Origin of the sequence: Ornithinibacillus caprae, from assembly GCF_009728145.1 — a bacterium.
Lineage (GTDB): Bacteria > Bacillota > Bacilli > Bacillales > Amphibacillaceae > Ornithinibacillus > Ornithinibacillus caprae.
The window spans coordinates 57,672-115,342 of the sequence record NZ_WOCA01000012.1; the positions used below are offsets into that span (position 1 = coordinate 57,672).

Here is a 57,671-nt window from a genome sequence, read left to right on the forward strand (position 1 = left end):
TAACAATATACCTACAGAGCAAAGTGTTAGTGTTAACGAGGAACCACCATAACTTAGAAATGGTAACGTGATACCTGTTACTGGAATAAGACCAATTACTACACTTACATTAATCATAACTTGGATTGTTAACATAGATACGATTCCTAACGCCAAAAAGCGGCCAAATAAATCTGGAGCCTCTAGAGCAATTTTAATTCCTCTCCAAAATAATAATGCAAACAAACCAATTACGAAGCTACCACCTATAAATCCAAGTTCTTCACCAAGAATAGCGAAGATAAAATCAGTTTGTGGCTCGGGTAGATAAAAATACTTTTGTAAGCTTTCCCCTAAACCTACTCCCATTAAACCACCTGGTCCGATGGCATAAAGGGATTGGATGATCTGAAATCCATCTCCTAATGGGTCTTCCCACGGATTTAGAAAAGCTGTAATTCTGCTAATCCGATAAGGAGCGGAAAGGATCAATAGTGCGAACCCAATTAAACCAAATATAGCTAGTCCGATAAAATGGGATATTCTTGCCCCAGCCACAAAAATAATTAACATTGATGTTAATACTAATACCATACCTGTTCCTAAATCAGGCTGAAGCATGATCAATCCAAAGGCAGTAAACACTAACATTAGAGAAGGAAAGAATCCTTTTTTAAACGATGTAATATATTTTTGTTTTGCAGCAAGGTACGCAGAAAGAAACATAATCATACCTAATTTCATGAATTCAGATGGTTGGATGCTGAATGCACCAACCCCAATCCAGCTTTGTGCTCCACCACGAGTCATCCCTATACCGGGTATTAGAACAATTAACAATAAAAAGAAACAAAACAATAAAATTACTTTTGCATATTTTCCCCAGGTGTTATAAGGAGTCATCATCGTAAAGAACATCGCAACGATCCCGGCACCAGCAAATAATAATTGCCTTTTTAAAAAGTAAAATGTATCTGAGTACTTATATTCCGCCCAAACATACGAAGAACTAAAAACCATTATAATACCAACGATAAGTAAAATCATAATGATTGCAAACAGCGTATAATCTGGCTTATCTTTCATTTTCAATATCTTAGGAATCAAAAAAACACCCCTCACTCTTTGTAGACTTAGGGGCGAATCTTTTTTCTTAAAGTAGTGACATCAAACATAAAACAAGCCCCTACTTTAATGTATGCACAGCATGGATAAACATGTCTCCTCTTTCTTCAAATGTACGGTATTGATCCCAACTTGCACATGCTGGTGATAAAAGAATAATGTCATTTGCTTCAGAAACAGCATATGCCTCTCGAACCGCATCCTCTACATTAGATGCACGGACAATCGTCTCAACACCTGCTTTTTCACCAGTATACGTTAACTTCTCAGCAGTTTCGCCAAATACTACCATCGCTTTAACATGTTGTAACGCAGGTATCATTTCGTCAAATCCATTGCCTCGATCTAATCCACCCGCAAGGAGAACTACTGGTTGAGAAAATGAGGAGAGTGCCTTTTTAGTCGCTAAAATATTTGTAGCTTTGGAATCATTATAGAAAAGACGGTCATTTATATTTTCAACAAACTGCAAGCGATGCTTCACGCCAGAAAAAGTTGATAGGACATTCCGTATCCCTTCATTTGTTGCACCACTTAATTTTGCTGCACTCATAGCGGATAAAATATTTTCTAAATTATGCTCACCGACTAATACAATATCTTTACGGTCCATAATCTTTTCATCTTTAAAGAATATACTTTCTTCATTTGCCCACGCACCATGTTCCTGTTTTACCTTAACGGAAAATGGCACTTTAATAGACTTTGCACCTTTTACAGCTTCCGTTACTTTTCGATCATCTGCATTATAAACTAAATAATCATTTTCCATTTGATGCTTAAAGATATTGCTTTTTGCGTCGACATAATTCGCAAATGTTTTATGATAATCTAAATGGGCCTCAAACAGATTTATAAGTATCGCTATATTCGGTCTAAATGTCTGAACTCCCATTAATTGAAAGGAAGAAAGTTCTAAAATCATCTTTTCATCATTACGTAAATGTTTTGCTACATCTGTAGCAACAATTCCTATGTTTCCTGCTAATTTAACGGATTGACCACTATTCAACAACATTTCATTCGTCAATGTCGTTGTTGTTGTTTTACCATTGGATCCTGTAATACCAATAATGGATCCTTTTGCTAAACGACCTGCAATCTCAATCTCAGTTATAATAGGAATGTCCCGTTTCATTGCTTCCACAATAATTGGATTCTCATAAGAAATTCCAGGATTCTTAACAACTAATTCCATATCATCTAACACGGAAAGAGGATGAGAACCCACAATTACATCTGCTCCCATCGTCTTTAATTCCACAACCCCTGGATCATTTTCTTCCGTTTTCATATCATTCACACGGACATTAATTCCATTTTCTAATAGAGTCTTGGCAGCGGCAGTACCACTTTTCGCCAATCCAAGGACAAGCACCTTATCATAAGGAAAATCTACAAGTTTATTCAACCTAACCACACCTCAATATAGATACCTAGAGCAGCAAAAACAATCCCAATCAACCAGAATGTTGTAACTACTCTCCATTCAGACCAGCCTAACAATTCATAATGGTGATGTAATGGACTCATTTTAAATACCCTTTTTCCAGTTGTTTTAAACGAGATCACTTGAATAATTACCGAAAGTGTTTCAATAACAAAGACACCACCGATAATGACTAATAAAATTTCTAGCTTCGTTAATATTGCCACAGCAGCAATTGCGCCACCTAGAGCTAATGAACCTGTGTCACCCATAAATACTTTAGCGGGATGTGCATTAAAAACAAGAAAACCTAATAATGCACCAACTACTGCTAAAGAGAAAATGGCTACTTCATTTTGAGGGAAACCGTACCACGCGAGAATACCAAAAGCGCCGAAAGCTATAGCAGCTGTACCTGCAAGTAACCCATCTAGTCCATCAGTTAAATTAACAGCATTAGAAGCTCCTACAAGCATAAAAATAATTAATAGAGCATAGCCCCATCCAAGTTCCCATTGGATGTTTGTTCCTGGGATTTGAATATATGTTGGAAAATCTTGACCACGTAAAATAAAGTAGAAAATAAGAGCAATAATAATTTGGCCCAACATTTTTTGTCTGGATGTTAACCCAAGATTTCGTTTCATCGCTACTTTAATAAAATCATCAAGAAAACCTAAAAGTCCATAACCGATCAGAACAAATAATAATAAATATAGTTCATATCCAATCGTGGTGGCATTATTTTTACTCACCATGATGATCGATGTAATAATAATACTTATTACAATCATTATTCCACCCATAGTTGGTGTACCTGTTTTTTTAATATGAGATTGTGGTCCCTCTTCTCTTATGCTTTGTCCAAACTTTAAACGTCTCAAAAACGGAATAAAAATTGGTGACAAGAGGACGGTAACTAAAAATGCTATAGCTATAGTCATTAGTAATACAATAATATTCACTACAATTCCTCCTCATACGAAACCGTCCATTCATGACTCTTATAAAGTGAATCTTTAACCAGTAGGAATATTTTCTTTTTTACTGATTGTTAGATGAACGAATTGTACATATACTGGCAGTACCACCCTTACCTAGTTTTGGGCCAGCCCAATTATATGTATAGTATAAATGCGTAACGACTTACACATTTATGCATTTCTTATATGTTTTGTAATTTATTGATTAATGATTCAAACTGCATACCACGTGATGCTTTAAATAATAGCAGAGTATCTTTCTTTAGGTAAGGCTGCAACGATTCAACTAAATCCTCTTTTACCTCAACGTGTTTTGTGCGTACGGGTAATTGTTTCTCTTGAACTGCTTCTGAAATAACTCTAGAGTCCTTACCGACTGTAAATAGAGCAGTAACTGATTCATCAATAACATCTGCAACGGATTGATGCATTGCTATGGAATGCTCCCCTAATTCAAATATATCTCCAAGGATTAATACTTTTTCAGAGAATCCTTTCATTTGTTTGACAACCTCAACTGCTGCTTTCATCGATGTTGGTGATGCATTATAGGCATCATTAATCATCGCAACATCATTCTTACCTTTTAACATTTCAAAGCGCATCGAAGTAATAGAAAGGGTATGTAAAGCATTCTTTATTACCTCTGAATCAATTCCCATTAATTTCCCTAAGGTAATAGCATACGATGCATTTTGCGCTTGATGCTCTCCTAAAAGAGGCACCGTATAGGTAATATCATCAGAAAGATTGAATACAGTTTGATCATGCTTAATTTCAACATTGTATATTGTAACATCGTTATAAGGTTTAAATCCACAAGTAATTACTTTTGGATCATTATGTACATGCCGAAGCAATTCCTCATCACCATCAATGATTAACTTGCCATTTCCCTTTAACCCACTAGTGATTTCTAGTTTCGCTTTTGCAATACCTTGACGAGAGCCTAAAAATTCAATATGCGATTCACCGATATTAGTAATGACTGCATAATCTGGTTTTGCTATATCAGAGAGTAACTCAATTTCACCAAAATCACTCATTCCCATTTCTAGTACTAGAACTTCTGTATCTTGGTCCATTGCTAAAATAGTCAACGGTAATCCGATCTCATTATTAAAATTACCATCTGTAAAATGTGTCCGATATGTTGACTTCATTACGGAAGATATCATATCTTTTGTAGATGTTTTTCCGTTAGAGCCTGTAACACCGATTACAGTAGGATTTATTTTATCACGGTATTGAGCAGCCATTTCCTGCAATGCAGATACGGTATCTTCTACAAAGAATACTGGAAAACCTGTTGGTATAACTTTAGACAAATCTCTATCTTTAGCCCAGAGAGTTGCTACAGCTCCATGATCAATAGCTTGTTTAATAAAATCATGGCCATCAAAATTTTCACCAACGATAGGTACAAACAATGAATTTTTTATTTGTTTGCGGCTATCCGTCATGATTTGTTCAATTGCTATATGATCCTCTACCTTGCCGCTAGTATCGGCTAGGAAAGACGACAACCAGTTTGTTGTAAAAATCATAATCATTTCTCCTTAGTTTCCATTGCTTTTAATGCTACTTTTCGATCATCAAAATCATATTTTTTATGCCCGATTTGTTGATAGGTTTCATGACCTTTCCCAGCAATTAAAATGACATCCTTTTCTTGCGCAAGATTAATTGCATGGTGAATGGCTTGTTTTCGATCAACAATTACCTCATAATTTGTTTGATCATCAGATAAACCATCTGTCATATCCTTTAAGATTACATGAGGATCCTCGGTTCGAGGATTATCTGAAGTAAATATAGCATAATCAGCATATGTTAATGCAATTTGTGCCATAAGTGGTCGCTTCGTTTTATCTCTATCTCCCCCACAACCAACCACTACATATATTTTATTCTCAGCTAATTCATGGATGGTTTGCAACACATTTTCCAATGAATCGGGAGTGTGTGCATAATCTACAATGACAGAATAGGAGTGGTTTGCTTTCACAGGTTGAAAACGACCATTTACCCCTGGTATGTGTTCGAATGCATGTTTAATTACAGATAACGGTATCTGTAATGCAATACTCGCAGCACTAGCTGCTAGCATATTATACACATTAAATTTACCAATTAATTTACTTTTAATGGGTACCTTACCAACCGGAGTGATTAATATAAAGCTTGTGCCAGTAGCATCTAACTTAATATTTTCCGCCCTTATATGTGCTTCATTTTCACATCCATACGTAATAACATGTTGTGCTGTGCTTCTTTGTAATAATCCACTAGATGAATCATCAACATTTATTATAGCAAACTTTGGATGCTTCTCCTCATATCTATTCCCTAATTGAGCAAATAGCAGACTTTTTGCACGTAAATAATCTTCCATCGAGTCATGATAATCTAGATGATCCTGCGATAAGTTGGTGAAGATGGCAACATCAAAATCACAGCCATAAACTCTTCCCAAGTCTAAAGCATGTGACGAAACTTCCATAATCACCTTATCTACTCCATAATTTATCATACTTTTAATTGTTTTTTGTAAAAATAACGCATCAGGAGTTGTATTGTTTACTGGGAAGGCATCTTGCCCTATTTTCATTTGAATGGTTCCAATCACACCTGTTTTTTGCTTGTTGTGATTAAATATGGATTCTAATAAATAAGTTACCGTAGTTTTTCCATTTGTTCCAGTAACACCAATTAATGGAACCTGGTGAGTGGGAAACCCATAATATTTCGCTGCTGACATTCCTAAAAACCGAACGGTATCGGACACAACCAACACAGGTACAGAAACATCCATATTCTTTTCAGCTACAATACATACAGCTCCTCGATTGATCGCTTCATCAACATAATCATGACCATCTACAGTAAAACCATTAATACATACAAATAAATCTCCCGGTTTGACCTTTCGTGAATCCATTTCAATCTCATTAATTTCCATATCTGTATTTATTGATCCGGCGATAAACGGTATAAAAGAAAGAATTTCCTTTAATCGCAATATATACATCCTTTCTTAGAAAACTTGGCATTCAGTAAAGGGATTCTCGAAAACTTGTTTTTTAACAGCCCTTAAATTTCTTGAGTGCAAGTCTTTTCAGCGAAAGCCTTCGTAGAACATAAGCAAAATAGGAAAGCTTATACTTACCCTAGATGCCTAAAGAAATAGTTAAATCAATATCACTTATCGGTCAGGCTCAAGCTATAAAGAATCTTCAATCAGTTAGGATTCTTCATTCCTACTGATTGAGTGATAGATAAATGAGTCATACTGTCAGTTACAACAGGATCAGGATCAACATCAAAAACTATAATACTCGTAAACCACCTACATACTATTCTCGTTAACCATTAATTTTAAGAGGGTAGACTACCCTCTTAAAAAAATCCTAACACCCTAATATTATAGCAAAATAAATTTAATCCGTACCTTTATTTTCCGATAAAAATATTCGAATTTTTGAACCCGCTTCAACCTTCGTTCCAGCTGCAGGTGCTTGATCAATAATGTAATCCCCTGTACCATTCGCTTCAATAGTCAAATTCATCATGTATTTAGTCAGGTCTCCCTTTTTCAGACCAGTTAAATCTGGCACTTCTACAGGTGGTTCTTCTGGCCATTGATATTCTTTATCCATGCCACCAGTTCTTGGCTCAACTCCTAAAGCTCTCAAGCTATCACCAATTATCGAACCAACGATAGGAGCGGATACAACACTTCCAAATTGAAGGGTGTCTTTCGGATTATCTACCGCAACGTAGACAACAATTTCAGGATCGTCTGCTGGAGCAAAACCAATAAAAGAAACAATATGATTGTTTTCCATATATCTTCCATCTGGACCTACCTTTTGCGCTGTACCTGTTTTCCCCCCTACACGATATCCCTCAACATAAGCAGGCTTACCAGATCCAAGAGCAACAACGCTTTCTAGAGCTCTTCTAATTTCTTTTGAAGTTGATTCCGAAATCACTCGATCTTTTAAAACTGGTTCAATTTCTTCCACAACTTTTTTTGTTTGTGGATCAACCCATTCTTTAGCAACAAATGGTTCATATAAATATCCTCCATTTACTGCTGCAGATACAGCCATTACTTGTTGAATTGGTGTAACAGAGACACCTTGACCAAATGAAGTTGTGGCTAACTCTACAGGACCAACGTTTTCTGGTTTGAACAAGATACCATTACCTTCACCTTGTAAATCAATACCTGTTTTTATCCCAAATCCGAAATCTTTAATATACGTAAACAACTTGTCTGTTCCTAGTTCTTGTCCTAACGTAACGAAGCCTGGGTTACAAGAATTCTGAACGACTTCTAAAAAAGTTTGGTGCCCATGCCCACCATCTTTCCAACAGTGTAAATTAGTCCCATCCACTTCTATATGACCAGGATCATGAAATTCATCTTCATCCAAATCGACAATACCTTCTTCTAAAGCAGCTGCAAGTGTAATAATTTTAAATGTTGAACCTGGTTCATAGGTACTCCAAATAGGTAAGTTACGGTTATATATGTCTGGGTCTGCATCTTGATAGTTTTCCGGATTAAAGTTTGGTCTTGATGTCATACCAAGAACACCACCAGTCTTTGGATTAACCGCAATCGCTAATGCACCATCAGGGTTATACTTAGCGACAGCTAGATCTAATTCTCGTTCTAATATTGTTTGTACACGAGAATCAATTGTCGTTTTTAAATCCAATCCATCTGTTGGCGGGGTATAACTGTCCGCTAATTGCTCTAACCTACCACCCTTTGCATCCGAATAAAATGACAGACTTCCTTCATCACCCTTAAGCATATCATCATAATAGAGCTCTAACCCCATTAATCCTTGGTTATCAATTCCAGTAAATCCTAGTACGTGTGCTAAATCATCACCATATGGATAGTGCCTCTTTGAATCTTTCGCTAAATATACACCTTCTAAGTTCAACGTTCTAAGTGCCTTTTCTTGTTTATCCGTAATTTTGATTCCTTCGGGTCTAATATCAACTGATGAAGAATTTTTCGTTACTTTTTCATACGCTTTTTCATAAGAAATTTCCAATACTGCAGCTATTTTTTTGGCAGTATCCTCTGGGTCTTTTACTTGTCTTGGAACGATTACAACCGATGGCGCAGTAACATTTTCAGCTAATATATCTCCATTCCTGTCCAAAATATAGCCGCGTTCAGGTTGGAATTTAATATCTCTACTCCAAGATTCATCTGCTAATTCCATCAACTGATCACCAATAATGAATTGTACATAACCTAAGCGGAAATCAATGATTGCAAAGAAGACTAGTCCAACAAGAAAAACAGTGACTAAACGTTTTCTAACTGTTACAGTGGATACACGTTTCATGCTTCATCCCCTCTTCATAGATAGGCTTGTATCCACTATATGAATTAAAAAACTGATTAGAACACTGTATTTAGAATAAATCATGTAGTTATTAAAAAATTCAAATGCGCTAGTTAACTTTCATCACTTTCAGTACCTGATTCGTCTTCCGGCGCTTCCTCTTCTTCCGTAGGAGAGTTTAATTCAACCTCTAACACATCATTTTTAGAAACAGATTTTCCCTCTTGAATACTTTGATTTACAACATAGCCATGTCCGGCTGTTTCGACTTTAACTTCTAGTAAATCTGCTAATTTCCATACATCACGCATGGACCACCCAGTTATATCCGGCATAGTCGGTTGATCCGTAATTAAAATAATTCGTTCATTTTGTAATATACTGCTTCCTTGAAGGGCATTAGAAGCTGCAACCTTACTACCTGAACCAACAACCGTAACCCGAAATCCTAAATCTGTTAAACTCTGCTTAGAATTTTCTACATTTGTTCCAACTAATTTAGGAATTTCTACTAGATGTGATTCATTAAATTCTTCTTTGTCAGGTTCAATATTTAAGTAGTGCAAGCTATTCTCCATTACATGATTAAATATGAATGATACTGGAGCACTTCCTGGTTCTACACCATCTTCCGTTACTAGATTTGGTTGCTTTACTGAAACGTACATCATTAATTCTGGATCCTCTGCAGGAGCCATGCCTAAAAATGAAAAGATATAGTTTCCTCCACCCGCCAAGTAACCAGGACCATCAGGGTTAGGAATTTCAGCAGTACCTGTTTTACCAGCAACAGAATAATCACTTAGATTAAACCTTCTACCAGTTCCATATTCAGCTTGCACAGCAGATTCTAGTAAACTACGAACTTGTTCAGCAGTCTCCTTAGAAATTGGTTCATCAATTACTTCTGGTTTTGTTTCTTCTATAATATTATTTGTATCTGTATCTACTATTTTTTTTATAACAAATGGTTTCACCATTTTTCCATCATTTGCAATGGCAGTGGCAGCTTTCATTTGTTGAATTGGTGTAACTGTACTACCTTGCCCAAATGATGTGGTTATTTTCTCAAGTGGCCAATTGTACAGGATCTTTCCACCAACTTCACCAGGTAAATCTATTCCAGTGGTTTGATCTAAGTGAAAAGCCTTTATATAATCTAGAAATGCATCAGGACCCATAACTTCCCACACTAGCTTCGCTGCTGCAACATTGGAAGAACGTGCAAACCCTTCATCATATGAGATAACGTCCCACCCCTTTCCATTATTATGGTCATGTACGGGGTTTATTCTATCATTAATTTGATAACTTCCAGATTTATACATATCCGAACCCTTGTAAACACCTTCCTCTATTGCCGCAGCCCACGTAAACATCTTCATGGTTGAACCTGGCTCAAAAGGAGTTGAAATGGCATCATTATACCAATTTTGCACATCTGCTGGATTATTAGGATTGTAGCTTGGACGATTTCCCATTGCTAATATTTCACCAGTTTTAGGGTTCATTACAATCGCTGTTATACGTTCAGGTTCATATTTTTCATCAACCTGAGACATAACATCCTCTAGCAATGTCTGTATCTTTTGATCAATTGTCAAATAGACATCGTCACCATTTTCGGGTTGTTTAACAACTTCATTAGGATCTAATAGTTTTTTGTTATACAAATCTCTTTCATAAGATATGTATCCATCTTTTCCACTTAATAGATCATTCATTTCACGTTCGATCCCGGTAACACCCTGGATCTCTTTTATAAAAGTATTTTCTTCTATTTCTACTTCCGATTCCCTAGCAAAACCAATAATATGTGATGCAAACATACCATTTGGGTAGTGTCTGGTAGATTCTCGAATGAAATTGATCCCTGGTAAGTTCAACTTCTCAATTTCATCCCTTTCCGATTGACTAATATCTTTTCCAAACGCTCCAAATTCAATTTGTACCTTTTCATTTTCAACACCAGAGTTTAAACGGTCTAAAATATATTGTTTATCCACATCTAAAAACGGAGCTAATTGTTCAGCAGTTTTTTCAGGATCTTCTACATGCTTTGGTTCTTCCAAATTTGCAGAATATGTTTCATCCACAATGGCGTAGATTCGATATGTTGGCATGTCATATGCTAATGTCATCCCATTATTGTCAAATATCCTGCCACGTTCTGAGTCAAGTGTATAGGAAGATGTTCTTATTTCCTTAGCCCATTTCTCCAAGGAAACGTTTTGCACCTCACCCGCAGCTTGGATATATAAAAATCTACCAGTTAATACCAAAAAAACTCCTACAAACAAGATAAGTAGTATTCCTGTCATTAAGTGAGTAGTTTTATTTTTTTTCATCCTATTCACCAACTACTAATTATTAAACGAAGATGCTTGTCTTACTTCAGCATTTTGCAACGTTAAACCATGGTCCTTTGCATACTGTGTAATTCTTTCTGGACGGCTTAAATCTTTGATTTCAAATACCAACGCCTCATTTGTTACTTTTTGGGTTTGAACCGTTTGCTCTAAAGATTGTAATTCTCTATTTAACGTGTCAATCGAAGAAGAAAAAGATACCATATATGCACCTGCAACTAACAAGAAAATCCCAACAAAAGAATAAAGAACTTTTTCTCCCTTTGTGATCCAGCTCTTTTTACGGATTATAACTTTCTGTTTTTCTTTTGGTGCAGTATATTCTGTATTATAGGATTGTTGCCATACTCTAGCTTGATTAGCTGCCATTACTTTTTCCACCCTTCTTCATATATAAAATCTTCATTCCACTTATTCACTTTTTCAACAATTCGTAGTTTTGCCGATCGTGACCGGCGATTCTTATCTAATTCACTGTCCTTAGCTATTATCGGCTTACGAGTCACTAATTTAAATGGTGCTTCATAATCCTTTGGGATAACCGGTAAATTTCTAGGTGTTTCCTTTGGAGTACTCCATTTCTTAAACGCTTGTTTACACAATCGATCTTCAAGCGAATGGAATGTTATTACTGCAATCCTTCCGTTTAACCCAATCACTCTCGCAGCCTGATGTAACGCATCATTAAAGGCCGTTAACTCATCATTTACAGCAATACGAATTGCTTGGAATATTCGTTTTGCTGGATGCCCACCCTTTCTCCTTGCAGGAGCAGGAATTCCTTCTTTAATGATCTCCACTAGTTGATGTGTAGTTTCAATTGGTTGGACTTTTCTATATTCTTCAATCTTTCTCGCAATTTGTTTTGAAAATTTTTCTTCCCCATATCTAAAAAAGATGGAAACTAACTGATTATATGACCATTCATTTACAATCTCATAAGCTGTCAATTCTTGTGTTTGGTCCATGCGCATATCTAATTTTGCATCGTGTTGATAACTAAAGCCCCTTTCTCCTCTATCAAGTTGTGGAGAAGAAACTCCTAAATCAAATAAAATCCCATCAATCTGTTCAACATTGTGTTGCAACAACTCTTCCTCAATATGACGGAAGTTATTCTGGATAAATAGCACACGATCAAGATAAGGCGTCAACCTTTCTTTTGCAGCTGCTAATGCATCTACATCCTGGTCAAAAGCTACGAGTAATCCATCTTCATTTAATTGGGAAGCGATTCGCTCGGAATGCCCTCCCCCACCAACTGTACAATCTACATACGTACCATTTGGCTTTATCTCTAATCCTTTAACTGTCTCTTCTTTTAGTACTGTGTAATGCTCAAACATGTCAACACCCACTTTATTGATTTGCTGTATCCATTAAATATCGAAATCCATTAGATTCTCAGCTATCTCAGCGAAAGATTCCTCAGAATCATTAAAATAATCTTCCCAATTCTCACTAGCCCAGAACTCAATTCGATTGGATACACCGATCACAACACACTCTTTATCTAGAACAGCATAATTTCGCAATGGTTGTGGTATATTTATTCTTCCCTGCTTGTCCACTTCACATTCCACTGCTCCAGAAAAGAAAAAACGCGTAAAAGCTCTAGCGTCCTTTTTCGTTAATGGGAGTTTTTTTAATTTTTCTTCTAACAGTTTCCATTCTTCCATTGGGTAGGCGAACAAACATTTATCTAATCCACGAGTTACAACAAAACGTTCCCCAAGGTCTTCACGGAACTTGGAAGGCACAATAATTCTACCTTTTGTATCAATGTTATGTTGGAATTCACCCATGAACATATAGTCCGCCCCACTTTCATGTAACTATCTTACCACATTCCCCCACTTTTCACCACTTAATTTTCAAAAAAAATAACTTTTATATGTAAACAGTGCAATTAGCCTAACTTTCTATAAAAAATATCAAGGTTTTATCATTGCAATAAAACCCTTGAAAGTCCCTAATCAGAAAGTTTTTCCAAACTTCTCGCTTGTAGTTTAGCAATGGTATGATCAGGATAATGAAAAGTGGTGGGGGATGGTGGGGATAATTCGTTAAAATACAAAAAAACGTCCGCCAATACCGATTAACCGGTAGGCGAACGTAATTTATATCAAGTCTAAACAAACACGATATAATGTTCATTTTCAAATGAATAGGATTGTATTGTAATGTGGTGAATGAATCCCAACCCATATTCGTTTAAAAATGGTAATGGGTTCCATATTCTTTCTTGCAACTCTCCCATAGGGCGTAAGATATTATTTAATAAATCAAATTCTAATAATTCCTTTTCATATTTCTCTTCTAGTGCTTTAACTATTTTCCTTTGTAAAAATTCAATATCACGATGTAAATAAAACAGATTCTTTTCTGCTAAATCCCCTAAGTCTGAGCGAATACTTTTTGATAATTCGCGTAATGGCTGGTGCGCTTCTGTAATGTATTGTTTTAATTCATCAGCCAATTTTTCAATTGGTGGATTACTTTGAGCCTTTAGCCAATTTACTTTTTTTATATCTACTCCATTATTAATTGCCTCTTGTGGAGAAATATAATATTTAGTTAATAGCTTTTCCACCTTACGATCAATGTAGGTGAATGATAACCGTGGTATGACTGGAGGCATTTTTATATCTAACGCATGAAATGCCGGTTTTAAAACAGACCAATAACTTATTTCGCCGGGTCCTCCTATAAATGCTAAAGTTGGAAATAATAACTCCTGCATCAATGGACGTGTAACCACATTATTACTTAATAACTCAGGTTGTTCTACAGCAATCTTACGTAACTCCTCAGTAGATAATTTCACTTCATTCTGTTTCCCAACCCAGTCTCCTGCTTCATTTCGATTTAAAAGGATTCGTTCATTTTTTTGATGATAAAAAAGATGTGCATTAGTTGTATCACATTCCAAAGCTATAGAATATCCATCTAGATTTAATTTCTGTACAGATGTATATACTCCTTCACTGATCTTTTCTTGATTATCAATTAAAGAAAGGAAATAATCCGTTTCTAGATCTCGTGTTCTTAGATCTGCGGAGTCAATCAAAACAACGCCTTCTGTAGGAAATAATTTCAAAATCAACCTCGCAAAAAAGTCAACGTAACTCTCCGATTGAACATAGCATTCCTTTACGACATCGTATAGATCCTTTGTATATTCGCTTTCATGCAACTGACCGAAAACCTGATTTAACCATTCTAAACCTTTATCTTCTTCTAATGGAATCTGTGACACAGAGCGCTTTTCTGTGATTCTTTGATTTAGAGTGTGCTTTTTCATTCTGTTTTCTTCCTGCATAAACACATGGTTTATTTCATCAAAATCATGATCTTCTCCAGCAATCCAAAAAACAGGAATGACTGGAATTTGTAGTTTTTCCTCTTGCTGTTTAGCAAATTGAATAATCGAAATTAATTTATTTACAGAATATAAAGGACCAGTCAACACCCCTGCTTGTTGACCTCCAATGACAACTAAGCTTTGATCATCACGTAACCGTTCTATATTTACTAATGAACTTTCAGGAGCACCCCACTGTTTATTCATTTGATATAGGGAATTTGCTAATTGTTCACGATCGTATTTTCGGTGTTGTAAATCACTAACCCGTTGGTTAAGATCATTAAACGATGCGGTGTAATCAAAATGCTGCATAATATTATGCTTTCTTTTTCGATAATCTCGCATTAACTGACTTTGGTTTTCTATATGTATTGATTCGATCCGCATAGATTACATGCTCCTTTAAAGTTTGTTCAATGTTCATATTTATGCCTATTATGTATTGTACATAAAATAAAATAGAATTTCATGTTTCCTGTTTTAAAGAGAATAATATATCGTATGATCTTTATTTGCTGTCGAACTGCGGGATCTCACCGATGCCTTTCCTCCCACGTCTTCATATGTTTTCTCCGTTGTTATTGATTTCTAAACTTCATATTATATATTAGTTTTTTAATAACATAGGATGCTATTAAGTCTAGTGATTAGAGCGGAGGGCAGTCGACTCCAGTGGGAACAGCACGTGTCTGAAGACCCCGCACTGATGCGCCTGCGTCTTCTAGCATTGCTTCAAAGCATAGTTCCTCGGTGCAAGGGCAAAGAAGCATATTCAAGATGTTCCCTGGCTGAAGCCTTGCCCGCGGCAAAGTAGACACTGTGAAAGCGACTGCCCGCAGCGAAAATCACGTTGCTGATACTTGGTCTTTTCTTAAGAGTTTTCTGGACATTAAGTTGCACATTCTACATCTAATCCTCATTTAATGGAACACAGAATCCGTTATCCTAATAGATCCTCATCCCTTTAGCTCATCTCCACATTTAATACTCAAAATACGATTGAATATTCATAACAATAATTAGATTGTTACTATATGTTATTTATTTCTATAACATTTTATATTATAATAATATTAATGATACAAATACAATATATAATTCTGACATCGGGGGAGGATGTTTTTTATGCATGAAGTTAAAGTTGAGAGACTTTTAATTAACTATAAAACGCTCGAAGAATTTAAACGTTTTAAAGAATACGGAAACCAAGAATTATCCATGTTAGAAGATCTTGAATCAAACATTGTGGAAAATAATAGCGAATCACCATTTTATGGAATTTATTACGGAGATACGTTAGTTGCTAGAATGAGCTTGTATAGAGTAGATAAAAAATACGATGCCTATTTTGAACCCGCACAAGACTATTTAGAGTTATGGAAATTGGAAGTGCTTCCACATTATCGTGAAAAAGGTTATGGAAAAGCCCTAGTAGACTTCGCTAAACAATACAACCTACCAATAAAAACGAATCCTAGAATTAATTCACATGGATTCTGGGAGAAAATGGGTTTCCAAAAGGCTAAGTATGAAATGGAACGCGATCTAGGAGAAAACCCGTTAATTTGGTTGCCAGAAGGTGTTAACGAAAAAAGTTCATAATGATCGAATTAATAGATAAGACATGAATGATTAGCTAAACATTCATGTCTTTTACTACTTTTTAGGCTTATTATAATGGCTAAAAATAGGACGTTTACAATTACCACGCATCGTAATGTCTCAATCAACTATTTCTTTTCTTTTACCCATTTCCATAAATTACCCATTTCTTCCCAAGCGTTTTCATAGTGTGACAATTTTTCTTTTAATTTTTCATTTTCTTCTTTCAATTGATTAAGTAATTTTTCATGCTTATTTAAATCTTGATTTACAGCATATTCTGATTTCATTTTTTCTAAAAGTAAAATAGCTGTCTCTAGTGTATCTTTTTCCTGTGATAGCTTATCACCTGTACTAAAAAATTGCGTAGGTACAGCCGATGGCGTAGCACCTCTCTTTCGATCCTCCTTCGCCTGTTGAATTGCTTCTTGATATTGTTTTCTGATGGTGGCATTCCACCTAAAACCACAAGCTGCTGAAGTACGTGATAATTGCTTTGCCACTTCTTTAAATGCTTCTAGTTGGGTTTTCCCCTCTCTGATATAGCGAAGCACTGTTTCTGCTAATATAACGTCTTCATCTTCAGTCCAGGCATCCTGGCGTGTAGCATTCATAACATCACTCCTTATCTATTTGCTATCAATGTATGCTAAAAATAGGAGTGATAGAATCACACTTTGATATTTTACGAACGAAATTTTACATTTATTAATTTCAAACTTCTCTTTACTTACGATTAAAAAAGTGCCGAACTGCCTGGATATGCTCATCTGAATCCCATAGGTTAGCGCATCTTCGCACTTCTTTTTCCATTTGTTCAGATAAAAGATTAATATCTAGATTTTCCTTATATTGATCTTTTAGTACTCTCATTTGTTCATATGACTTTGAAAGAAATGGACCTAACACGTCCATTTGATCATTCCATTTATCCTTCGAGACAACATTATGTAACCACCCCTGTTGCAGCAGATAGCTAGCTGAATATGTTTCTGCTTCCAACAACCATTGAATTGCAAAACTCGAATGTACTTTTTTATATAGAAGCTCTCCGCCACCCCAACCTGGTATAATTCCAAGCTTAGTTTGTACAAAACCAAACATCGTAGACTCTTTTGCAATTCTAAAGTCACAGGCAGTTGCTACCTCACAACCACCTCCAAGAGCATTTCCATTTAGTAAACATATAGTCGGTACCGGAAACGTTACTAAGGAGTACAAAATCTCTTTGATTTCAACTAATCGTTCGAATGCGTCATTAGGTGACAAATCTCCATGAAGATCACTAAGATCACCACCTGAACAAAACATCTTCTCCCCTGCTCCAGTAACAATAAGAAACTTTATTTGATCTTGACTTGCGATTTTCAATGAATTCCTAAAGTCTTCAGCCATTTGTCTAGAAATTGCATTATGCTTTTTTATACGATCTAAAATAATAATTCCATATCCGTCTCTATTACGATAATAATGAACCGTTTCTCCCATCGTTTTCCCCCCACAACATAAAAAAACAGATCACTATCCTAGGTGATCTGTTTTTTATCTAGTCTCATTAGTTATTTACTACTTCTTTACCATCATAATGTCCACATGCTTTACATACATGATGTGGTTTTGTTAGTTCACCACAATTTGAACATTCTACCATGCCAGGTACGTGTAATTTTTTATGAGTACGACGTTGATTTTTAACTTTTTTTGAAGTTCTTCTTTTAGGTACTGCCATGACTTACACCTCCTTCAAATACGAAAGCAAAACTTGAATCAATATTCTTATTTTTCTTTCTCATTATCTTTAAATAGATTCTCAAGCTTCTTTAAACGAGGATCTATTTTCTTTTCCTTTGCATTTTCCGAAGTTACTTCCCAATCATTTCCCTTTTGTTGGAAGCTTTGTTGGTCATCCGCTTCATCAGAAAACACTCGAAAAGGAACCTCCAATAAAATATTTTCCTTGATATACGGCGTTAAGTCAAGCACTTCTCCATCAATTAGATGAATTTCACTATCTCCATCTTCGTCGACAAGATAGGTTGAAGTAGTAAAAATCTCCCTAGCTTTAATTTCGAAGGGGTATTCTACATCTACTAATGTCCGTGCGCAAGGTAAAATCATTTCACCTCGAATTGTAAATGAAAAGATAAATTGATCTCCTTGTACCAAACAATCTCCCTGTACTTGTACAGGATCAATTCGTCGTATATCGTTATTCATTGTTTCAAGCTCTGAAACATCGACCTTTTCATCAAATGTAAAAGGTTCATTAAATGCTTTTTTCTTAATCTGTGTTACTGTAAATTTCATTGTTTTCACCTCAAGGCAACAAGAGTAATTGTAAAAGGAAAATAGCGTTTTGTCAATATATTTTCTTTACAGATTGAAAAATTTAGTCAAATTTATACATAGTATTCCCTAAGTCATACGACATAGTCATTTTTAAAAAGGATCATTGGAAGGTAGGTCATGCACAAACATGTTTTTTTTGGTACAATATACCATACTAGAGTCGTGGGAGTGTTAGTATGAAAGCTTGTGGACTAGTTGTTGAATACAACCCATTTCATAATGGACATGTTTATCATATCAATGAAGCCAAAAAAGTATCAAATGCCGACTGTATGATCGCAGTAATGAGTGGCACTTTCCTACAACGAGGAGAACCAGCAATTATCGATAAGTATCACCGTACAAAAGCCGCAATTAAAACCGGTATCGATATAATGGTAGAATTACCTTATCCTTTTGCTGTACAAAGTAGCTATTTATTTGCAAAAGGTGCTATCTTAACACTACATAAAATTGGTGTCGATAGTATTTGTTTTGGTAGTGAATCAGGAGATATTTCACCATTCATAGCTGGGTACGAAACACTTACACAAAACCAGTCAGCATACAAAAAACAGTTATCAATCGGATTAGATGAAGGATTATCTTATCCAGTTGCAAGCAAAAAAGCTTATCAAGAAATCGGTCTAAAACCTAATCAGATTGATTTAACAAAACCAAATAATATTTTAGGATTTAGTTATGTCCAAGCTATCAAAGATCATCAGCTACCGATCGAACCTTTTACCATTAAACGAACAAATAATAATTATCATGATGAAACAATAACCGGTTCGATTGCTAGCGCTACTAGCATTCGTAAGCAACTATTACAAAATAATTATTCTGCAGATGAAGTTGACTATACAATACCAGTTGAAACCGTTCATCAGTTGAAAGAATATAAACAAAAAGCAACGACATGGCATTCCTGGGAGCACTATTTCCCACTCTTACATTATCGTGTACAAACTATGTCACTAGAGGAACTTTCATCTATCAGCGGGATGGACGAAGGTATTGAACATCGGATTAAAAAAACCGCTAGAAATGCGGCTTCATTTGTTGACTGGGTATCAAAGATTAAAACAAAGCGGTATACATGGACGAGAATTCAACGTATTTTTGTACATTTACTTACTAATACAAAAAAATCAGAGATGCAGCTACTAGAAGGGATTTCTTCTGTACCTTATGTTCGTTTATTAGGGTTATCGGAGAAAGGACAAGAATATTTAAGTCAACAAAAGAAGAAAATGGACATTCCACTCATTACTAAATTAAGGCGTAACAACCATCCACTACTATCAATGGAAGAAAGAGCTACCAATGCGTATTATAGTGTACTACCTACAAAAAATAGGTTCGAGCTTTTCAAACAAGAATTGTATGGTCCAGTCATAGAAAAAAAATAGGCCTATCAAAGGTCTATTTTTTTTCTAACTCCTGTAAATATGACTGAGCATCTTCAAAGGTATCTACAGGAACAATTTTCATGTCTGTGCCTATTTTTTCAGCAGTTTTTTTGGCTATTTCATAATTCGAATCACTAGCCCCATTTTCATTTGGAGCAAAGAAAATTTCACAGCCTTCGCGATCAGCAGCAATTACTTTTTTGTCAATACCACCAATTCGCAGTACATTTCCTTCATAATCAACTTCACCAGTTCCGGCAATCTCATATCCCTTTGTTAGATCCTCCTCCGTTAGTTGATCATATATTTCTAATGAGAACATAAGACCCGCACTTGGGCCGCCAATTCTACCACTAGAAAAGTTTACTTCTGGATCAACTTGCACTTTCCGATCCGTCACTAGACTGATACCAATCCCAACATTATTATCTAACTCCTCTAATTCAGCAAGGGTTATACTTTCCGTTTTTAATTCATCATCACGTTCAAATTCAATTTCAATAGTATCTCCTGCTATTTTGTTTGACACATAGCTAATTAAATCCTCGGCACTCTTCATCGTTATCTGATCAATACTGGTAATCAAGTCGCCAACCTGTAGAATATCATCTGCTGGCACACCCTCTAAAACTGAAACAACATACACACCGTTATCCTCAATTATTATATCTTCTTTTGCCGCTTCATACGCGACAACTATTGCTTTTTCTTGAGAACTATCCATCATTTGTAATTGAGCCTGGATATAGTCCTCCTCAGTTATCCCTTCTGGTCGAACTTCATGAAGAGGTAATATTTCTTGATAAGGTAATACCTTCGCAAACATATATTGAATCGGAGTAGCTTGTCCTCCCCTAACAGTTACAAGATGCATGTCTCCTTCACTAGGATATCCACCTACAACCTCTACAATAGGATTTAATGCATCTGCACCACCTGGTTTTTGAATATAGTATGGCAGCTTATAGGAAGAGAGAATTAGGGCAATGAAAACAACAATTACTAAATAAACTATCTGTCTTTTTGTAAACTTCATAAAAAATCTCCTTTTATCATGGTAACTTCCTACATTCATTAATATGTATTAACTAATAAAAATATTGACTTTATTACCAGACAATTACGCAATCTTTTCGCTCCACCTAAAAAGTGTGTGGCATAAACTACTACCGTTAAAGCGTATATTGATATAGGCACGAATACTTGTCTAATTCATATTACACCTGTACATATTTTACAAACTAGAATTATTTTACTATTACCTTAAAAATAAGTACAGTCAAGATTCACCATTAGGAGGCAAAATATTGAAACAAATAGTGAAAACATTGATGCTAGCAGGCTTTACCATTTTCTTTGCATTTACATTAATAAAATTCCCAAAGGATGCCTTGGAAGCGAGTATCCGTGGACTCGACATGTGGTGGGAAATCGTTTTTCCCTCCTTATTACCTTTCTTCATTATAGCAGATTTATTACTTAGCTTTGGTGTAGTAAGATTTCTTGGAGTTATTTTCGAACCAGTTATGCGTCCTTTATTTAATGTTCCAGGTTCGGGTAGTTTTGCTTGGATTATGGGTATGGCTAGCGGATACCCAACTGGGGCAAAAATTTCTGTACGATTACGAGAAGAAAAACAGCTTTCACAAATTGAGGCAGAGAGGCTTGTTTCATTTACCAATGCATCTAGTCCTCTTTTCATATTTGGAGCAATTTCGGTTGGATTCTTTCATGATCCAAAGCTAGGGATTCTTCTTGCTACATGTCATTATGTAGGTAATGCTCTTGTAGGCATATGCATGCGCTTTTATGGTCGAACAGAGGACCAAAAGAATAAAACGTATAAACCTAAACAAAAAACTTCGTTAAAGCGAGCTTTTACGGAAATGCATGAAACGCGAATAAAAGATACTCGTCCTCTTGGAGAGGTTATGGGTGATGCAGTTTTAAACTCTATTAAAACTTTAGTAATGGTTGGTGGATTCATTATTTTATTTTCAGTCTTAACAAAATTACTATTTTTAATAGAGATCACCCCAATCATTGCACTTGTTTTCCAACAAATTTTTATACTATTTGGATTACCAGTGGAATTAGCCCTGCCTTTTATTTCGGGGCTATTTGAAATAACGATTGGTGCTAATTTGGTTTCAAAAGAATCTATGGATCCGTTTTTAGCTAGTATTATTGTTGTAAGTTTTATATTAGGATTTAACGGTTTCTCTGTCCAAGCTCAAGTTGCAAGTATCATTTCAAAAACAGACATTCGATTTGCACCCTATTTTTTCGCAAGAATTCTACATGGATTTATTGCCAGTTTCTTAATCATCCTTTTATATAGACCACTCTATGTAAATAGGCAAGTATTTGAAATGGACGAGGTTCCCGTTAGTAAGCCTATTCAACAGGATAATATGTATCAGGTTCTAGAACAAATAAGTCAGATAGGACCTCTGATTACGATCGTTTTCCTGGCACTTGCTGTCTATATTTCACTTAGAAGAATGAATAATAATTAGAAAATGATGTAGGGTTACTGGTAGCAAAATACTGGAGATGGATTATTCTTAGATATTTCACCACTAAATTGAAATAGTGGATGGAAATCGCATGAAATTTCCATCCACTATTATTAAACTGTAATGATTATGTTATGTACATGATAATGGATTATCTTCCTGGTGAGCAGCATTATTATTTGAATTTTTGTTGTAAGGCTTTTTCAACAGGTTCTGGAACTAAATCAGATACATTCGCTTTATATTTTGCTACTTCTTTTACAATGCTTGAGCTCAAGAAAGAATACTGATTATTCGTCATCATAAATAATGTTTCAATCTCTTCATCTAATTTTCTGTTCATGGATGTAATTTGCATCTCATATTCAAAATCACTGACTGCTCTTAATCCACGTAAAATTGCTTGAGCGTTTTTTTGTTTAGCATAATTTATTAACAAGCCAGCACTTGCATCAACGCTTACATTTGATAAATGCTTCGTTGATTCCTTAATAAGGCTCATACGCTCTTCGACAGAAAATAATGGGTTCTTTGATTGGTTATTGAAAACAGCAACAATCACTTCGTCAAAAATCGAGGCACCTCGTTCAATAATATCTAAATGCCCATATGTAATAGGGTCAAAACTACCCGGACATATTGCTAATCTCCCCATCATGCATTACCTCCTTTAATTAATATGTTCAAGAATAGTGACGCCAATTGTACCACTGTAATTAACCTGTTTAACTAGACGAAAACTTTCCAATGAGAATGAGATGGTTTCAGCTGGATCATGTTCACAGTAGATTATTCCATTTGTTTCAATTAATTGGTGATTGACGATTTCATTTAATAATTCCTCATAATCCACCTTTCCATACGGAGGATCAAGGAAAATTAATTTAAATGTTAGTTCTCTTTTGGCTGCCGCCTTTAGTGCACGGTATGCATCAGCGCGAAAGACCTCGATACTTTCATCTATTTTTAAGCTTCTAACATTCTCTTTTATTGTTTGTATAGCTTTTGGATGTTTATCGATAAAAATACATCGATTCATTCCTCTACTAATTGCCTCTATTCCTAATGAACCACTGCCAGCGAACAAATCTAGACAAATACCCCCATCAAAAAAGGGTCCCATTACTTGAAACACCGCTTCTTTTACCTTGTCAGTAGTCGGTCTAGTTGATTTACCAGGTACTGCTTTTAATTGTCTACCTTTATGTATTCCTGCAACTACTCGCATGTATACCACCTCATGTGGACATTATTCGACATTACCAATATAGTTTAGCTTGTAAAAAAAATTTACGCAATATGTATATATTTTTTACCCTTGTACATAATAACATATGAGACAGCTAATGCGTAGCTTGGTTGTTTCAAAACACGGAGAAGAGACTTACACTTCCCCATAAGTTCTCCTCCGGTTTCTCCTCTCCCTTTGCCTTTTTGTTTTCTAACAAGAAAACAAAGGGACCTGCAGAAAATATTTCTGCAGGTTTTTTTATGCAGCTAGACTGGTATTAGATGAAACAAACATTGGATGGGAAGTAAGACATGGCTGATTCGATTCTACTTTCTATCATTTACTTTAATAAAATACACAAAAATCCTTTGCGGAATCTTTACCGCAAAGGATTTTATATACCCATTTTATAATCATATTGTTTAGCTTTATCTGGCTTTGCACCTTCAAACTCTGTACGAATTTCAGGTTTAAAAGAAAGATCTACACGTGAGACAAACGAGTGTCGCAATAATCTAGACTCTACTTCTTCTAATTCAGTCTGGTCCACATAAATAACTGCATATTTTAATTTTTTTGATGCATATAATAAATTGCCATATCGTTTCAGTTGCTTTAAATTTTTCATATGCTGAAACCAAACAATGATACCTTGTCGTTTTGTTCTCATTATGTCTCCCCGCTTACATCTTTATTTCCACATAGCTTATCAGAAAATGGCTATTCGTTCAATAATAGCTTTTTTAGGAAGCCTTACTGCCACCACAGCCACAACTACCGCCACTTCCACAGCCACAACCATCTGTTAAAGCTGCACCATCTTTTGGCACTTTAATATCCTTACTCACACTAAATGCAACATATTCACTAATCTCATCTAACAATCTTTGAAGATTACGTTCTGCAATTTTATAGTTAGCGACTTTATCATGCATATCCATTTCACGCTTCGTTGTACGGACTTTTTTCATGATTTCATTGTAGTCTGGATGGTATCTACCAAATCGCTGAACATCCTCATATTGTATTTTTATATCATTAAAAGCTTTAATTAGCTTTTGTGCTTCAGGGTCGGTGTTCAATTCGTGACGTGCTTTTTGAAAAGCTTTTACAACATCTGAATGTATGATCATGTCTCCTAATAATTCAGCTCGATCTAAGATATCTACATATTCTAGAGTGGCTATCATACGTATTCACCTCCACTCTTATCTTACCATTATTTTGGCATAGTGAAAATGAAAACGCCTAATCTTTCATGGAATCAGCAAATTGTAGAAACATGCCTACCATTTGAACACCGTTATTTATTCTTTCAACCTGTTGTGTAAATGTCTTCCCGTAAAACTGCCTGGCTTCTTTTTCTAACTCCGATAACCTATTCGGATCCCTAGTTAAATAACGATACCAAATTGGATTTTGTCGTACGAAGTGCAATAATTCTGGTCGAGACTTTAAAAATTGATAACAATATCTATTCATAGATTTTATCAATCCCTAAACCAATTAAAAGGTTGATTTCTTACCATTGGGTTAGGTTTCTTTTTATCCTGGAATTGTCCTAGTAGTTCTTGCAAAGTTGATACTGTACCACTTAATTCTTGTACTTGCTTTTGAACCTTATCCATATCAACATTTTCCGTTAACCTCATTAATTGACTAAAAAATTCGGATTTACTCCCGCTTTTCTCACTCGACTCTTGTTCTTTCTCAATAAACTCCTCCCACATTGGGTCATCTTCTCCAAGTAACACCCATTTTTCGTAATATTCCTGCCATGATCTACCATTTTTTCGTATCTCTGCTCTTAGTTTCGGATGATCATTTATAAATTTCTTAAATGCAGCGATCTTAGGATGTAAATCATCACTCATTCTATTCACCCCATTTTTTTCTAGAAATAAATTATCTGCCAAAGAAGTAAATTTTTTTCCTCTAAATAATTTATGCGACCAAACCAAGCCATGTGCATAGCCTATTTTTTGCATAAAAAAAACGCATGATGACATGCGTTTTCTTATGGCTTGGTTAAGAAATTTTGTGTATAGTAAAAGCGAAACACCCCTACTCCCAAATGGGTGTATTTTGTACTTAATAATGCTTCACGGTGACCTTCACTATTTAACCAACCTTCTACCGCTGCAGGTGCATCGACATATTGAGCTGCAATATTTTCACCAGCTGCAAAATAATAGATTTCCTTTTCTTCTAGCCTTTCTTTTAATCCTTCACCATTTAGTCCATAATGGGAAAAATAATTATTCTCCGCCATATCTTTGCTGTGCAAATATGCTACCTCTCGAACAGTATCATCCCAGTTCAATGTAGGTTTATCATAAAAATTACGGATAACATTAGAAATATCAAATATTTGTTGTTCCATACCATTCTCAATCTCTTCCCACTCTTCATCACTATAATTAGGTTCAGGAGGTAAATCTCCCCGATATTGTAGTGCATATGGTCGATGCTTTAATAACACTTCACCAGTCATAATTCGTATGGAAGATAGCTTGTCAGTAAAGGTATCAAAATATGGTTGAATAAATAGATCATTAGTAATCTTTGCTAATGGTCGTCTCTTTATATCCTCTTCTTTTAATTGAAAGGTGTAAGATGAAAGTCCTTTATTATAGGATACATCACTTTCAAATGAAAGTTCTTCAGCTATCGATTCATAGGAATCTCCGATCGTAAAAGGGTCAATATCTAGTTCTAACCCTGTTGCATAAATAGTTTGAATCTCCCCTTCGACCACACCAAACTGCATATATTTTGTTGTTTCATTTGTATATACCCACCATTCATAATCATAGGCACTTTTATCTTTACGTACTGGTTCTCCGAGTGTGTCTAATAACTCATCAGTGTCTTTACCGATCCATCTAAATAAATCTCCTTCTAGCTTTTGATCAGCAATCATTTTTTCAGGTACTTTTTTGGTTCTTAATTCATTTTTTTTCTCATCAAATACTAGTGTGATTTGATCAATCGCCTCTTTTGGAGTCATATTCGTTTTTCCTATAATGTAAAAAGCGATTAAAGCTATAATGGATAGCACGATTAAACTTCGTATAATACGCATGGAGATTCTCCTTTATTAAAGACTCTTTTCACATTAAAACAGCCTTATTTAATTATGATATATTTTAACTATATGTACTAGATTTGAATTCCATTCTTAATAGTTATACTAATTTATAAAAATTATACTAGAAAAAAGATGTTTCAATTTATTGAACATAACCTTCATTAAAATGAAATTATTTTCCTTTTCCGTTGCAACTTAAAGTATTTCGTACTATTATAGTTTTAGTGATGATAAATTTGCGAGGTGGAGAAAATGAGACTAGAGAATTTAGGTATTGAAGATACGGTAATGGATTTAAAACCACTTGATCACATAATGGGTAAACACGCATTTATTCGTGCAGGTCAATGGGATTATGAGCGTGTAACATATGATTATAAAATTGGATCTAAAGAAAAAAATATTACATATTATATTCGTATACAAGGATATGCTATCGAAGGCGATGTAGATCGTGGAAATGCAGTAATTAAATTACTAACTCCACTACTTGGAAAGCACTACTACCCACATGGTGTTGAATATGGTGAAGAAGAAAACTTTCCTGAAAACCTTGTAGAACGAGCAAATAAAATAGTTGCTAAGGTTAAAGACGAACTAAGTAATTATGAAAAGTAATTTTATCATAAAAACTAAAAGCCAACAGCAAATATCTGCTGTTGGCTTCTTCATATATAAAACTAACGGAAAACAATAACTTTATCATAAATTAGTAATTATTTGTCTGTTCAAAATCAAAAATTAATGCTATATTTTTCATAGATAGAAGCAAATGAGAAAAGAGAATTTTGAAAGGAGACTTTATGTCTTTTGTTCCTTAAAATTACGAAACGTCAGTGGAATTTAATTATTTTATTAGTTATTCTTTTATTAGCCTTTTATTTTATATTACCTATTTCATTACCGCTAATTATCGCTTTTCTAACAGCATTAGTACTTAACCCTGTTGTGCGATTACTTCAGCGTAGAATTAAATTTAGTAGAAGAAATTCCGTACTTATTATATTCCTGCTATTCTTACTATTAAGTGGTGTGCTTGGTACATTTATTGTTACAAAAACTGTTACGCAAGTAGTTGATTTTGTTGAAGCAGTTCCAACTTATATTAATCAATTAAATAATATTTATGAGGACTGGGAAGAAAATCTCAAGCAATATACGAAGGATTTACCACCTGAATTTTTCGAAGAGATATCAAATAGTTTAGAAGGATACATCACAGAAATTAGTAATACGGTTAAAGAAAAAATTACAATCGAGAATATTTCTAAGGTCTTTGCTGTAATTCCACAATATTTAATTAGTATTATTGTGTACTTAATAGCATTATTCCTATTTATGCTAGAGCTACCGAAATTAACAGCTAAAATGTATAATCTTCTGACTAAGGAAACAGCTGAAAAGGTAACATTTATGACCAACCGTGTTAAGAATGTGATTGTAGGTTTTTTCAAAGCTCAATTCTTAGTTAGCATTCTAATATTTATCGTAACATTATTAGGATTATTACTGATCGTTCCAGAAATAGCGTTAGTAATGTCCATCATCATTTGGTTAATTGATTTAATCCCAATTATAGGCTCTATTATTATCTTGGGACCTTGGGCATTGTTTATGTTATTGGCTGGAGATGTTACGATGGCAATAAAATTAGCAATGTTAGCTATCATACTACTTGCTATAAGAAGAACGGTAGAACCAAAAGTAATGGGTAAGCATATCGGGCTTTCACCACTAGCTACTCTGATAGCGATGTTTTTAGGGTTACAGCTATTAGGAATACTAGGATTTATTCTTGGCCCATTAGCAGTAATTGTCTTTAACTCAGCTAGAGAAGCTGGCATTATCAAATGGGATATGAAAATTTAATTAGAAAACTAGCATTCACCAGGCCTTTATGGTGAATGCTTTAATTTCATATATGAAGGATGCGGCTGAGAAAAAAGTGTATCAAACAATGGAAAATCCGAACTAATGATTAGTCGGATTTTCTTTTGGGATATTTTCGTAAGCTTTGTTGCTATTTTTGTATAAACTGAGAAGTAACTTAAGATATGAAACATGAAACTAGGAAAGTTATACATTCCAACCTGGCTAAAAAAACGTGTGGGCTCCTTAAAGTCCCACACGTTTTTAGGTTCCTAGTATAGCTTTTATTAAACTAGTGGTCTCCCCACCATCATAGAGTACATATAATAATAAATACACCATAATTCCAGTTATCGCAGTGAAAAACCATATAATACTCGTAACTGGTCCTACTTTTCTATGTACAGAGATCCTACGTTTAAATGCGAGTACTAACGTTACGATACCAAATACTGCACCAGTTGTAGCTAAAATAATATGAAACACTAAAAATATCGTATAAAATACTTTCAGTTCATCAGGTCCTCCAAAACTAGTATTTCCAACAAATATAGTTCGAGATGCATATATAATAAAAAATATCAATGCACTAATCGCAGCAGAGATCATTACTTTTTTATGAGAGGTTTCTTTCCCTTTAACAATTAATCTCCAGCCTATAGCTACTAATATAGCGCTTAATAAGATAAAAAATGTACTGATTGTCGGTAAAATAGCCATGTTCCACGTTCCCTTTCTATTCTATTTCCATTTAATCTCCCTATAGGGAGAAAAGCACAATTATAATCCAAATTGTACTTTTCTATTTATCTTTAATCTTAGTTAGACTCCGTAGCATTTGCTACTGGTAACGGATCAATTTTATGACTTTCAGGATTAAACCATCCATAAAATACTCGTGCTAAGATTACACCATATGTGATTTCCTGCATAATCTTCATAATAATACCACCTAGTTGTTGATCCTCTAACGTACTCATTGGAGAGAACATTTCAGGTCCTGAGATAGTAAATGTAAGACTACTCAAAACATCCCCAGGGACACATAAACTCATTGCTTGTATCCATGCTCCAGTAGCACTATATGCCTCATAAAATGGTGCGTTTGAGAAAATGATTAAGACACAGGCAGGTGTGATTAAGACACTATTCCCAAAGATATAAAATATTTTTCCTAACGGATTCATTCGATCAAATTCTTTAATCGGTGAAAGAATTGGTAACCAAACAATAAAGGCAGCAATCAATAAAATAATAGAAATCGATGTATGTGCTACCATAGATGATTTCGAATAATCGAATATTGCAGGTATATGGTACAACGAAAACAACGCATTAAATAACAAAGCTGAAATAATTGGCAATGTTAATAATTTCAAAATAGGTTTAATAATCGGCTTAAGTAAAACCCTTTCCCATATCCAAGCAGGAATACCTTTTATAATAAGCATAGGAAATATAATTAAATAAATTGCCATTTGAGCCATATGTGCAGTTAGCATAATATGAGTCAATAAATCAATGGGAGACCCCTTAACTGCATATAATAGTACTAAACCTGTATAAAAGAAGACTTGCTGCTTCGTTGTTGGCTTCTCTGTTACACCGAATTTATATCGTAATGGTCCTGTAATTAAAAAATATAGCAACCCGATAAATACTACAAACATAAGGAAGTACGGACTCCACAAGGCACGGAATCCAAAAATCTGTAATTCTAACCACATAGTTATTCACTCCAAAAAACTATTCTAATTAGTAGTATAACGTATTTTTGATCATTGAAACATTGAAAATGTGACATTTTACGCAAAATGCTAGTGATAAAAAGAAAAGATCAGGAACACTCCTGATCTTTTTCTATATTACCACCAGATGATTAAGGTAAGTGCTAACACGGTAACAATAGCTGCTCCGATTCCACCGTATATCATTAAAGATGGCATTTCATGTCCTTTATCCTTCATATGCATAAAATAGTAGAACTGAAAACCAACTTGAACTACTGCTAATAATAACAATAGTGGAATAGCAAAGAACTTATCCATTCCTGTTAGGACAACAACGAATGCAATGATCGTAAAAACAATCATCAATACAAACGTAATTAATTGCTTAATCATTTCATCTTTATGCTTTTGCTTATGGAAAGTATCTGGATTTCCGGTATTGGTGTTATTTGCCATAGCTTACCCCACCTTCCCCATTAAGTATACAACTGTGAAAATAAATACCCAAACAACATCTATAAAGTGCCAGTATAAACTGAACGTGTTAAATTTAGGTGCGTTGTATAGATTCAAACCACGTTTCGCATTACGTACCATAATAGCTGTTAACCAACATAGACCGAATAATACGTGACCTCCGTGGAATCCAACTAATGTATAGAATGCTGATCCAAAAGCAGATGAACGGAATGTAAATCCATAATCATGGATATAGTGATAAAACTCATAAATTTCTAAGGAAAGGAATGCTAGACCTAATAGCCCCGTAATCCCTAACCATAGTTGCATTTTCTTAAAATCATTATTTTTCATATGATACATTGCATATACACTAGTTAATGAACTAGTTAAAAGCAACATAGTCATAATGAATACTAATTCTAAACCAAATAATTCTTCAGAAGAAGGACCACCAGCTGTTGAATTTTTTAAAGCTAAGTAAGTCCCAAACAAACTTGCGAAAAGAACTGTTTCTCCTCCAAGAAAGAACCATAGCCCTAAAAATTTATTTTTACCCTCTAATGTAGCCTTCTCTGGGTTATGTGGCATTGTTTCTGGATTTAAGGAATGATCGTGACTCATATTAGTCAGCCTCCCTTTCAAGTTCTTCTTTTGTAATATGATAGCCGTGATCATCCTTAAGTGATCGAACTAACATACTACCAAGACCGATAGCCATACCACCAAATAGGAAGATATATGCGATATCGTAATTAGTTTGGTAAATAAAACCAAAACTTGCAATAAAGAATCCTAAAGACATTACAAATGGAATAATGGATCCATTTGGCATATGAATATCACCCAATGGTTCTGCAGGTGTCATTTTACCTTTACCTTCCATTTTTTCAATCCATAACGGATCTAAACCACGAACTAATGGCAATTGCTTAAAGTTATAGTGTGGTGGTGGTGATGAAATCGCCCACTCTAATGTACGGCCATCCCATGGATCGGCAGGTGCTTTTTCTCCTTTAACAGCAGTGTAAATTGCATTGATTAAGAATACAATGACACCAAATGCCATGAAGAAAGCTCCAATTGTACTGATTAAGTTTCCTGTATCCAACCCTTGGTCTTCTAAGAATACCCAATAACGACGTGGCATACCCATAAGACCTAAGAAATGCTGGATAAAGAATGTTAAATGGAATCCAATAAAGAATGTCCAGAACGTTAATTTACCCATACCTTCATGTAAGATGCGTCCGAAAATCTTCGGCCACCAATAATGTAGACCAGCTAATATACCAAATACTACCCCACCAACAATTACATAGTGGAAGTGAGCTACAACGAAATAAGTATCATGATATTGGTAATCGGCAACTGCTGCTGCAACCATTACTCCAGTCATACCACCAAGTGTGAATGAAGGAATAAATCCTAATGACCAAAGCATTGCGGAATTTATTGTAATACTTCCACCCCAAAGTGTTAGTAGCCAGTTAAAAATCTTAATACCAGTAGGTACGGCAATCGCCATTGTTGCAATTGCAAATATTGAGTTTGCTACAGGTCCCATACCAACCGTAAACATGTGGTGGGCCCATACCATGAAACCTAAGAACGCGATTAAAATAGTTGCAAATACCATTGCTGTATAACCAAATAAACGTTTCTTAGAGAAGGTTGAAAATATATCACTGAATAAACCAAAAGCAGGTAAAATCAAGATATAAACTTCTGGATGTCCAAAGATCCAGAATAAATGCTGCCATATAATCGAGTTACCACCTAATGCAACATCGAAAAATGCTGCACCGAACATACGGTCAAACATTAGTAGGAAAAGTCCTACAGTTAATGCTGGAAAAGCAAATAGAATTAAAATACTTACTACAAATGTAGTCCAAGTAAATAACGGCATACGCATGTAAGTCATACCAGGTGCACGCATATTTACGATAGTTACTAGGAAATTAATACCCCCCATTAACGTACCAGCACCGGAGAGCTGTAGACCCATTACATAATAATCAACACCATGTCCAGGTGATTGTGTGGATAACGGTGCATATGCAGTCCAACCAGAATCTGGTGCACCACCTGTGAACCAACTTACGTTTAGCATAATTCCGCCAAATAAGAACATCCAAAAACCTAATGAGTTTAAAAATGGAAACGCTACATCACGCGCACCAATTTGCAATGGCATTATAGCATTCATTAAGCCTAGTAGCAACGGCATCGCTGCCAAGAAAATCATGGTTGTACCATGCATAGTAATCATTTCATTATATAAACCTGCACTAATGAAATTATTTTCAGGTTTAATTAATTGAATACGAATTATCATTGCTTCTAATCCACCGAGTAGGAAAAACAAACCACCTGCATACAAATAAAGTTTCCCAATTTTCTTATGGTCAACTGTCGTTAAGTAGTCCCATAACACGGCGGCGAAGCCTTTGTTTTGAGTAGCTGCATTACTCACAAGTTAAACCTCCCTTTTACGTCTTCCATCCCTATTTTTATTTAGTTACCAGCACTTTCAGGTGTAATATCAGAAGGCTGCAGCTGCAATAAATATTCAGCAATTGCATCAGCATCTTCATCTGAAAGGGCAGGATATTTTCCTGTCATTTTATTACCTGGTTTAATTGTTTCAGGATCTTGAAGCCAATCTACTAAGTTGTCTTTTGTTAATTCTTTGATCCCTGCAAGACGAGAACGGTCTCCGAAGTTTGTTAAATTCGGACCAGTTGCAACTGGAGATGATCCAATAGCGTGACAAGCCATACAGTTATTTTCTTCGAATAACGCTTGACCTTCAAGGGCTACTGTATCTTGTGGCTCTTGTTCAGGGTCTACATTTTGCATATCTGCAATCCATGTTTCATATTCTTCAGGACTAACTACAACAATCTTAAAGTCCATCAATGAGTGAGATGGTCCACAGAATTCTGCACATTTTCCCCAATAAACGCCTTCTTCATAAGCTTCAATATACATTGTGTTTTCATTTTCAGGGTTTACATCCATTTTTCCTGATAATGAAGGAACCCAAAGTGAATGAATTACATCAGAAGAAAGCATATTTAAGTATACTTTTTCTCCAACAGGAATATATAAGTCCTGGCTAGTTTGAATTTCTTCACCAGCATAATCAAAATGCCACCAATATTGGTTTCCTGTTACATTGATATTAATTGAATCCTTTGCATCAGTTTCATCAGCTAAATCAAAAGTTGCGAGTACAGTTGGAACCGCAATAATGATTAACAAAAGGATTGGAATTACTGTCCAAACAGTTTCTAATGTTTGGTTACCTTCAACTTGTTTTGGTATGTAATCTTCTTGCCCTTTTTTCTTACGAAAACGTATAAGAGTAATTACATAAATAACCATTACTACAGCAAAAACAAAAAGCATGATAACGGTTGTTAAAATAATTAAATCCATTGAAGATTCAGCACCATACCCCTTTGGTACTAAAGCTGTTAAATTTTCTTTACCACAGCCTGATAAAACTAGCGCCAATGAGCCTAACAGGAATAAAGCTCTAAATTTTCCCATCCAACCTAACATGTATTCATACCTCTCTTTCTCTTCATTCATCCTTGTATTTTATTTAATTAATAGGGAAATCGATAGTTATTATTGCCATCATCACAAATAGAATTGTTAAATAATTTAATGAATAAATAAATATCATGTTTGCCCACTTTAAATCATCCTTAACAAAGAATCCTCTAATTGCGATAAGTAACCACCCAACATTAAGCAACGTAGCAATTGTCACAAAAATTGCTCCTAAAGATGTTAAAAAGAATGGTAATGGCAATAAACATGCAATATAAATTACAATTTGTCGTTTTGTGAATTCAAATCCATAAACAACTGGAAGCATTGGTATATTAGCAGCTTTGTAGTCATCTACTTTTTTCATAGCCAATGCTAGGAAATGTGGAGTTTGCCATATAAACATTATAAGAAACAACACAACCGGTACGATATGGAGATTAGGATCTATAGCTGCCCAACCAATTAGTGGTGGGACCGCTCCAGAAAAACTACCTACTACTGTATTAAGTGTGTATTTTCTTTTTGACCACATGGTGTATAAGACGACATAAGCAAACCAGCCAAATAATGCGATTAAGGTAGCTTCAACTGTTGTAAATAACAAAAAAGCAAGCCCAAGAATTGTCGATGCGACTCCCAAAATAAGAACGGTTTTTAATGTAAATCTCCCAGTAACAGTTGGGCGATTTTTAGTCCGAACCATTACAGGATCAATATCCGCATCATACCAATTATTTAAGATTGTACCCCCTGCAATGACTAGGGCACTACCTGCCATTGTTAACAAGAATATGTCCCAATTTGCTAAAAACGAGGAATTGGTAAAATGAAGTGCTAATAAAAATCCAACAGTAGCTGTCATTAAATTTGAATTAACAATACCAACTTTAATAAGAGCCTTTAAATCTGACAATAGTGTTGTTTTGTTTTCCCCTGATACAGTAACATTCCCCAAAACCTGTGAAGTAGTAGTTGTTTCAGCCTTGTTCATTATGATTATCCCCCCTTCAAATCCCTACTTAAGGAACACATTTAAATAAGCATACTTTGAGTAGTTATAGAACTATTAGTATTACTATTCCCTTAAGTATCCTTATTATATTCTTCATTGTATCATGGAACCAAATCGATATTCTATTGTACTACATAGCATTAATTTCCTTTTTAAAAATATATGACAATTTTGTGAATGGCATATATAAAATAAAATAAAAGGCATTTCAGCCTTCCAATTAACGCATTATGTAGCAGCCCAAATATGGACATAGTATTTTGAAGCTTATCAAATATCCCCTACATTATTTCTAGCAGACAATGGAGAACAATGCAAGGTTTTTTTCTTTTTTTAACGTGAAAATAGTGATAAATCGTGATAATATGAAACTTATGTGTCAATTGTCACATTTTCTGCTAATTTTGTTGATTTATATAATCATAAGATATTATTATGTAAGTTAGAAATAAATGGAGCAACATCATTCAAACTAGTTTTTGGTTCATAATTATAAACAACACGAAGTGAGGAAATTTTTATGGTTAAAATATTAAAATGGCTTTCGGTAGTAGCATCCGTTGGAATGATTTTTATCTTAATCGGTGGTGCACTAGTAACAAAAACAGAGTCGGGTGCAGGGTGTGGTTCTAGTTGGCCATTATGTAACGGAGAATTTATTCCTACAGATATTTCCCCTGAACTAGTGATCGAACTTAGCCACCGATTAGTTTCGGGAATAGTCGGTATCGTAGTTCTATTACTTTCATTCCTTTCATGGAAGCATATTGGACATATTCGCGAGGTTAAATTCTTATCATTTCTCTCTATATTCTTTCTTGTATTACAAGGTTTAATAGGAGCTGCTGCTGTTATGTGGGGACAGTCTGATTTTGTTTTAGCAGCTCACTTTGGAATATCATTGATTTCTTTTGCAGCTGTTTTCCTGTTAATGCTTTTAATATTTGAGATTGATAAAAAGTTTGACACAAAATCACTACACATAAACAAAAAACACCGACTCGAAATTTACGCACTAACACTTTATACTCTGATCGTTGTGTATACAGGTGCACTTGTCCGTCATACTAATGCAAACCTTGTATGTGGTGATTGGCCATTTTGTACAAACACTGCTCCTTTTGATTTTTCTAGTTACAGCTTGGAGCAATGGATTCAGATGGGACATCGCTTAGCCGCTGGAGTATTATTTATTTGGACAGCAGTATTATTCTTTCGAATGATCAAAAATTATCGTCATTCTCGCGTCATGTTTTGGGGATGGACTACTGTATTTGCCTTAATTACATTACAAGTATTTTTCGGGGCAATGATTATCTTCACCCTATTAAATCTTGGTATAGCGTTACTTCATGCATTAGTGATTTCCTGCTATTTTGCTATGCTGAGTTACTTTATTCTTCTATCATCTAGAAGTGCTGCTATGGAAAAGAGTCATTCACAATCAAATCAATCTAATAATTTTATTAAAGTTAAGTAAAAAACAGGTAGTAGATTTTTTTCTACTACCTGTTTTCTTATTCGAATTCAATTAATAAATCATCTACAGCTATTGCCTCTCCATCCTGCACATGTATAGATTTTATTGTACCAGAAAAAGGAGCTTGAACAGTTGTTTCCATTTTCATTGCTTCTGTAATTAATAAGTGATCACCTTTGTTAACTGATTGACCTTTTTCACAAATTACTTGTACCACCGTTCCTGGCATTGTGGCTCCTATTTGCTTTTCATTTGTTTTATCTACTTTTTGTTTAGTAGCAATTTGGGATTTTACACTTTCATCTTTGACAACCACTTGACGAGACTGTCCATTTAATTCAAAGTAAACAACTCGCGTACCATCTGCACGAGGTTCTGATATAGAAACTAATTTTACTATTAATGTTTTCCCTTGTTCAATTTCTACTTCTATAACTTCCCCAATCTTCATTCCATAAAAGAATGTCGGTGTATCTAGTACAGAAAGATCACCATAGGATTCATAGAATTTGTGATAGTCCATGAATACCTTAGGATACAATGCATAAGAAATCATGTCGAAGCTAGTAACTTGTCGGTCAAGCGTTTTAAATAAGACCTCTTTTAGGTGATTAAAATCAATTGGATCCATTAATTCACCAGGTCGAACCGTAATTGGTTTTTTCCCTTTTAAGATAATACGTTGAAGTTCCTGAGGGAAACCTTGGTATGGTTGCCCTAACGATCCTTCAGCAAGCTCTACTACAGAGTCAGGAAAATCAATTGTTTCTCCCTTTTCATAAATATCATCTTCTGTTAAATTATTTTGAACCATAAATAAGGTCATGTCCCCTACTACTTTTGAAGAAGGAGTCACCTTTACAATATCTCCAAACATATCATTTACCCGACGGAACATTTTCTTTACTTCATTCCAGCGATCTTCTAAACCTACCGCTTTTGCCTGTTGTCTTAGGTTACTATATTGACCACCTGGCATTTCATGTAAGTAAATTTCTGTATGAGGTGCTTTCATTCCACTTTCAAATGCTTGATAATAATCTCTTACCCCTTCCCAATAATGAGAAAGTTTTTCATAAGATTCAACATTGATATGCGGTTGACGTTCCTTTCCTTCTAGGGCATGATATAAAGTCTGCCCACTTGGTTGGGAGGTCATCCCAGCCATCGGTCCACATGCGACATCTACAGCGTCCACTCCTGCATCGATTGCGCGTGCATAAGTGAAAATTCCATTTCCACTAGTATCATGCGTGTGCAAGTGAATAGGTAAATCAACCGTTTCCTTTAAGGAAGAAACTAACTGAAAGGCAGCCTCTGGTTTTAATAATCCCGCCATGTCTTTTATCCCAAGAATATGTGCCCCTGCATTTTCTAGTTCTTTAGCCATATTCTGATAATACTTCAGATCATATTTCGATCTACCTGGATCTAGTATATCTCCTGTATAACAAATAGAAGCTTCAGCAATTTTATTATTTTCTCTTACTGCGTCAATCGCAGGCTTCATACCTTCTACCCAATTTAAGCTATCAAATATACGGAAAACATCTATTCCCGCAGAAGAACTTTTTTCAACAAACTCTTGGATAAGGTTATCTGGATAATTTTTATAGCCAACTGCATTACTAGCCCTAAGTAGCATTTGGAACAATACGTTTGGCATCTTCTTACGTAGTTTTAATAGACGTTCCCAAGGATCCTCCTTTAAGAAGCGATAGGCTACATCAAATGTTGCCCCTCCCCACATTTCTACTGAGAACAAATTCGGTAAAAGCTTTGCAGTGGGTTCAGCAATTTGAACAAGATCCTTCGTACGTACTCGTGTGGCAAGTAAAGATTGATGCGCATCACGGAACGTTGTATCTGTTAACAGTACTTCCTTCTGTTCCTTCAACCATGTTACTAAGCCATTTGGTCCTTGTTCATCTAATATCTGCTTTGTGCCTTTTGGATAATCTAGTTGTTTACTTACTTTTGGCAAAATAAGCTCTGTAAACTCTGGTTTGCTTTGTTTACTTAATCCCTCAAAACCGTTTACTGTAGTATGGCCAATATAGGTAAGCATCTTCGTTCCACGATCTTTTCGTTTTGGAAATACGAATAGTTCAGGAGTTTGATCAATGAACGTCGTGTTATACTCCCCTGACATAAAGTTTCTGTGTAGAATCACGTTTTCTAAAAATGGTATATTCGTTTTAATCCCACGAATCCGAAATTCTTTTAAATTTCGCACCATCTTCTGAGCAGCTTGTTCAAATGTTAATGCCCAGGTAGAAACTTTAACCAGTAGTGAATCGTAATGTGGAGAAATTTCCGCTCCTTGGAAACCATTTCCAGCATCTAGACGTACTCCAAATCCTCCACCTGTTCGATAAACCATAATTTTACCCGAATCAGGCATAAAATTATTTAATGGGTCTTCCGTTGTCACACGTGATTGAATTGCACAACCTAACGTTTTTATTTCATCTTGATGTGGAATTCCAATAGAGTCACCATGAAGATGTTGCCCATCCGCTACTTTGATTTGCGTTTGCGCAATATCCACACCAGTAATCATTTCTGTAATCGTATGCTCCACCTGAATACGTGGATTTACCTCGATAAAGTAAAACTCATCTCCAGTAACTAGAAATTCTACCGTTCCAGCGTTTATATAACCCACATTTTCCATTAGGTCAACAGCAGCTTGACAAATTTTTTCTCTAAGTTTCTCACTTAAAGAAACACTTGGAGCTATCTCTACTACTTTTTGGTGTCTTCGTTGTACAGAACAATCCCGCTCATAAAGATGAACGATATCACCGTGCTGGTCACCAATAATCTGGACCTCTATATGCTTTGGATTTTCGATTAGTTTCTCTACATAGACTTCATCATTTCCAAATGCAGCTTTAGCCTCAGACTTAGCACGATTAAAGCTTTCTGCAACACTGTCAGCACTTCGGACGATTCTCATCCCACGACCGCCACCACCAAGTGATGCCTTAATAATTATCGGATATCCATGTTGTTCTCCAAATGCTTCTACTTCTTGTAGGTTATCAACAGGACCATCACTTCCTGGGATTACTGGTAATCCAGCCTGTATTGCTTGTTGACGAGCTCTAACTTTATCACCAAACATATGTAAATGCTCACTTGTAGGACCAATAAAAATAATTCCTTCTTCTTCACAACGCTTTGCAAATAGAATATTTTCAGATAAGAAACCATAACCAGGATGTATCGCATCTACTCCCACATCTTTAGCGAGCTCTATGATTCCTTCAATATCTAAGTATGCATCAATTGGCTTTTTACCTTTTCCTATTAAATATGCTTCATCGGCTTTATAGCGATGATAAGAACTGGAATCTTCCTTCGAATAAACTGCTACGGTTCGTATATTTAACTCTGTACAAGCACGAAATACTCGAATCGCTATCTCTCCACGGTTTGCTACTAAAATTTTATTAATCCTATTTAACTTGACCATTTTCTTCCTCCTTTAAAATTAGAAACGTTACTTAATGGTGGAGTTTCTGAATTTGCTGGAACTGGTTCTTGCTGATTCTTCTTAACATTCATAGCAATATTATTTAAAATCCCCATTGAAATCATTAATACTAACAATGAAGATCCTCCATAACTAACAAATGGTAAGGTTACCCCTGTAATAGGAAGGATACCACTAATAGACCCTAAGTTTATAAACGCTTGTACACCTACCATTGAGGAAATTCCAATAGCTAGTAATGCTCCAAAGCTATCTTCACATTTTCTCGAAATAAATAATCCTCTAAGAACAATCGTTGCAAGCATCCCGATAACGATCACAACACCTATGAAACCTAACTCTTCAGCAATAACGGCCATTATAAAATCATTATGTGGACCGAATAAATAACCTAGCTTTTGTACGCTTTGGCCAAGCCCTTCACCAGTTAGACCTCCAACACCAATTGCTAAATATGATTGAATCAATTGATAACCACCATCATCAGGTGAATTAAATGGCTGATAAGCACCTGTAAATCGAGATACCCTCTCGTCTGTAACCATATTCGGAATTGCTATACCTACTAAGACAAGTCCAATGACAATTAATAAAAATAAATGTTTGAACCTAATTCCAGAACTAAAGATAACGGTACATGCAATTAAAAAGATAATAGAAGCCGTTCCTATATCCGGTTGTAATACAATTAACCCTAATATAAACCCTGTTAAAATAAGTGGCGGAAGAACACCCCGATTAAAATCATTAATATAAGCTTGTTTTTTTGAATAAATCGAAGCTAAATAAATGATAAGTCCTAATTTAGCAAACTCTGCAGGTTGAATACTTATTGGACCAATAAAAATCCACGACTTGGCATTTCCACCAGCGACTCCAAATATTAATACGGCTACTAACAACCCAATAACAGCAAAGGTTATTATTTTTGTAAATTTCAGATAATACTTATAAGGAAATACGCTACAAAAGATAAAGCCTATTAGACCGATAAAAAACCATTGAGTTTGTCTAAATAGATAGTGCGTACTTTCATACCCCTCAACAACAGCCAATACCATACTTGCACTATAGATCATGACAATCCCAAATCCAGCCAACAGTATAGGAATAATGATTAATGTGAAATCGTAGTGTTTTAATTTTTGTATCATCTTGTTTCTCCCACTTTATATAGTATAACATATTTTTAAATAGTATGTCACAATGTTGTGTGTAAATAAGTTTAAACAAAAAAACCTTGCCCATTCTTATGTCGGCAAAGTTTTAATCACATAAATCCTTTGGTACGTGCAGCAGGTTACTCAGAATCCTGTGCTGCTTCATGTAAAATATTAAGCTGCCTCTCTAAATTTTCAAGAAGTGCTTTACCTTCATCTTCGCTGATTAAGTTTAAACGAACAGCAAAATCGATCTCCCTTGAAAGACCAAACATTTGTGTATCCAAAACTTCTTCGTATAAAGGACATTGTGGCATCGTCAAATTTTCAATTTGGACTTCGATAAGCCGTAATATTTTATCAGCATCAGCCTTAAGAAGGGCATAGGCTTTTTCACGATGATCGATCGTTACCTCTGGCATCATTTATATCCCCTCCACTAGTAAAACTATACTCATTGCTTCATCTTATGATATAGATATTAACATTATTAGTATTTTTAACATGCTTTCTTCTATCTATATTATCGTTAGAAGCAATAAAATGCAAATATTATTGATAATGTTATAGTAAATTTCTAATTATATTTCAGATACCGTGAAAAAATGAATATTCTCTGATATGCTAGGGGTATACGAAATGAAAGGTGGATAAAAATGATAGTCCCTATTATTGGCAATGTTACATATTCTATTACGATGGATCCTACTGTTTGGATTTTTGACGATCGTAAAATATTATTAGATGAAGCATTTTCAAATCAAGTACAAAATAATGAAAACCAAGAGGATGAGTTAGAGAAAGCAGCAACAAGATGGGATCGTGAAGTGTATCACCAAAAAGTAAATCCTCCTGTCAATAAAAGTATTTCACGTCTTGAAGGAGAAAAAATCTTAACAGAATCCTATGTAATGCCCATTCAACATTTTTTGAACCATGCTGAAATAAATCCAGAGGGTTCGGAAGCTATTTTAGTTACTACTAATGGTGAGATAACGATTTCCTTACAAGAACTTAATGATTCCTATTTATTATTTGCCTTAAATGGTAAACCACTAAAGGAAGATGGGCCTGTCCACCTTATTTATAAAGATGGGTCCAATCGCGATAATCCTATTAAAGGAGTACAAAAAATTAAAATAAACTGATCCCTTAGGCAGAGTCAAAAGTGGATCAATTAATGAGAAATCCGAACTAATTTGTTCGGATTTTCTTTTGAGATATCTTCATAAGCTTTATTGCTAATTTGGTATAAACTCCGCAGTAAATGCACTTAGTATAGGTCAAGTAACAGCACCGTGATTTCCGCTCCGGGCAGTCGCTTTCACAGTTTCTACTTTGCCACGGGCACGACCTCAGCCAGGGAGCATCTTGATTATGCTTCTTTACCCTTGCGCCGAGTAACTATGCTTCTATGCAATGTTAGAAAACGCTGGCGTATATTTTGGGTCTTCGAACACGTGCTGTTCCCGCATAGAGTCAACTGCCCTCCACTCCAATCACTAGACTAAAAAGAGTATTAAACAGCAAATAACAATGTGAATTGTATAGCTCAATACCAGCGGAGTTAATTTTCGGAGCGGTAATATGGTACAAACCATCATTTCCAAAATACTGTGATTCTTTTACGATTCAGCCGTAAAAAAATACATTCTATACTTGCTGATCCTGAATCATTCGTCTTTGGAATGGAGCTTTTATATTTTGTCCCAGCTTCTTTTTTAATTTGTATAATTTGACACGTACTACTAAGAATAACAGTAAAGTATTATCTTTTTCTTTACACTTATGTAGGAGGAGTGTCAAATGATATTTCGAATTAGTGTTTTAGTAGCTAGCATATTCTTAATCGTAGGATGTCAACAAGATGATACAGAGAATTCGTTACCCACTCAAGAGCAGGATCAAGACGAGCGGATTATCAATGTGAAAAATTCAGATCCAAGAGAAAAACGGGATCTTACAAATGAACAAATCGCAGATCATTTAGCGAATGTAGCCAGTGACGTTCCTGAAGTAGATGATGCAGTTGCCATTGTTGCAGGTCCTTATGCAGTAGTTGGTATTGATGTACAACAGGAATTAGATCGTTCAAGAGTTGGCACCATCAAATATTCTGTGTTGGAAGCATTACAACATGACCCATACGGTAAAACTGCAGTAGTTGTAGCAGATGGTGATGTAAACGAGCGAATTCGCTTAATGGCAGAGAAAATGCGACAAGGACATCCTGTTCAAGGAATTGTTGATGAAGTTTCCGCAATCGTAGGAAGATATATGCCAGATTTTCCAATTCCAGAAGATCAACCTGAAACACCTGATATCAACAAAGAAATTCTGGATAAAGAAAATGAAGAGGATAATCTAGATGATATCCAAAATGAGCAATCAAAAAATCATAAAGAACAACGAGAAGACTAAATGATAAAGGTGTTACCAATATATCTTGGTAACACCTTTTATATTAATAAGCTTCTTCTTGCTGTGTATCATTATAATAGTGAACACCGTAGGATGAACCTTCGGAAACCATCTTAGCATTGTCTAACTGCGCTTCATTCTCACTTGATATTTGATCCGGTATACCAGCATTTAAAATAGTTGATGATTCTATAGCTTCATCGTCGTTAAATACCTGTCTTAATTTTTGACGAACATTCTTATTACTTAAGAGAAACCCTGCTGCTCCTAGTGCAGATATAACATATCTTTTTTTCAAATAGATCACCCTTTCTCTTCATACTATTCATTAACTATTACCCCTTATATTTTGGATTTAAACCACGATAAGTATTCCTCTTATACGAATGCTTATGTTATAGTAGGTTATATACATCCCCTAAATAGAGGTGAAACGATGCAAGTAAAATGTGTTATATGTGATAAAGTTGAAGGTATTGGTGATGATTCACTCGAAGCAAAGAGATTAAGAAATCGAAGAATCCACATGTACTTGTGTGATCCTTGTTATGATAGAGTAGAAAAAAATACGAACAAAAGACATGCTACAGGCAACTTTCGTTTGTATAGAGAAAAGAAAAATTCAAATGAATTAATATAATATCAAAACATAATTAAAGCCCACTATAGGATTTTTTCCATAGTGGGCTTTATTATTGTATATTTCCATTCCCCATTAATTAGATTTACGCTGCAAATATAAGCGAAATCGATAGATACCTAAAATTAGACAGATTATAACTAAGCTTTCTGTCATCGGTAACGGACTACGTGCCCAAACTGTTGGCAAAACAATAAACATAATATTTAGCAGAAATACACCTATAGCTAAAAGGATATAAACAATAATAGACTTTAAAATAGAAATTTTTCTAGCAAACCCTAATTTATAAGCAATCGCAGCTAATATATAATTTACAATGAAAAAAACTGTAAAAAGATGTTCTTCACCAAACTGATTCATAACAAAATCAAAAAACATATGTATCCCCCATTACAACAATTATAACTCCTAGTAATCATACTAAATTTAAAGCAAATTTGCTAGTTCTAATTCGTTTAACGTATCATTTTGTGAATTTTATTTGAAAACATCTGCTTACGTCATATAGGTAAGATTATACTTTCTTATCTGCTAAAATAAGGATATACTAGCTATAGAAAGGCGAGGTGTTTCTTTATGAAGAACTTGAATATTCCAATGTTATTGCTTGCAGCATTAGTAATTCTAATGTTTTTAGCTGTTGGAGTAGCGATTGCATTTCGTAGTGTTGGATTTATATTATTATTCATCATACTTGGTTTTGCGACAATGGGCATTGGTATAAGTATTAAAAGGAAGAAAGCGACTTCCTAATGTTATCAAGTCCTAAATTGTAACAGTCATAAAAAAAAGGGATAATACATATTATACATGACTAATATGTGTTATCCCTTTTTGTTTCACAATCTAGCCCGATTGTGGAGATTGATCGATACCTTATTAGCCCATAATATCGTCGTTACTGCAATATATTTACTACCAATTACCTAACTAAAGATGGGGAGATAAAAGGACGAAGTGGGTAACCGCTCTTTTATCCATGACAGGTTGCGTTCCATGCCATCCATTATGACAGAGGCTTTCACTTGACGTATTCAGCCATTTACAATATTTCGATATACCCTTCTTTTCCATGCACGCGAATTCGCTGCCCGTCTTTTATCATTTTGGTAGCATTTTCCACTCCAACAACTGCTGGCAAGCCGTATTCACGTGCGATAACTGCTCCATGGGTCATCAGTCCACCAACTTCGGTGACTAAGCCTTTTATGGATACAAACAATGGTGTCCAGCTGGGGTCAGTAAAGGAGGTGACTAATATATCTCCATCTTCTAGTTCAGCCTCTTCCATGTTTAAAATGACACGTGCTCGTCCCTCGATAACTCCGGAAGAAACTGGAAGACCTATAATAGCTTCCGCTGGAAGATGTTCTCGTTTGTACTTACCTGCAATAATTTCTCCATCAGACGTAATAACACGTGGTGGAGTTAGTTTTTCATATAATTTGTACACGTCTTTTCGCTTGCTGATGATCCGGTCATTCAGTTTCTTTGTACGTATGGATTCTTGCAACTCTTCAAAAGTGAGATAGTAAATATCTTCTTTTTCATTAAGAACGTTGGCCTGTACGAGTCGTTCCGCTTCTTTAAGTAAAGCCTTTTTATAAATGAAGTAGCGACTAACAATATCGTATTTCGGATATTCACGATAACCGATAAAATTCCGAATCAGGTCGATCATTTGTTTCGACTCTTCGGCTTTTTGTTCACCACACGGTAATTGTTTTAATCGGGCTAATAAGTCCTGTTCTTTTTTCAAAGCAACGTGCCGCCCTTGTTCAAATTTTCGTTTACTGGCTCCAGGCTCAAGGTTTTTGATGTTACTGAGGATCATAGGTAACAGTACGCTTGGTTTTTCACACCAGCGTGTTCTTGTAATATCGATCTCCCCGGCACATCGCATTCCATATTTGTCGAGATAAGCAGCAATAGCATCACACACCTGCTGCCCACCTTCAAATTGAACCAGCTCATCCATAAAGCGTTCATCCTTTACCTGTTGTAAATATTCAATTATTTCCGGATAGGGACGTATCACATCTGCAACATCCAGTAGCCTCATCCCCATTTCGGAAGTGACGTTGTTAGGTACAGATAAGGAAAGTGTGTCTGCGACGTTTTTTTCACCTAACCATTCATTCATTTTTTCATTGATCCAAGCCGAAGCATGCATGGCGGCCATAATCACATTCAAATGTTTCATATCTGACGCACGTTGCCGTCGTTGCTGCATATCTTCCAGAATACAATCTAATACCTCCATTCCTGATTTCGTTTCGATGTTATGTTTTAACGCTGATAGCGATGTCTCACTATTCTTAATCAACTTAGTAACGATTTTCGGATCGTTTCCTGCTTCCTCTAGAATATCTGAAGACGACATGCCTTTATGACTTTTAACAGGACCTGGTTCGCTTTTATCATTTGGTTCCAATTTTATAAAATCCCGCTCTATGATCGTATGAAGTGCGTCTTTAATGAGTGGATCGGAGTGCCCTAAAACACCCAATAAATTTTGCCTGCCAGCATGTGATGCCAAACCCTTCGTGATATCCACAAACAGCCTTCCGCCCCCCGTTTTAAACATGGGTGCAGTACCTGTTAACTTCCAGACAGATATCCCCAGTGGTTTCATAGGATCAGTCATCATTTGCTGATGGCCGACAGATACATACACGTGATTCTCCTGGTCATTTGCTTCAGGAATGGGATATAAAGTGGTGATCGGTCGGCTCTGAACAATATAAAATGTATCATCAGCCAAACACCATTCAATGTCTTGGGGGCAGCCGAAATGTTCTTCGATCTGTCTTCCAATGTGTGACAGTTGTAAAATTTGTTGATCCGTAAGGGTTTGCGTCTTTTGCTGATCAGGATTGATCTGCTCAGTATCTGTTCCACCTCCTTTTCGTCCGTAAATAGCTATTTTTTTGGTTTCTATCCTCTTGCTGACGATTCCCCCATCCTGTACTTGATAACTATCGGCAGATACCAAGCCCGAGACCAACGCTTCTCCAAGTCCGAAACTGGCATCGATAGAGAGCAGCTTTCGGTTGCAAGTGACGGGATCAGCCGTAAATAAAATCCCTGAAGCCTGTGGGAACACCATCCTTTGAACGATAACAGATAAATAAACTTGGGTATGATTAAATCCATTCTGCGTTCGGTAAAGTACCGCGCGTTCCGTAAATAAAGAAGCCCAACATTTGCGAATATACTCCAAGATGGGTTCTTTGCCGATAATATTTAAATAGGTATCTTGTTGACCGGCAAAAGAGGCATGTGGTAAATCTTCAGCAGTTGCACTGGAACGCACTGCATAAGCATGTTCATCGCCAAACTGAGAGAGTGTGTGAGCAACTGCTTTCTCAACATCGTAAGGAATTTCAACTTCCATAATGGTTTGTCGAATCTTCCTACTGATTTCACCGATTTGATCTCGGTCTTCTGCTTTTAGCATCGTTAGTCGATCCAACAATGCATGATATGTTTCGTTTTCCTCAATGGCTTTTTGATAGGCTTCTGTAGTAACACAAAAACCTTCCGGCACTTGTATTTCATGAATTTTCAATAATTCCCCTAAATTAACCCCTTTTCCCCCAACCGTCATTTGTCTCGTTTTATCAACCTCTTGAAACTTCAGCACATACTTTTTCATTTCTTGCCTCCCATTTATTGATTTAATAAAGCGAAGCGCTACACCGCTTGATTAATACTAGCAAGTAAAAATAAGAAAAAAAAGACTGAAAATTTTTTATTAATCGTGATATAATTAAACCAAGGAAAGGGATAGTTACTGATTATCTATCGTAACTATCCCTTTTTGTAATAAATCGCTGCTGAGTTATCCCAACTATTAACTTGATAACACGATTTCGAAAGCCAATCATTAGTACGGTGCGTTATTCAATAAATTGGTCGATTGCTGATTCATTCCTCCTTCTTAATATATTTGCAAAATAAAAAAATATCTTATTTTATATTATACAATTAATACTAAATAGAAGTAGTACATATAACGAGTATAAAATAAAAAATAATAATAGTGGATAAACCATGTTAAATTAAACATAGAATCCACTATTAGTAAGTCACTTTCTTCCTTCTTTTAAATAGTCCTCGATGATTTCGTGTTGTATTGCAGGATGACAAGTCATAACAGTATTCTTCCTTGTCATATCCAGTTGTTCTCCCTCAATGGTAGACGTTACTCCTCCAACTTCGTTAACGATCACTATTCCAGCAGCAACATCCCATGGTGCTAAACTCATCGCTAAATACCCATCCATAATACCTTCTGCAACATATGCAAATTCTAATGCTGCTGATCCGTAAGTTCTAGTGCCACGTACTTTTTTCACTAACCCTTGCATGACCTTCTCTTCAACAAGCCTATTTTCACATAACCAATAATGATTCAATCCTAAAACAGATTTATCTAGTGACAATTGAGCTTTTAGATTTGGTAATTTATTATGGTTTTTAAAAGCACCTTCATTTTTTTTAGCACTATAAAGCACATCGTCCATTACGTTGTAGATAAGTCCTACTTCCCCTATTCCATCATGAAAGATTCCGATTGAAATGGCGAAATTTCTCTTTTGTTGTACAAAATTCATTGTGCCATCAATTGGATCTATAATCCACACAGTTCCATCCATTGAGGTTACTTCATCCCCATAGCCTTCTTCACTCAATAATAAATGACTAGGATATTCCTGTTTGATTCTTCTAGCAAAGAAATATTCTATTGCCTTATCCATTTGTGTTACTAAATCTTTTGCATCTGATTTTGTGTCAATTGTAAGTGGATCATTTATTTTATCTCGAATTATTTCACCAGCCTCTTCAATCCAGCTTTTAGCTTGTTGAAATAATTCATCTCTTGTATCTGCTTCCATTCTATTTCCTCCATCTAATACGTTATATTATATAGCTTATCAAATATAGGGATTCTAGTCATATTAAATGAAGGTAAATATTAGTCTTTTTCAAGTTTAATTAATTGTTTACGCAAATGTTCTAAACGTTCTTTCGTTTTTATGATAAGAACTGTATCATTGTCCTGTAGTGCATCATAAAGTGTTAATAGTTCGTAATCGATTTCCATACGAATTACCGGTAGTTTTTGCCGTTCTTCTTCAAGTCTTAATGTTTCCAATACATATTTCATTATCTCCTCACCCTTTCATTACTTTATTTTATGAAGTGGATATAATGAATGGTGACCCTACATTTATTTATTTTTCTTTATTTATATGACTGAATCGAAAATTCGTTCGAATCCTCAGATAAAGTAGATGGTAATATTACACGTTACCCTATCAGATCCCATTAAACTAGGTATTAGCTCTACCATAAAGGGACTAGCCTCGATTAATCTAGATGGTAATGCTTGACTGTTTGTCGAATTTCCTTAATAATAATTATTATAATTAACCGAAAGGAATGATCCCTTTGACTTTTCAAGGCTTCACAAATAAAGACTTCAACACATTTACTATAGATGGATTAGATGAAAGAATGGAGGCCATTCAATCTCGGATTCAGCCAAAATTTCACGAGATTGGTAATGAATTAGTCGATTATCTATCCGCTCAATTAGGTAATGAAATGTACTTACATATCGCGAAACATGCAAGGAGAACTGTAAATCCTCCTAACGATACATGGCTTGCTATTGCAGACAATAAACGTGGCTATAAGAAACATCCACATTTTCAAGTAGGATTGTTTGATGATCATGTTTTCATTTGGCTAGCACTTATTTATGAATTAGATGGTAAAAAAGAAATCGCAAGTGAATTTGTAAATAGCTTTGATGACATAAAAAAACTTCCAGATGAATATGTCGTATCGTTAGATCACATGAAAAAGGACTCGATCCTATTACGAGATGTAGAATTAAAAGATGTAGAACGTTTTAGAGATGTTAAAAAAGCAGAATTTCTTATTGGGCAACATTTTTCACCAAATGATCCAAGAATTACAAATGGGGAAGCATTTATAGAAACAGTAAAAGGAACGTATCAAAACTTAATCCCATTTTATAAAAAAGCAATGCAAGCAAGATAAAGTTATCACATCCACCGGTTTCATTTAACCGATACCTCTGCTGATCGAGAAAAAGAACACGAGCTCACCTTCTAGTGTTCGTGTTCTTTTTCATTTTAACTATACCGGAAGCATCCTGATCCTTTGCCTGTTTAACTGTATGATAACTTGAATAACCTGATTCCTTTTCAAAATCAGCAAAAATTTGTTTTTCTTCACTTTTAGATGGGACAATTTGTTTAAATTTTCGATATGCATTCATCAACTCTTCACGTCCTACTCCTTTTTCGTAGGCTCTCTCAATTAATGTAAAAAAGTGAATGACATCAATTACTTCCTGTTTTGACCAACTTATATCAAATGGATATTGATAATTCATGTTTGGATTACACCTCACTTCGACCATTTCTGTTTAATTGCTTCAGAATCTTTTATCATTCTTTGGAATAATTCATTTACAGTAGGGATATCCGTAATCCTGGCAGCACCTTGACCAGACCAACCAAATCCTTTCGTAGGCTCCCCATTAATAATATATTGCTTATTTGCATTACCACTTATGTAGTCTTTTAGTGATTCATAACCTTCTTCCCTTTTTTCAATTTCTAATATTTGTTCTGTCCATGTATTTTTAAGCGCCCTTGCAGGGGTTCCTAGAGAACGTTTAATTACGACAGTTGAGTTCTCATCTGCTTTCAAAATATCCTGTTTATATGTTTCATGCGCATCAACACATTCTTTCGTAGCAATAAACCTTGTTCCCATCTCAATTCCTTCCGCTCCTAATGCAAGAGCTGCCATTAATCCACGGCCGTCTACGATTCCACCTGATGCAATAACAGGTATGGATACATGATCAACAACTTGAGGAGTAAGTATAAAAGTTCCTACATCACCACGTCCTAAATGACCTCCACCTTCTTGACCAACAACCATTACAGCATCTGCACCTAGCTCCTCTGCTTTTACGGCTTGCCTTTTTGCAGCAACTAGTACAAGTGTTTTAATTCCATGTGGCTTAACCATATCCAATACACCTTTTGGATTCCCTCCAGTGACAGATATGATTGGCACCTGTTCATCTATTGCAACTTGAACCATATCTTCATACGGCCGACCATGCTGACCAATAGCATAGTTTACCCCAAACGGTTTATTCGTTAACAACCTAACCTTGTTAATTTCGTCCCGAAGTTTTTCCGGTCCTTCTAAACTCATAGCAGTTATTTGTCCAAGTCCGCCTGCATTCGAAACTGCTGCGGCTAAATCTGCATATGCTAAATAAGCGAGTCCTCCTTGAATTATTGGGTACTCAATATGCAGCAAATCGGTAACTCTTGTATTCCAGTTCATACCTCTTTCCCCCTGACTCAATATCTTATGTTATCATCCTATCATTATACAAATAAAAAAAACAATCAAGTAAGCCTACAATCAGTGAGATACGAAAAAATAGCCACAGTAAATTTTACTGTGGCAAAGAAAATCTAACTACATATATTAATTTTATTTACTCGATTTACAAGTTGGACATGTACTATAAAGCGTTGTCACTTTTTCTTCATCGACATAATCAATTACTTTCTGACAATCTTGACAAACTATTGTGCCCATTCGGCCCAACTCCTTCAGTTTCAATTGTATAACTTTAATTATATTATAGTATGACATAATTAATTAATCAACCCCAAATAGTATAACTCAATAATGAAATTATTACCAAGAAAAAAAGTCAGTGAATTCATTCCACTGACTCTTTTTCTGATATTGTTTGTATTAAATGGGGATCGACAATTTCATACCCTTGTTCTCTTAATCCAGTAACAATTTCTTCTAAAGCATCATTCGTCCATTCCCTGTCATGCATTAAGAGGTTTGCACCTGGCTTTAAGAGAGAATAGGGAACATCCACTTCAGGACCCTCTCCTGTAACCATGGCTGTAGTTAACTTTTCTGCATCCATGTAAGGTTTAAAATAATCATATCCATAGGTCCAATTCATTAAAACCATCTCTTCTTCTAGGGCAAGTTGCCTTGAATAGTCTGTGTTAACTCCATTAGGAGCTCTAAAAAATGCTGGACGCTCACCAATTATTTCTTCGATTACATTATTTAATCCAACAATTTCCTCTCGTTGTTGATCATCCTTGCCTTCTAAGTCAGATAATAAAGGATGATTGTAGGTATGATTGCCGATTACAAAACCCATTTCATGGATTTGTTTCAGGGTCTCTTGTTCCTCCTCTGTATCTATAAAATGTCCATTTACAAAAAAGATCGCACCGGCCTCTAATTCCTTTAATTTTTTAGCCATTTCTAGTGAATATTTATCCGGTGCATCATCAATCGTAAGTAGTACTACATTTTCATTTACACCATCTTCTACTGGAACAACAGATGCGTTCTCATCTATTTTGTATTTCGGTTCTACTACTTCCGAATTTTCTTCACTTTCCGGAACTTCTTCATCTAGGTCCTTTTCATCCTCATCTTCTTCATTTTTCGTATCTTCTTCACTATCTTTGTTTTCTTGTTCTACATCATCGGATGTGTTCTCTTCTGGCACTGAATTCTCGTCGTTACATGCTACTAGTAATATGAAGAATAAAACGGACAATATAACCACTATTTTTCTCACAAGTTTTCCTCCTGCTGTAATCATTGATTTGTCATTTTTAGTGTAGTAGAGCTCGTCCAAGTTTACAAGCCAGAAAATGCTTAAAAAATCGTAGAATTATAAAGCCTTTAAATGGAAATAGTAAGAACAGACTTGTTATAATACTAAAGTTGCTACTAATAAATAAGATAATGAAAGAAAGGATTTTAAAGAATGAAAAAAGTTTCGAACGTATTCTACATATCAGCAATTATAGCAGTATTGTTTGTAATATGGGGATTAATTCCTGAAACTATATTACCGTATGGAAATCTTGACCATGTTACGACAATTATACAAAATTTCATTGTAGACAAATTTGGTTGGTTTTACTTAATCAGTGCTACTGGATTTTTAGTATTTGCTATCTATTTAATTTTTTCCAGATATGGTCAGATAAAATTAGGAAGACCTGGGGATGAACCGGAATACTCCTATATTACATGGTTCGCCATGCTGTTTAGTGCTGGAATGGGGATCGGACTTGTTTTCTGGGGTGCAGCAGAACCTTTGTCGCATTTTTACACACCTCCGTATGGTGATGCAGAAACCAATGAAGCAGCAAAAACTGCTATGCAATATAGCTTTTTCCACTGGGGGTTTCATCCATGGGCTATTTATGCCATCATCGCTTTAGCACTTGCATATTTCAAGTTTAGAAAGCAATCTCCAGGAGTAGTAAGTGCCATTTTAGAACCCTTATTTGGAGAAAAAGTTAAAGGTGGCTGGGGAACGTTAATTGATAGTATTGTTGTATTTGCAACAATCTTCGGTGTAGCTACTTCCTTAGGCTTTGGTGCAATACAAATTAGCGGAGGACTTTCCTTTGTATTTGGGTTCGACCAAACATTTCTTTTCCAGCTAATTATCATTTTAATCGTTACTGTGTTATACATGATTTCAGCCTCTACAGGTCTAAATAAAGGCATTAAATACTTAAGTAATGCTAATATCGTGTTAGCAATTAGTTTGATGTTATTTCTTTTATTTTTAGGACCGACAAATTTTATCATGAATTTATTTACAACGACATTTGGTACATACCTCCAAAATCTTCCAAGTATGAGCCTACGAATGACTCCATTTGATACCGAAAACACAGGATGGATTCAGAGTTGGACCGTGTTTTACTGGGCTTGGTGGATCTCCTGGGCGCCTTTTGTTGGTACATTTATAGCACGTGTATCTAGGGGCAGAACGATCCGAGAATTTATAACAGGTGTTCTGTTAGTTCCAACGATATTCGGAGCATTATGGTTTTCTGTATTTGGTGGTTCCGCAATAAACTTAGACTTCTTTGAAAATGCCAATATTATGGAAACTGTTAATAATTTCGGTACGGAGGCTGCATTATTTGCTGTCTTAGAACATTTTCCTTTGGGTACATTCATGTCATTAATTGCTATTCTTTTGATAAGTACTTTCTTTATTACATCAGCAGACTCGGCAACATTTGTACTTGGAATGCAAACTACAAATGGAAGCTTATATCCACCAAATACTGTAAAGTTGTTTTGGGGTTTCATTCAATCAAGTGCCGCAACCGTGTTATTATGGCAAGGAGGTTTAGAGGCCTTACAAACTGCAGCAATAATTGTTGCTTTTCCATTTACCATCATAATGATATTAATTGTTGTATCATTAATGAAATCCTTTAAAGCAGAACGAAAAGAATTAGAAGCACGTGCAAAGGCAAAAAAAGCAAACAGATCGTGATAATACTATGTAAAACGGTTCCTTTAATATTGGGCCGTTTTTTAGTTATCTTGAATTAAATCCCGCAGTTTTCTCTAGATTCATATATGATTAATTATTGATGCACTTATTGAGTATACTCATAACCGTCATGAGTTACCGTTTTATATTTTCTCTGCTTCATTTGGGCACTCTTAGTCGCCATGAGTTACCGTTTCACACTTCACCTACTTCATTTGGGCACTCATAGCCTCCATGAGTTACCGTTTCACATTCTCTCTGCTTCATTTGGGCACTCATAACCTCCATGAGTTACCGTTTTACACTTCACCTGCTTCATTTGGGCACTCTTAGTCGCCATGAGTTACCGTTTCACATTCTCTCTGCTTCATTTGGGCACTCATAACCTCCATGAGTTACCTTTTTACACTTCATCTACTTCATTTGGGCACTCATAGTCGCCATGAGTTACCGTTTTACATTTTCTCTGCTTCATTTGGGCACTCATAGCCTGCATGAGTTACCGTTTCACATTCTCTCTGCTTCATTTGGGCACTCATAACCTGCATGAGTTACCGTTTCACATTCTCTCTGCTTCATTTGGGCACTCATAACCCCCATGAGTTACCGTTTCACATTCTCTCTGCTTCATTTGGGCACTCATAACCTCCATGAGTTACCGTTTCACATTTTCTCTGCTTCGTTTGGGCACTCATAGCCTCCATGAGTTACCGTTTCACATTCTCTCTGCTTCATTTGGGCACTCATAACCTGCATATTGACTAGTTGAATGGTTTTTCATACCTATCTTTTCACAATCACTATTATCCAAAAAGGGATACTAATCAATTTGATTAGTATCCCAAATTTTTCATCTGTATTAATTGAATCTGTTACCATTCATGTAAAAACTTATTTGTTCTTACAGCATATGAATTGGAGTGCCTAATGCTACTTCAGCAGCCTCCATCGTGATCTCACCTAATGTTGGATGAGCATGGATCGTTAATGCAATATCCTCTACTGTCATACCAGATTCGACCGCTAATCCAATTTCAGAGATCATGTCACTTGCATTTGGTCCAGCAATTTGACCGCCAAGCACAAGTCCATCTTCTTTACGAGTAACAAGTTTTAGGAACCCGTCACTGTTGTTTAGAGAAAGTGCACGACCATTAGCAGCAAATGGGAATTTAGCAACCTTCACATCATAACCTGCTTCTTTAGCTTCTGCTTCACTCATTCCAACAGTAGCTAATTCAGGTTCAGTGAATGCAACTGCAGGAATACCAATGTAATCAATTTCAGATTTTTCTCCACTGATTGCTTCAGCTGCAATTTTACCTTCATAAGAAGCTTTATGTGCAAGTGGTGGTCCATCAACAATGTCACCAATTGCATAGATATTATCTACATTTGTACGGCATTGTTTGTCAACTTTTACTAGACCACGGTCTGTCATTTCAATTCCAACTTGTTCTAAGCCAATTTCATCTGTATTTGGACGACGCCCAACCGTTACTAATACATAATCCGCTTCAACTGTTTCTTCTTTACCTTTTGCTTCATACGTAACTTTCACACCATCTTTAGTCTCTTCTACACCTTTAGCCATAGCTTCGGTGATAATTGTTGCATCTTTTTTCTTCAAGCGTTTCTTAACAAGCTGAGTCATTTGTTTTTCAAAGCCGCTTAGGATATCTTTAGCACCTTCAAGGAAAGTAACCTCTGTACCAAAGTTAGCATATGCAGAACCTAATTCACTACCAACATATCCTGCACCAATTACAACCATTTTCTTCGGAATTTCTTTTAAGTTTAGTGCGCCTGTAGAATCAAGTACGCGCTCAGAAAACTTAAATGTTGGGATTTCAATTGGCCTTGAACCAGTTGCAATAATACAGTTGTTAAACGTATATGTTTGAGAATTTTTCTCGTCCATTACTTTTACAGTGTTTTTGTCAACAAAGTATACTTCACCACTTACAATATCTACTTTGTTTCCTTTAAGAAGTCCTTCAACACCAGAAGTTAATTTATTAACTACTGAAGCTTTCCATTCTTGGACTTTTGAGAAATCTACAGAAACATTGTCTGTTGTAATCCCAAGATCTGCACTACCATGTGCATTTTCAACTTGGTGACCAGCTTGAATTAAAGCTTTTGACGGAATACATCCTACATTCAAGCATACTCCTCCAAGTGAACCTTTATCTACGATTGTAACTTTTTGACCTAACTGTGCAGCGCGAATAGCAGCTACATAACCACCAGGTCCAGCACCGACAACCAGTGTGTCTAATTCGATTGGAAAATCTCCTACTACCATAACCTTACGCCTCCATCATGATTAATTGTGGATCACTCAATAAACGTTTGATTTGATTTAGGGCATGTTGAGCTGTAGCACCATCTACAATACGGTGGTCAAAGCTCAATGATAACGCAAGTACTGGAGCAATAACAATTTCTCCGTCACGAACAATCGGTTTTTCTGCAATACGGCCAATACCTAAAATTGCAGCTTCTGGATAATTAATAACTGGAGTAAACCATTGACCACCAGCAGATCCAATATTCGTAATTGTACTTGATGCACCTTTC

At 35.5% G+C, this 57,671-nt stretch carries 56 protein-coding genes (2 of these 56 cut by a window edge); 12 read left to right on the forward strand and 44 right to left on the reverse strand.

What is annotated here, in order from left to right; all coding sequences use genetic code 11:
* The 11 genes from spoVE to bshC form a co-directional block, all read right to left on the reverse strand.
* On the reverse strand, positions 1–1,074 hold the 5' portion of the coding sequence (spoVE, locus tag GMD78_RS14370) for a stage V sporulation protein E (RefSeq protein WP_425495059.1). 27 nt of this gene lie to the left of the window's left edge; only the first 1,074 of its 1,101 coding nucleotides appear in the window; it begins with the start codon at positions 1,072–1,074; its stop codon lies off the left edge, out of view.
* Between the two features lie 91 nt (positions 1,075–1,165).
* Positions 1,166–2,515, reverse strand: a complete 1,350-nt coding sequence (murD, locus tag GMD78_RS14375; protein ID WP_155669493.1) for a UDP-N-acetylmuramoyl-L-alanine--D-glutamate ligase — start codon at positions 2,513–2,515, stop codon at positions 1,166–1,168.
* Complete coding sequence (mraY, locus tag GMD78_RS14380; protein ID WP_155669585.1) at positions 2,512–3,477, reverse strand: phospho-N-acetylmuramoyl-pentapeptide-transferase; 966 nt, start codon at positions 3,475–3,477, stop codon at positions 2,512–2,514. The genes murD and mraY overlap by 4 nt, the downstream gene beginning before the upstream one ends.
* Before the next feature lie 221 nt (positions 3,478–3,698).
* On the reverse strand, positions 3,699–5,063 hold the full coding sequence (locus GMD78_RS14385) for a UDP-N-acetylmuramoyl-tripeptide--D-alanyl-D-alanine ligase (protein ID WP_155669494.1): 1,365 nt from the start codon (positions 5,061–5,063) through the stop codon (positions 3,699–3,701).
* A gap of 2 nt (positions 5,064–5,065) precedes the next feature.
* Positions 5,066–6,538: a UDP-N-acetylmuramoyl-L-alanyl-D-glutamate--2,6-diaminopimelate ligase gene (locus GMD78_RS14390; protein ID WP_281349711.1), complete on the reverse strand. Its 1,473-nt coding sequence runs from the start codon at positions 6,536–6,538 to the stop codon at positions 5,066–5,068.
* A gap of 418 nt (positions 6,539–6,956) precedes the next feature.
* Positions 6,957–8,894 carry a stage V sporulation protein D gene (locus GMD78_RS14395; RefSeq protein WP_155669496.1) on the reverse strand — a complete coding sequence of 646 codons (1,938 nt, stop codon included), beginning with the start codon at positions 8,892–8,894 and terminating at the stop codon, positions 6,957–6,959.
* 113 nt (positions 8,895–9,007) lie between these two features.
* Entirely contained in the window at positions 9,008–11,242 is a 2,235-nt protein-coding gene (locus tag GMD78_RS14400; protein WP_155669497.1) for a penicillin-binding transpeptidase domain-containing protein, read from the reverse strand.
* Positions 11,243–11,257: 15 nt separating this feature from the next.
* A complete protein-coding gene (ftsL, locus tag GMD78_RS14405) occupies positions 11,258–11,632 on the reverse strand; it encodes a cell division protein FtsL (RefSeq protein WP_155669498.1) in 375 nt (124 codons plus the stop codon).
* Positions 11,632–12,609: a 16S rRNA (cytosine(1402)-N(4))-methyltransferase RsmH gene (gene rsmH / locus GMD78_RS14410; RefSeq protein ID WP_155669499.1), complete on the reverse strand. Its 978-nt coding sequence runs from the start codon at positions 12,607–12,609 to the stop codon at positions 11,632–11,634. Before rsmH ends, ftsL begins: the two co-directional genes overlap by 1 nt.
* Positions 12,610–12,642: 33 nt before the next feature.
* Positions 12,643–13,074 carry a division/cell wall cluster transcriptional repressor MraZ gene (gene mraZ / locus GMD78_RS14415; RefSeq protein WP_155669500.1) on the reverse strand — a complete coding sequence of 144 codons (432 nt, stop codon included), beginning with the start codon at positions 13,072–13,074 and terminating at the stop codon, positions 12,643–12,645.
* A 320-nt stretch (positions 13,075–13,394) separates the two neighbouring features.
* A complete protein-coding gene (gene bshC / locus GMD78_RS14420) occupies positions 13,395–15,017 on the reverse strand; it encodes a bacillithiol biosynthesis cysteine-adding enzyme BshC (RefSeq protein WP_155669501.1) in 1,623 nt (540 codons plus the stop codon).
* A 738-nt stretch (positions 15,018–15,755) separates the two neighbouring features.
* Between bshC and GMD78_RS14425 the strand changes: the two genes are divergently transcribed.
* Positions 15,756–16,232 carry an N-acetyltransferase gene (locus GMD78_RS14425; RefSeq protein WP_155669502.1) on the forward strand — a complete coding sequence of 159 codons (477 nt, stop codon included), beginning with the start codon at positions 15,756–15,758 and terminating at the stop codon, positions 16,230–16,232.
* A gap of 128 nt (positions 16,233–16,360) precedes the next feature.
* On the opposite strand, the gene GMD78_RS14430 is transcribed toward GMD78_RS14425, so the two are convergent.
* From GMD78_RS14430 to GMD78_RS14445, 4 genes are all read right to left on the reverse strand, one after another.
* A complete protein-coding gene (locus tag GMD78_RS14430) occupies positions 16,361–16,846 on the reverse strand; it encodes an RsfA family transcriptional regulator (protein ID WP_155669503.1) in 486 nt (161 codons plus the stop codon).
* 112 nt (positions 16,847–16,958) lie between these two features.
* Positions 16,959–17,720: an enoyl-CoA hydratase/isomerase family protein gene (locus GMD78_RS14435; RefSeq protein WP_155669504.1), complete on the reverse strand. Its 762-nt coding sequence runs from the start codon at positions 17,718–17,720 to the stop codon at positions 16,959–16,961.
* A 67-nt stretch (positions 17,721–17,787) separates the two neighbouring features.
* A complete protein-coding gene (gene rpmF / locus GMD78_RS14440) occupies positions 17,788–17,961 on the reverse strand; it encodes a 50S ribosomal protein L32 (protein ID WP_155669505.1) in 174 nt (57 codons plus the stop codon).
* Between the two features lie 47 nt (positions 17,962–18,008).
* A complete protein-coding gene (locus tag GMD78_RS14445) occupies positions 18,009–18,539 on the reverse strand; it encodes a YceD family protein (protein WP_155669506.1) in 531 nt (176 codons plus the stop codon).
* Between the two features lie 218 nt (positions 18,540–18,757).
* Between GMD78_RS14445 and GMD78_RS14450 the strand changes: the two genes are divergently transcribed.
* Positions 18,758–19,975, forward strand: coding sequence for a nucleotidyltransferase (locus tag GMD78_RS14450; protein ID WP_155669507.1), 1,218 nt, complete (start codon positions 18,758–18,760; stop codon positions 19,973–19,975).
* 13 nt (positions 19,976–19,988) lie between these two features.
* Here GMD78_RS14450 and GMD78_RS14455 read toward each other — a convergent pair whose 3' ends face one another.
* On the reverse strand, positions 19,989–21,011 hold the full coding sequence (locus tag GMD78_RS14455; protein ID WP_155669508.1) for a SepM family pheromone-processing serine protease: 1,023 nt from the start codon (positions 21,009–21,011) through the stop codon (positions 19,989–19,991).
* Between the two features lie 271 nt (positions 21,012–21,282).
* On the opposite strand from GMD78_RS14455, the gene ylbJ reads away from it, so the two are divergent.
* A complete protein-coding gene (gene ylbJ / locus GMD78_RS14460; protein ID WP_196493832.1) occupies positions 21,283–22,494 on the forward strand; it encodes a sporulation integral membrane protein YlbJ in 1,212 nt (403 codons plus the stop codon).
* Between the two features lie 175 nt (positions 22,495–22,669).
* Here ylbJ and coaD read toward each other — a convergent pair whose 3' ends face one another.
* From coaD to GMD78_RS14495, 7 genes are all read right to left on the reverse strand, one after another.
* On the reverse strand, positions 22,670–23,149 hold the full coding sequence (gene coaD / locus GMD78_RS14465; protein WP_155669509.1) for a pantetheine-phosphate adenylyltransferase: 480 nt from the start codon (positions 23,147–23,149) through the stop codon (positions 22,670–22,672).
* 15 nt (positions 23,150–23,164) lie between these two features.
* Positions 23,165–23,722: a 16S rRNA (guanine(966)-N(2))-methyltransferase RsmD gene (gene rsmD / locus GMD78_RS14470; protein WP_155669510.1), complete on the reverse strand. Its 558-nt coding sequence runs from the start codon at positions 23,720–23,722 to the stop codon at positions 23,165–23,167.
* A gap of 397 nt (positions 23,723–24,119) precedes the next feature.
* Entirely contained in the window at positions 24,120–24,395 is a 276-nt protein-coding gene (locus tag GMD78_RS14475) for a YlbG family protein (protein ID WP_155669511.1), read from the reverse strand.
* A 73-nt stretch (positions 24,396–24,468) separates the two neighbouring features.
* Entirely contained in the window at positions 24,469–24,915 is a 447-nt protein-coding gene (locus GMD78_RS14480; protein ID WP_155669512.1) for a YlbF/YmcA family competence regulator, read from the reverse strand.
* Between the two features lie 58 nt (positions 24,916–24,973).
* Positions 24,974–25,207, reverse strand: a complete 234-nt coding sequence (locus GMD78_RS14485) for a YlbE-like family protein (protein WP_155669513.1) — start codon at positions 25,205–25,207, stop codon at positions 24,974–24,976.
* Positions 25,208–25,215: 8 nt separating this feature from the next.
* Positions 25,216–25,599: a spore coat protein YlbD gene (gene ylbD, locus GMD78_RS14490; RefSeq protein ID WP_155669514.1), complete on the reverse strand. Its 384-nt coding sequence runs from the start codon at positions 25,597–25,599 to the stop codon at positions 25,216–25,218.
* A gap of 143 nt (positions 25,600–25,742) precedes the next feature.
* Complete coding sequence (locus GMD78_RS14495) at positions 25,743–26,810, reverse strand: CAP domain-containing protein (protein ID WP_155669515.1); 1,068 nt, start codon at positions 26,808–26,810, stop codon at positions 25,743–25,745.
* A gap of 258 nt (positions 26,811–27,068) precedes the next feature.
* Here GMD78_RS14495 and GMD78_RS14500 point away from each other — a divergent pair, with 258 nt between their 5' ends.
* Together GMD78_RS14500 and ytvI are read left to right on the forward strand one after the other, a co-directional pair.
* Positions 27,069–27,434, forward strand: a complete 366-nt coding sequence (locus GMD78_RS14500) for a YugN family protein (protein ID WP_155669516.1) — start codon at positions 27,069–27,071, stop codon at positions 27,432–27,434.
* Between the two features lie 192 nt (positions 27,435–27,626).
* Positions 27,627–28,685: a sporulation integral membrane protein YtvI gene (gene ytvI / locus GMD78_RS14505; RefSeq protein ID WP_155669517.1), complete on the forward strand. Its 1,059-nt coding sequence runs from the start codon at positions 27,627–27,629 to the stop codon at positions 28,683–28,685.
* 264 nt (positions 28,686–28,949) lie between these two features.
* Here the strand turns inward: ytvI and GMD78_RS14510 are convergent, their stop codons facing one another.
* From GMD78_RS14510 to cyoE, 7 genes are all read right to left on the reverse strand, one after another.
* A complete protein-coding gene (locus tag GMD78_RS14510; RefSeq protein WP_155669518.1) occupies positions 28,950–29,405 on the reverse strand; it encodes a DUF420 domain-containing protein in 456 nt (151 codons plus the stop codon).
* A gap of 98 nt (positions 29,406–29,503) precedes the next feature.
* Positions 29,504–30,412, reverse strand: a complete 909-nt coding sequence (ctaG, locus tag GMD78_RS14515; RefSeq protein ID WP_155669519.1) for a cytochrome c oxidase assembly factor CtaG — start codon at positions 30,410–30,412, stop codon at positions 29,504–29,506.
* A 138-nt stretch (positions 30,413–30,550) separates the two neighbouring features.
* Positions 30,551–30,871 (reverse strand): cytochrome c oxidase subunit IVB, encoded by a 321-nt coding sequence (ctaF, locus tag GMD78_RS14520; RefSeq protein ID WP_155669520.1) that lies wholly within the window; start codon positions 30,869–30,871, stop codon positions 30,551–30,553.
* A gap of 3 nt (positions 30,872–30,874) precedes the next feature.
* Positions 30,875–31,498 (reverse strand): cytochrome (ubi)quinol oxidase subunit III, encoded by a 624-nt coding sequence (locus GMD78_RS14525; protein ID WP_155669521.1) that lies wholly within the window; start codon positions 31,496–31,498, stop codon positions 30,875–30,877.
* A gap of 1 nt (position 31,499) precedes the next feature.
* The gene (gene ctaD / locus GMD78_RS14530) at positions 31,500–33,353 is read right to left on the reverse strand and encodes a cytochrome c oxidase subunit I (RefSeq protein ID WP_343042340.1); all 1,854 of its coding nucleotides are present in this window, start codon (positions 33,351–33,353) and stop codon (positions 31,500–31,502) included.
* A gap of 41 nt (positions 33,354–33,394) precedes the next feature.
* Positions 33,395–34,447, reverse strand: coding sequence for a cytochrome c oxidase subunit II (gene coxB / locus GMD78_RS14535; RefSeq protein ID WP_155669522.1), 1,053 nt, complete (start codon positions 34,445–34,447; stop codon positions 33,395–33,397).
* 43 nt (positions 34,448–34,490) lie between these two features.
* On the reverse strand, positions 34,491–35,435 hold the full coding sequence (gene cyoE, locus GMD78_RS14540; RefSeq protein ID WP_155669523.1) for a heme o synthase: 945 nt from the start codon (positions 35,433–35,435) through the stop codon (positions 34,491–34,493).
* A 541-nt stretch (positions 35,436–35,976) separates the two neighbouring features.
* On the opposite strand from cyoE, the gene GMD78_RS14545 reads away from it, so the two are divergent.
* Entirely contained in the window at positions 35,977–36,936 is a 960-nt protein-coding gene (locus GMD78_RS14545; RefSeq protein ID WP_155669524.1) for a COX15/CtaA family protein, read from the forward strand.
* A gap of 37 nt (positions 36,937–36,973) precedes the next feature.
* Here GMD78_RS14545 and pyc read toward each other — a convergent pair whose 3' ends face one another.
* The 3 genes from pyc to GMD78_RS14560 all read right to left on the reverse strand — a co-directional run bounded on the left by pyc (position 36,974) and on the right by GMD78_RS14560 (position 42,020).
* On the reverse strand, positions 36,974–40,417 hold the full coding sequence (gene pyc, locus GMD78_RS14550; RefSeq protein WP_155669525.1) for a pyruvate carboxylase: 3,444 nt from the start codon (positions 40,415–40,417) through the stop codon (positions 36,974–36,976).
* Positions 40,405–41,592, reverse strand: coding sequence for a putative lipid II flippase FtsW (ftsW, locus tag GMD78_RS14555; RefSeq protein ID WP_155669527.1), 1,188 nt, complete (start codon positions 41,590–41,592; stop codon positions 40,405–40,407). The genes pyc and ftsW overlap by 13 nt, the downstream gene beginning before the upstream one ends.
* A 146-nt stretch (positions 41,593–41,738) precedes the next feature.
* A complete protein-coding gene (locus GMD78_RS14560) occupies positions 41,739–42,020 on the reverse strand; it encodes an Fpa/YlaN family protein (protein ID WP_196493834.1) in 282 nt (93 codons plus the stop codon).
* Between the two features lie 234 nt (positions 42,021–42,254).
* On the opposite strand from GMD78_RS14560, the gene GMD78_RS14565 reads away from it, so the two are divergent.
* Together GMD78_RS14565 and GMD78_RS14570 are read left to right on the forward strand one after the other, a co-directional pair.
* Positions 42,255–42,746, forward strand: coding sequence for a hypothetical protein (locus GMD78_RS14565; protein WP_155669531.1), 492 nt, complete (start codon positions 42,255–42,257; stop codon positions 42,744–42,746).
* A gap of 658 nt (positions 42,747–43,404) precedes the next feature.
* The gene (locus tag GMD78_RS14570; protein WP_155669533.1) at positions 43,405–44,019 is read left to right on the forward strand and encodes a YhcN/YlaJ family sporulation lipoprotein; all 615 of its coding nucleotides are present in this window, start codon (positions 43,405–43,407) and stop codon (positions 44,017–44,019) included.
* Positions 44,020–44,062: 43 nt separating this feature from the next.
* Here the strand turns inward: GMD78_RS14570 and GMD78_RS14575 are convergent, their stop codons facing one another.
* Positions 44,063–44,317 carry a hypothetical protein gene (locus tag GMD78_RS14575; RefSeq protein ID WP_155669535.1) on the reverse strand — a complete coding sequence of 85 codons (255 nt, stop codon included), beginning with the start codon at positions 44,315–44,317 and terminating at the stop codon, positions 44,063–44,065.
* Between the two features lie 138 nt (positions 44,318–44,455).
* Here GMD78_RS14575 and GMD78_RS14580 point away from each other — a divergent pair, with 138 nt between their 5' ends.
* Positions 44,456–44,659 carry a YlaI family protein gene (locus tag GMD78_RS14580; protein ID WP_155669537.1) on the forward strand — a complete coding sequence of 68 codons (204 nt, stop codon included), beginning with the start codon at positions 44,456–44,458 and terminating at the stop codon, positions 44,657–44,659.
* A gap of 75 nt (positions 44,660–44,734) precedes the next feature.
* Here the strand turns inward: GMD78_RS14580 and GMD78_RS14585 are convergent, their stop codons facing one another.
* Positions 44,735–45,040: a YlaH-like family protein gene (locus tag GMD78_RS14585; RefSeq protein WP_155669539.1), complete on the reverse strand. Its 306-nt coding sequence runs from the start codon at positions 45,038–45,040 to the stop codon at positions 44,735–44,737.
* 198 nt (positions 45,041–45,238) lie between these two features.
* On the opposite strand from GMD78_RS14585, the gene GMD78_RS21410 reads away from it, so the two are divergent.
* Complete coding sequence (locus GMD78_RS21410; RefSeq protein WP_196493833.1) at positions 45,239–45,415, forward strand: DUF5325 family protein; 177 nt, start codon at positions 45,239–45,241, stop codon at positions 45,413–45,415.
* Between the two features lie 289 nt (positions 45,416–45,704).
* On the opposite strand, the gene ppsA is transcribed toward GMD78_RS21410, so the two are convergent.
* The 3 genes from ppsA to GMD78_RS14600 all read right to left on the reverse strand — a co-directional run bounded on the left by ppsA (position 45,705) and on the right by GMD78_RS14600 (position 49,835).
* Positions 45,705–48,320, reverse strand: a complete 2,616-nt coding sequence (gene ppsA / locus GMD78_RS14590; RefSeq protein ID WP_155669541.1) for a phosphoenolpyruvate synthase — start codon at positions 48,318–48,320, stop codon at positions 45,705–45,707.
* 433 nt (positions 48,321–48,753) lie between these two features.
* Positions 48,754–49,563, reverse strand: a complete 810-nt coding sequence (locus tag GMD78_RS14595) for an inositol monophosphatase family protein (RefSeq protein ID WP_155669543.1) — start codon at positions 49,561–49,563, stop codon at positions 48,754–48,756.
* 80 nt (positions 49,564–49,643) lie between these two features.
* Entirely contained in the window at positions 49,644–49,835 is a 192-nt protein-coding gene (locus tag GMD78_RS14600) for a hypothetical protein (RefSeq protein ID WP_155669545.1), read from the reverse strand.
* A gap of 284 nt (positions 49,836–50,119) precedes the next feature.
* Between GMD78_RS14600 and GMD78_RS14605 the strand changes: the two genes are divergently transcribed.
* Positions 50,120–50,737 carry a YktB family protein gene (locus tag GMD78_RS14605; protein ID WP_155669547.1) on the forward strand — a complete coding sequence of 206 codons (618 nt, stop codon included), beginning with the start codon at positions 50,120–50,122 and terminating at the stop codon, positions 50,735–50,737.
* Between the two features lie 64 nt (positions 50,738–50,801).
* On the opposite strand, the gene GMD78_RS14610 is transcribed toward GMD78_RS14605, so the two are convergent.
* The 4 genes from GMD78_RS14610 to GMD78_RS14625 all read right to left on the reverse strand — a co-directional run bounded on the left by GMD78_RS14610 (position 50,802) and on the right by GMD78_RS14625 (position 53,354).
* Positions 50,802–51,095, reverse strand: coding sequence for a UPF0223 family protein (locus GMD78_RS14610; RefSeq protein ID WP_155669549.1), 294 nt, complete (start codon positions 51,093–51,095; stop codon positions 50,802–50,804).
* Between the two features lie 14 nt (positions 51,096–51,109).
* On the reverse strand, positions 51,110–52,069 hold the full coding sequence (locus GMD78_RS14615) for an NAD(P)H-dependent flavin oxidoreductase (RefSeq protein WP_155669551.1): 960 nt from the start codon (positions 52,067–52,069) through the stop codon (positions 51,110–51,112).
* 153 nt (positions 52,070–52,222) lie between these two features.
* Positions 52,223–52,330 (reverse strand): GapA-binding peptide SR1P, encoded by a 108-nt coding sequence (locus GMD78_RS14620; RefSeq protein WP_155669553.1) that lies wholly within the window; start codon positions 52,328–52,330, stop codon positions 52,223–52,225.
* Positions 52,331–52,457: 127 nt separating this feature from the next.
* On the reverse strand, positions 52,458–53,354 hold the full coding sequence (locus tag GMD78_RS14625) for a polysaccharide deacetylase family protein (RefSeq protein WP_343042343.1): 897 nt from the start codon (positions 53,352–53,354) through the stop codon (positions 52,458–52,460).
* Between the two features lie 192 nt (positions 53,355–53,546).
* On the opposite strand from GMD78_RS14625, the gene GMD78_RS14630 reads away from it, so the two are divergent.
* The gene (locus GMD78_RS14630; RefSeq protein WP_155669557.1) at positions 53,547–55,088 is read left to right on the forward strand and encodes a glycine betaine uptake BCCT transporter; all 1,542 of its coding nucleotides are present in this window, start codon (positions 53,547–53,549) and stop codon (positions 55,086–55,088) included.
* Positions 55,089–55,989: 901 nt separating this feature from the next.
* Here GMD78_RS14630 and lpdA read toward each other — a convergent pair.
* Both lpdA and GMD78_RS14640 read right to left on the reverse strand, forming a co-directional pair.
* Complete coding sequence (lpdA, locus tag GMD78_RS14635) at positions 55,990–57,396, reverse strand: dihydrolipoyl dehydrogenase (protein ID WP_155669559.1); 1,407 nt, start codon at positions 57,394–57,396, stop codon at positions 55,990–55,992.
* Between the two features lie 4 nt (positions 57,397–57,400).
* Positions 57,401–57,671, reverse strand: the 3' end of a protein-coding gene (locus GMD78_RS14640; RefSeq protein WP_155669561.1) for a dihydrolipoamide acetyltransferase family protein. It continues 1,007 nt past the right edge of the window; 271 of the gene's 1,278 nt are visible here — the last part of the coding sequence; its start codon lies beyond the right edge, outside the window — the gene reads right to left on this strand; it ends in the stop codon at positions 57,401–57,403.

Bases quoted from the DNA above. Each gene is read 5' to 3' on its own strand.
- mraY (WP_155669585.1), bottom strand. From the start codon at position 3,477: ATGACTATAGCTATAGCATTTTTAGTTACCGTCCTCTTGTCACCAATT.
- GMD78_RS14385 (WP_155669494.1), bottom strand. From the start codon at position 5,063: ATGATTTTTACAACAAACTGGTTGTCGTCTTTCCTAGCCGATACTAGC.
- GMD78_RS14395 (WP_155669496.1), bottom strand. From the start codon at position 8,894: ATGAAACGTGTATCCACTGTAACAGTTAGAAAACGTTTAGTCACTGTT.
- GMD78_RS14400 (WP_155669497.1), bottom strand. From the start codon at position 11,242: ATGAAAAAAAATAAAACTACTCACTTAATGACAGGAATACTACTTATC.
- ftsL (WP_155669498.1), bottom strand. From the start codon at position 11,632: ATGGCAGCTAATCAAGCTAGAGTATGGCAACAATCCTATAATACAGAA.
- rsmH (WP_155669499.1), bottom strand. From the start codon at position 12,609: ATGTTTGAGCATTACACAGTACTAAAAGAAGAGACAGTTAAAGGATTA.
- mraZ (WP_155669500.1), bottom strand. From the start codon at position 13,074: ATGTTCATGGGTGAATTCCAACATAACATTGATACAAAAGGTAGAATT.
- bshC (WP_155669501.1), bottom strand. From the start codon at position 15,017: ATGCGGATCGAATCAATACATATAGAAAACCAAAGTCAGTTAATGCGA.
- GMD78_RS14425 (WP_155669502.1), top strand. From the start codon at position 15,756: ATGCATGAAGTTAAAGTTGAGAGACTTTTAATTAACTATAAAACGCTC.
- GMD78_RS14430 (WP_155669503.1), bottom strand. From the start codon at position 16,846: ATGAATGCTACACGCCAGGATGCCTGGACTGAAGATGAAGACGTTATA.
- GMD78_RS14435 (WP_155669504.1), bottom strand. From the start codon at position 17,720: ATGGGAGAAACGGTTCATTATTATCGTAATAGAGACGGATATGGAATT.
- rpmF (WP_155669505.1), bottom strand. From the start codon at position 17,961: ATGGCAGTACCTAAAAGAAGAACTTCAAAAAAAGTTAAAAATCAACGT.
- GMD78_RS14445 (WP_155669506.1), bottom strand. From the start codon at position 18,539: ATGAAATTTACAGTAACACAGATTAAGAAAAAAGCATTTAATGAACCT.
- GMD78_RS14450 (WP_155669507.1), top strand. From the start codon at position 18,758: ATGAAAGCTTGTGGACTAGTTGTTGAATACAACCCATTTCATAATGGA.
- GMD78_RS14455 (WP_155669508.1), bottom strand. From the start codon at position 21,011: ATGAAGTTTACAAAAAGACAGATAGTTTATTTAGTAATTGTTGTTTTC.
- coaD (WP_155669509.1), bottom strand. From the start codon at position 23,149: ATGGGGAGATTAGCAATATGTCCGGGTAGTTTTGACCCTATTACATAT.
- rsmD (WP_155669510.1), bottom strand. From the start codon at position 23,722: ATGCGAGTAGTTGCAGGAATACATAAAGGTAGACAATTAAAAGCAGTA.
- GMD78_RS14475 (WP_155669511.1), bottom strand. From the start codon at position 24,395: ATGAGAACAAAACGACAAGGTATCATTGTTTGGTTTCAGCATATGAAA.
- GMD78_RS14480 (WP_155669512.1), bottom strand. From the start codon at position 24,915: ATGATAGCCACTCTAGAATATGTAGATATCTTAGATCGAGCTGAATTA.
- GMD78_RS14485 (WP_155669513.1), bottom strand. From the start codon at position 25,207: ATGAATAGATATTGTTATCAATTTTTAAAGTCTCGACCAGAATTATTG.
- ylbD (WP_155669514.1), bottom strand. From the start codon at position 25,599: ATGAGTGATGATTTACATCCTAAGATCGCTGCATTTAAGAAATTTATA.
- GMD78_RS14495 (WP_155669515.1), bottom strand. From the start codon at position 26,810: ATGCGTATTATACGAAGTTTAATCGTGCTATCCATTATAGCTTTAATC.
- GMD78_RS14500 (WP_155669516.1), top strand. From the start codon at position 27,069: ATGAGACTAGAGAATTTAGGTATTGAAGATACGGTAATGGATTTAAAA.
- GMD78_RS14510 (WP_155669518.1), bottom strand. From the start codon at position 29,405: ATGGCTATTTTACCGACAATCAGTACATTTTTTATCTTATTAAGCGCT.
- ctaG (WP_155669519.1), bottom strand. From the start codon at position 30,412: ATGTGGTTAGAATTACAGATTTTTGGATTCCGTGCCTTGTGGAGTCCG.
- ctaF (WP_155669520.1), bottom strand. From the start codon at position 30,871: ATGGCAAATAACACCAATACCGGAAATCCAGATACTTTCCATAAGCAA.
- GMD78_RS14525 (WP_155669521.1), bottom strand. From the start codon at position 31,498: ATGAGTCACGATCATTCCTTAAATCCAGAAACAATGCCACATAACCCA.
- coxB (WP_155669522.1), bottom strand. From the start codon at position 34,447: ATGTTAGGTTGGATGGGAAAATTTAGAGCTTTATTCCTGTTAGGCTCA.
- cyoE (WP_155669523.1), bottom strand. From the start codon at position 35,435: ATGAACAAGGCTGAAACAACTACTACTTCACAGGTTTTGGGGAATGTT.
- GMD78_RS14545 (WP_155669524.1), top strand. From the start codon at position 35,977: ATGGTTAAAATATTAAAATGGCTTTCGGTAGTAGCATCCGTTGGAATG.
- pyc (WP_155669525.1), bottom strand. From the start codon at position 40,417: ATGGTCAAGTTAAATAGGATTAATAAAATTTTAGTAGCAAACCGTGGA.
- ftsW (WP_155669527.1), bottom strand. From the start codon at position 41,592: ATGATACAAAAATTAAAACACTACGATTTCACATTAATCATTATTCCT.
- GMD78_RS14560 (WP_196493834.1), bottom strand. From the start codon at position 42,020: ATGCCAGAGGTAACGATCGATCATCGTGAAAAAGCCTATGCCCTTCTT.
- GMD78_RS14565 (WP_155669531.1), top strand. From the start codon at position 42,255: ATGATAGTCCCTATTATTGGCAATGTTACATATTCTATTACGATGGAT.
- GMD78_RS14570 (WP_155669533.1), top strand. From the start codon at position 43,405: ATGATATTTCGAATTAGTGTTTTAGTAGCTAGCATATTCTTAATCGTA.
- GMD78_RS14580 (WP_155669537.1), top strand. From the start codon at position 44,456: ATGCAAGTAAAATGTGTTATATGTGATAAAGTTGAAGGTATTGGTGAT.
- GMD78_RS14585 (WP_155669539.1), bottom strand. From the start codon at position 45,040: ATGTTTTTTGATTTTGTTATGAATCAGTTTGGTGAAGAACATCTTTTT.
- GMD78_RS21410 (WP_196493833.1), top strand. From the start codon at position 45,239: ATGAAGAACTTGAATATTCCAATGTTATTGCTTGCAGCATTAGTAATT.
- ppsA (WP_155669541.1), bottom strand. From the start codon at position 48,320: ATGAAAAAGTATGTGCTGAAGTTTCAAGAGGTTGATAAAACGAGACAA.
- GMD78_RS14595 (WP_155669543.1), bottom strand. From the start codon at position 49,563: ATGGAAGCAGATACAAGAGATGAATTATTTCAACAAGCTAAAAGCTGG.
- GMD78_RS14600 (WP_155669545.1), bottom strand. From the start codon at position 49,835: ATGAAATATGTATTGGAAACATTAAGACTTGAAGAAGAACGGCAAAAA.
- GMD78_RS14610 (WP_155669549.1), bottom strand. From the start codon at position 51,095: ATGAATTATCAATATCCATTTGATATAAGTTGGTCAAAACAGGAAGTA.
- GMD78_RS14615 (WP_155669551.1), bottom strand. From the start codon at position 52,069: ATGAACTGGAATACAAGAGTTACCGATTTGCTGCATATTGAGTACCCA.
- GMD78_RS14620 (WP_155669553.1), bottom strand. From the start codon at position 52,330: ATGGGCACAATAGTTTGTCAAGATTGTCAGAAAGTAATTGATTATGTC.
- GMD78_RS14630 (WP_155669557.1), top strand. From the start codon at position 53,547: ATGAAAAAAGTTTCGAACGTATTCTACATATCAGCAATTATAGCAGTA.
- lpdA (WP_155669559.1), bottom strand. From the start codon at position 57,396: ATGGTAGTAGGAGATTTTCCAATCGAATTAGACACACTGGTTGTCGGT.